This window comes from Actinomadura kijaniata NBRC 14229, from assembly GCF_001552175.1.
GTDB classification, from domain to species: domain Bacteria; phylum Actinomycetota; class Actinomycetes; order Streptosporangiales; family Streptosporangiaceae; genus Spirillospora; species Spirillospora kijaniata.
On the sequence record NZ_BCQR01000078.1, the window covers coordinates 1 to 53,082 of the forward strand.

The 53,082-nt window shown below is 73.8% G+C and carries 46 protein-coding genes; 21 read left to right on the forward strand and 25 right to left on the reverse strand.

The features are described 5' to 3' along the window. Positions 1 to 29 precede the first annotated feature (29 nt). The 3 genes from rfbB (at position 30) to AKI01S_RS24055 (ending at position 2,803) form a co-directional block, all read left to right on the forward strand. Positions 30 to 995: a dTDP-glucose 4,6-dehydratase gene (gene rfbB, locus AKI01S_RS24045; protein ID WP_084000168.1), complete on the forward strand. Its 966-nt coding sequence runs from the start codon at positions 30 to 32 to the stop codon at positions 993 to 995. An 8-nt stretch (positions 996 to 1,003) separates the two neighbouring features. Then, positions 1,004 to 1,912 carry a glycosyltransferase family 2 protein gene (locus tag AKI01S_RS24050; protein WP_067822282.1) on the forward strand — a complete coding sequence of 303 codons (909 nt, stop codon included), beginning with the start codon at positions 1,004 to 1,006 and terminating at the stop codon, positions 1,910 to 1,912. A gap of 90 nt (positions 1,913 to 2,002) precedes the next feature. Then, positions 2,003 to 2,803: a hypothetical protein gene (locus AKI01S_RS24055; RefSeq protein ID WP_067822284.1), complete on the forward strand. Its 801-nt coding sequence runs from the start codon at positions 2,003 to 2,005 to the stop codon at positions 2,801 to 2,803. Here AKI01S_RS24055 and AKI01S_RS24060 read toward each other — a convergent pair whose 3' ends face one another. The 9 genes from AKI01S_RS24060 to AKI01S_RS24100 form a co-directional block, all read right to left on the reverse strand. Continuing rightward, on the reverse strand, positions 2,804 to 3,787 hold the full coding sequence (locus tag AKI01S_RS24060; RefSeq protein WP_067822287.1) for a glycosyl hydrolase: 984 nt from the start codon (positions 3,785 to 3,787) through the stop codon (positions 2,804 to 2,806). Next, complete coding sequence (locus AKI01S_RS24065) at positions 3,784 to 5,115, reverse strand: RCC1-like domain-containing protein (RefSeq protein WP_084000170.1); 1,332 nt, start codon at positions 5,113 to 5,115, stop codon at positions 3,784 to 3,786. The genes AKI01S_RS24060 and AKI01S_RS24065 overlap by 4 nt, the downstream gene beginning before the upstream one ends. Positions 5,116 to 5,127: 12 nt before the next feature. Next, on the reverse strand, positions 5,128 to 6,459 hold the full coding sequence (locus AKI01S_RS24070) for a ParB N-terminal domain-containing protein (RefSeq protein ID WP_067822298.1): 1,332 nt from the start codon (positions 6,457 to 6,459) through the stop codon (positions 5,128 to 5,130). Continuing rightward, positions 6,443 to 8,017 (reverse strand): lipopolysaccharide biosynthesis protein, encoded by a 1,575-nt coding sequence (locus tag AKI01S_RS24075; RefSeq protein WP_245681753.1) that lies wholly within the window; start codon positions 8,015 to 8,017, stop codon positions 6,443 to 6,445. The genes AKI01S_RS24070 and AKI01S_RS24075 overlap by 17 nt, the downstream gene beginning before the upstream one ends. Beyond that, on the reverse strand, positions 8,014 to 10,017 hold the full coding sequence (locus AKI01S_RS24080; RefSeq protein ID WP_084000172.1) for a Wzz/FepE/Etk N-terminal domain-containing protein: 2,004 nt from the start codon (positions 10,015 to 10,017) through the stop codon (positions 8,014 to 8,016). The genes AKI01S_RS24075 and AKI01S_RS24080 overlap by 4 nt, the downstream gene beginning before the upstream one ends. Positions 10,018 to 10,089: 72 nt before the next feature. Then, complete coding sequence (locus AKI01S_RS24085) at positions 10,090 to 11,634, reverse strand: GumC domain-containing protein (RefSeq protein ID WP_067822304.1); 1,545 nt, start codon at positions 11,632 to 11,634, stop codon at positions 10,090 to 10,092. Position 11,635: 1 nt separating this feature from the next. Then, complete coding sequence (locus AKI01S_RS24090) at positions 11,636 to 12,508, reverse strand: sulfotransferase domain-containing protein (protein WP_067822307.1); 873 nt, start codon at positions 12,506 to 12,508, stop codon at positions 11,636 to 11,638. Continuing rightward, a complete protein-coding gene (locus tag AKI01S_RS24095) occupies positions 12,505 to 13,698 on the reverse strand; it encodes a hypothetical protein (RefSeq protein WP_067822309.1) in 1,194 nt (397 codons plus the stop codon). Before AKI01S_RS24095 ends, AKI01S_RS24090 begins: the two co-directional genes overlap by 4 nt. Next, positions 13,695 to 15,092: an O-antigen ligase family protein gene (locus AKI01S_RS24100; RefSeq protein WP_245681754.1), complete on the reverse strand. Its 1,398-nt coding sequence runs from the start codon at positions 15,090 to 15,092 to the stop codon at positions 13,695 to 13,697. The genes AKI01S_RS24095 and AKI01S_RS24100 overlap by 4 nt, the downstream gene beginning before the upstream one ends. Positions 15,093 to 15,353: 261 nt before the next feature. On the opposite strand from AKI01S_RS24100, the gene AKI01S_RS24105 reads away from it, so the two are divergent. Continuing rightward, on the forward strand, positions 15,354 to 18,191 hold the full coding sequence (locus AKI01S_RS24105; RefSeq protein ID WP_245681755.1) for a PKD domain-containing protein: 2,838 nt from the start codon (positions 15,354 to 15,356) through the stop codon (positions 18,189 to 18,191). A 66-nt stretch (positions 18,192 to 18,257) separates the two neighbouring features. Here the strand turns inward: AKI01S_RS24105 and AKI01S_RS24110 are convergent, their stop codons facing one another. The 10 genes from AKI01S_RS24110 to AKI01S_RS24155 form a co-directional block, all read right to left on the reverse strand. Next, entirely contained in the window at positions 18,258 to 19,463 is a 1,206-nt protein-coding gene (locus tag AKI01S_RS24110; protein WP_067822312.1) for a glycoside hydrolase family 26 protein, read from the reverse strand. A 93-nt stretch (positions 19,464 to 19,556) separates the two neighbouring features. Next, positions 19,557 to 20,825, reverse strand: coding sequence for a hypothetical protein (locus AKI01S_RS24115; RefSeq protein WP_067822315.1), 1,269 nt, complete (start codon positions 20,823 to 20,825; stop codon positions 19,557 to 19,559). Between the two features lie 92 nt (positions 20,826 to 20,917). Continuing rightward, positions 20,918 to 21,703 (reverse strand): hypothetical protein, encoded by a 786-nt coding sequence (locus AKI01S_RS24120; protein WP_067822317.1) that lies wholly within the window; start codon positions 21,701 to 21,703, stop codon positions 20,918 to 20,920. Positions 21,704 to 21,752: 49 nt separating this feature from the next. Then, a complete protein-coding gene (locus AKI01S_RS24125; protein ID WP_067822320.1) occupies positions 21,753 to 22,529 on the reverse strand; it encodes a WecB/TagA/CpsF family glycosyltransferase in 777 nt (258 codons plus the stop codon). Between the two features lie 61 nt (positions 22,530 to 22,590). Continuing rightward, positions 22,591 to 23,496: a sulfite exporter TauE/SafE family protein gene (locus tag AKI01S_RS24130; RefSeq protein ID WP_157420086.1), complete on the reverse strand. Its 906-nt coding sequence runs from the start codon at positions 23,494 to 23,496 to the stop codon at positions 22,591 to 22,593. A 93-nt stretch (positions 23,497 to 23,589) separates the two neighbouring features. Then, positions 23,590 to 23,778 (reverse strand): hypothetical protein, encoded by a 189-nt coding sequence (locus AKI01S_RS24135; RefSeq protein WP_067822326.1) that lies wholly within the window; start codon positions 23,776 to 23,778, stop codon positions 23,590 to 23,592. Positions 23,779 to 23,833: 55 nt separating this feature from the next. Then, complete coding sequence (cysC, locus tag AKI01S_RS24140; RefSeq protein WP_067822330.1) at positions 23,834 to 25,303, reverse strand: adenylyl-sulfate kinase; 1,470 nt, start codon at positions 25,301 to 25,303, stop codon at positions 23,834 to 23,836. 118 nt (positions 25,304 to 25,421) lie between these two features. After that, positions 25,422 to 26,165 (reverse strand): class I SAM-dependent methyltransferase, encoded by a 744-nt coding sequence (locus AKI01S_RS24145; RefSeq protein ID WP_067822333.1) that lies wholly within the window; start codon positions 26,163 to 26,165, stop codon positions 25,422 to 25,424. A 66-nt stretch (positions 26,166 to 26,231) separates the two neighbouring features. Then, positions 26,232 to 27,791 carry an MFS transporter gene (locus AKI01S_RS24150; protein ID WP_067822337.1) on the reverse strand — a complete coding sequence of 520 codons (1,560 nt, stop codon included), beginning with the start codon at positions 27,789 to 27,791 and terminating at the stop codon, positions 26,232 to 26,234. Beyond that, a complete protein-coding gene (locus AKI01S_RS24155; RefSeq protein ID WP_067822340.1) occupies positions 27,788 to 28,369 on the reverse strand; it encodes a TetR/AcrR family transcriptional regulator in 582 nt (193 codons plus the stop codon). Before AKI01S_RS24155 ends, AKI01S_RS24150 begins: the two co-directional genes overlap by 4 nt. 212 nt (positions 28,370 to 28,581) lie before the next feature. Between AKI01S_RS24155 and mfd the strand changes: the two genes are divergently transcribed. From mfd to AKI01S_RS24190, 7 genes are all read left to right on the forward strand, one after another. Then, complete coding sequence (mfd, locus tag AKI01S_RS24160) at positions 28,582 to 32,076, forward strand: transcription-repair coupling factor (RefSeq protein ID WP_067822344.1); 3,495 nt, start codon at positions 28,582 to 28,584, stop codon at positions 32,074 to 32,076. Positions 32,077 to 32,112: 36 nt separating this feature from the next. Next, on the forward strand, positions 32,113 to 32,778 hold the full coding sequence (locus tag AKI01S_RS24165) for a SurA N-terminal domain-containing protein (RefSeq protein ID WP_067822348.1): 666 nt from the start codon (positions 32,113 to 32,115) through the stop codon (positions 32,776 to 32,778). Positions 32,779 to 32,780: 2 nt separating this feature from the next. Further along, positions 32,781 to 33,743: a nucleoside triphosphate pyrophosphohydrolase gene (locus AKI01S_RS24170; RefSeq protein WP_067822351.1), complete on the forward strand. Its 963-nt coding sequence runs from the start codon at positions 32,781 to 32,783 to the stop codon at positions 33,741 to 33,743. 58 nt (positions 33,744 to 33,801) lie between these two features. After that, positions 33,802 to 36,102, forward strand: a complete 2,301-nt coding sequence (locus tag AKI01S_RS24175) for a transglycosylase domain-containing protein (protein ID WP_245681756.1) — start codon at positions 33,802 to 33,804, stop codon at positions 36,100 to 36,102. Positions 36,103 to 36,204: 102 nt separating this feature from the next. Then, positions 36,205 to 37,149 (forward strand): NADP-dependent oxidoreductase, encoded by a 945-nt coding sequence (locus AKI01S_RS24180; RefSeq protein ID WP_067822354.1) that lies wholly within the window; start codon positions 36,205 to 36,207, stop codon positions 37,147 to 37,149. A 147-nt stretch (positions 37,150 to 37,296) separates the two neighbouring features. Next, positions 37,297 to 37,542 (forward strand): DsbA family protein, encoded by a 246-nt coding sequence (locus tag AKI01S_RS24185; protein WP_157420088.1) that lies wholly within the window; start codon positions 37,297 to 37,299, stop codon positions 37,540 to 37,542. Continuing rightward, positions 37,539 to 37,766: a hypothetical protein gene (locus AKI01S_RS24190; protein ID WP_067822360.1), complete on the forward strand. Its 228-nt coding sequence runs from the start codon at positions 37,539 to 37,541 to the stop codon at positions 37,764 to 37,766. The genes AKI01S_RS24185 and AKI01S_RS24190 overlap by 4 nt, the downstream gene beginning before the upstream one ends. A 45-nt stretch (positions 37,767 to 37,811) precedes the next feature. On the opposite strand, the gene AKI01S_RS24195 is transcribed toward AKI01S_RS24190, so the two are convergent. Next, complete coding sequence (locus AKI01S_RS24195; protein ID WP_067822363.1) at positions 37,812 to 38,174, reverse strand: hypothetical protein; 363 nt, start codon at positions 38,172 to 38,174, stop codon at positions 37,812 to 37,814. 148 nt (positions 38,175 to 38,322) lie between these two features. On the opposite strand from AKI01S_RS24195, the gene AKI01S_RS24200 reads away from it, so the two are divergent. Beyond that, positions 38,323 to 38,649: a tetratricopeptide repeat protein gene (locus AKI01S_RS24200; protein WP_067822414.1), complete on the forward strand. Its 327-nt coding sequence runs from the start codon at positions 38,323 to 38,325 to the stop codon at positions 38,647 to 38,649. A 241-nt stretch (positions 38,650 to 38,890) separates the two neighbouring features. Continuing rightward, positions 38,891 to 39,391 (forward strand): SRPBCC family protein, encoded by a 501-nt coding sequence (locus AKI01S_RS24205; protein WP_067822417.1) that lies wholly within the window; start codon positions 38,891 to 38,893, stop codon positions 39,389 to 39,391. A 121-nt stretch (positions 39,392 to 39,512) separates the two neighbouring features. Here AKI01S_RS24205 and AKI01S_RS24210 read toward each other — a convergent pair whose 3' ends face one another. Further along, positions 39,513 to 40,565: a DUF2867 domain-containing protein gene (locus AKI01S_RS24210; RefSeq protein WP_067822366.1), complete on the reverse strand. Its 1,053-nt coding sequence runs from the start codon at positions 40,563 to 40,565 to the stop codon at positions 39,513 to 39,515. Positions 40,566 to 40,705: 140 nt separating this feature from the next. Here AKI01S_RS24210 and AKI01S_RS24215 point away from each other — a divergent pair, with 140 nt between their 5' ends. Next, on the forward strand, positions 40,706 to 41,287 hold the full coding sequence (locus AKI01S_RS24215) for a TetR/AcrR family transcriptional regulator (protein ID WP_218009790.1): 582 nt from the start codon (positions 40,706 to 40,708) through the stop codon (positions 41,285 to 41,287). Positions 41,288 to 41,291: 4 nt separating this feature from the next. On the opposite strand, the gene AKI01S_RS54335 is transcribed toward AKI01S_RS24215, so the two are convergent. Beyond that, positions 41,292 to 42,446, reverse strand: coding sequence for a thioredoxin family protein (locus tag AKI01S_RS54335; RefSeq protein WP_218009791.1), 1,155 nt, complete (start codon positions 42,444 to 42,446; stop codon positions 41,292 to 41,294). Positions 42,447 to 42,734: 288 nt separating this feature from the next. Here AKI01S_RS54335 and sigJ point away from each other — a divergent pair, with 288 nt between their 5' ends. Continuing rightward, on the forward strand, positions 42,735 to 43,610 hold the full coding sequence (gene sigJ, locus AKI01S_RS24225; protein ID WP_067822371.1) for an RNA polymerase sigma factor SigJ: 876 nt from the start codon (positions 42,735 to 42,737) through the stop codon (positions 43,608 to 43,610). On the opposite strand, the gene AKI01S_RS24230 is transcribed toward sigJ, so the two are convergent. After that, positions 43,600 to 44,811 carry an MFS transporter gene (locus tag AKI01S_RS24230; protein WP_067822374.1) on the reverse strand — a complete coding sequence of 404 codons (1,212 nt, stop codon included), beginning with the start codon at positions 44,809 to 44,811 and terminating at the stop codon, positions 43,600 to 43,602. The two genes, sigJ and AKI01S_RS24230, sit on opposite strands and share 11 nt — an antisense overlap. Positions 44,812 to 44,875: 64 nt before the next feature. Between AKI01S_RS24230 and AKI01S_RS24235 the strand changes: the two genes are divergently transcribed. Together AKI01S_RS24235 and AKI01S_RS24240 are read left to right on the forward strand one after the other, a co-directional pair. Further along, entirely contained in the window at positions 44,876 to 45,838 is a 963-nt protein-coding gene (locus AKI01S_RS24235) for an ArsR/SmtB family transcription factor (protein WP_067822377.1), read from the forward strand. Between the two features lie 5 nt (positions 45,839 to 45,843). Then, positions 45,844 to 46,617: an alpha/beta fold hydrolase gene (locus AKI01S_RS24240; protein ID WP_067822379.1), complete on the forward strand. Its 774-nt coding sequence runs from the start codon at positions 45,844 to 45,846 to the stop codon at positions 46,615 to 46,617. Here AKI01S_RS24240 and AKI01S_RS24245 read toward each other — a convergent pair. Then, a complete protein-coding gene (locus AKI01S_RS24245) occupies positions 46,614 to 47,543 on the reverse strand; it encodes a LysR family transcriptional regulator (protein WP_067822382.1) in 930 nt (309 codons plus the stop codon). The genes AKI01S_RS24240 and AKI01S_RS24245 overlap by 4 nt on opposite strands. Before the next feature lie 97 nt (positions 47,544 to 47,640). Here AKI01S_RS24245 and AKI01S_RS24250 point away from each other — a divergent pair, with 97 nt between their 5' ends. Beyond that, positions 47,641 to 48,573, forward strand: a complete 933-nt coding sequence (locus AKI01S_RS24250) for a quinone oxidoreductase family protein (protein WP_067822385.1) — start codon at positions 47,641 to 47,643, stop codon at positions 48,571 to 48,573. 33 nt (positions 48,574 to 48,606) lie between these two features. Here AKI01S_RS24250 and AKI01S_RS24255 read toward each other — a convergent pair whose 3' ends face one another. Then, positions 48,607 to 48,924, reverse strand: coding sequence for a hypothetical protein (locus AKI01S_RS24255; protein ID WP_067822388.1), 318 nt, complete (start codon positions 48,922 to 48,924; stop codon positions 48,607 to 48,609). 228 nt (positions 48,925 to 49,152) lie between these two features. Here AKI01S_RS24255 and AKI01S_RS24260 point away from each other — a divergent pair, with 228 nt between their 5' ends. The 3 genes from AKI01S_RS24260 (at position 49,153) to AKI01S_RS24270 (ending at position 52,907) form a co-directional block, all read left to right on the forward strand. After that, complete coding sequence (locus AKI01S_RS24260) at positions 49,153 to 51,150, forward strand: hypothetical protein (protein WP_067822392.1); 1,998 nt, start codon at positions 49,153 to 49,155, stop codon at positions 51,148 to 51,150. A gap of 221 nt (positions 51,151 to 51,371) precedes the next feature. After that, the gene (locus AKI01S_RS24265; RefSeq protein ID WP_067822394.1) at positions 51,372 to 52,310 is read left to right on the forward strand and encodes an alpha/beta hydrolase; all 939 of its coding nucleotides are present in this window, start codon (positions 51,372 to 51,374) and stop codon (positions 52,308 to 52,310) included. A gap of 54 nt (positions 52,311 to 52,364) precedes the next feature. Next, the gene (locus tag AKI01S_RS24270) at positions 52,365 to 52,907 is read left to right on the forward strand and encodes a DinB family protein (RefSeq protein WP_067822397.1); all 543 of its coding nucleotides are present in this window, start codon (positions 52,365 to 52,367) and stop codon (positions 52,905 to 52,907) included. The last annotated feature ends 175 nt before the right edge of the window (positions 52,908 to 53,082 follow it).

Genomic DNA, 53,082 nt, shown 5'->3' on the forward strand with positions numbered 1-53,082 from the left:
CCGGAATGATCACCGGGGCGAAGTAGCCGGTGCGCCGCGTTCTGGTCACCGGCGGAGCCGGGTTCGCCGGGTCGCAGTATGTCCGCATGCTGGCCCCGCACGCGCGGGTCACCGTGCTGGACAAGCTCACCTACGCGGGCAACCCGGCGAACCTGGCCCCGGTCCGGGACCGGATCGACTTCGTCCGCGGCGACATCGCCGACCCGGGCCTGCTGGCCCGGGTCGTGCCCGGCCACGACCTGGTGGTCAACTTCGCGGCCGAGTCGCACGTGGACCGTTCGATCGACGACGCCTCGGCGTTCACGCGCACCAACGTCCTCGGTGTCCAGGCCCTCATGCGGGCGTGCCTGGACGCCGGGACGCCGAAGGTCGTGCAGGTCTCCACCGACGAGGTCTACGGCAGCATCCCCGAGGGGTCCTGGGCCGAGGACGCGCCCCTGGACCCCTCCTCCCCCTACTCGGCGTCCAAGGCGGGCGGCGACCTGATCGCGCTCGCCTACGCCCGGACGCACGGCCTGCCGGTCTGCGTGACCCGCAGCGGCAACAACTACGGCCCCCGCCAGTACCCCGAGAAGCTGATCCCGAGGTTCGTCACGCGCCTGCTGGACGGGCTGCCGGTCCCGCTGTACGGCGACGGACGCAACGTCCGCGAGTGGATCCACGTCGCCGACCACTGCCGCGCCGTCGACCTGGTCGCCGAACGCGGCGAGCCCGGCGAGGTCTACCACGTCCCCGGCGACGCCGAGCTGACCAACCTCGACCTCACCCGCCGCCTGCTGGAGCTGCTGGACGCCGACCCGTCGCTGGTCGAGCACGTCCCCGACCGCAAGGGCCACGACCTGCGCTACTCCCTGAACGGTGACAAACTCCGCGCCCTGGGCTACGCGCCGCGGGTACCGTTCGACGAGGGCCTGGCCGAGACGGTGACCTGGTACCGCACCCACCGCTCCTGGTGGGAACCCCTCAGGCCCGCCGAACCCAACGCAGCGAGGTAGGTCCCCTGATGCCCCCGTCCGTCGGAGTCGTGCTCCCCACCCACAACCGGCCCGAGATGCTGCGGCGCGCCCTGGAGTCGGTGCTGGCGCAGGAGTACGACGGCGAGGTGCGGGCGGTGGTGGTGTTCGACCGGGCCGAGCCCGACCCGTCGCTGGCCGAGGTCGGCGGCGGCGGCCGCGTCCAGGTGATCGCCAACACGCGCGCCCCCGGCCTGGCGGGCGCCCGCAACAGCGGCGTCCTGGCGCTGGACACCGATCTGGTGGCGTTCTGCGACGATGACGACGAGTGGCTGCCCGGCAAGCTGGCCGCGCAGGTGAGCGCGCTGGAGGCCGCCCCGGACGCGGTGCTGTCCAGCACCGGCATCGTCATCGACTTCCGCGGGCAGGCGCTGCCCCGCCTCGCCGGGACCGACCGCGTCACCTACGACGCCCTGATCCGTGACCGGATCATGAGCGTGCACTCCTCGACCTACCTGTTCCGGCGCGCCGGGCTGCTCGACATCGGCATGGTGGACGAGACGATCCCCGGCAGCCAGGGCGAGGACTGGGACGTGGCGCTGCGCGCGGCCCGCCGCCACCCCATCGTCAACGTCGACACCCCCTACGTCCGCGTCCTGTGGGGTCTGACCTCCTACTACGCGCAGGCGTGGGAGACCAAGGTCGCGGCGCTGGAGTGGTTCCTGGAGCACTATCCGGAGATCGCGGACGAGCCGGGCGCGGCGGGCCGGGTGTACGGGCAGATCGCGTTCGGGTGCGCCACGGTCGGCCGCCGCCGGGACGCGCTGCGCTGGTCGGCCCGCGCCCTGAAGGCCAACCCGAAGGAGCGCCGCGTCCCGTTCGCCCTGGCGGTGGCCTCCGGAGCGGTGTCGGGCAGGCGCGTCCTGCTGGCCCTCCACACCCGCGGGCGCGGAATCTGAGTCCGGCCTTCCGGAAGTCCCGTCATCGATAGGATGCGAAGCACCTCCCGGTACTGATGGTTCGGTGCCAGTTTCGAAGGAGTTCCCCTCTTGGACGCCTCTCTCCGTCGTACGGCCCTGCCGGGCGCGTTCCTGCTCGCCTCCCTGGTGGTCGGCGGGACCGCGGCCCCGGCGCACGCCCAGACCGACTGGAACATGGTCGCCGAGTCGATCGGCGAGGCCGGGTACTACGTGGACTCGGGCGCCAAGTACTTCAAGAGCGACCAGCAGCTGGACCTGCTGCGCGGCGCGCAGGACAGGTCCACGCCGGTGTTCATCGCGGTCATGCCCGCCTCCACCAGGCCCGGCGACGCCATCGCGAAGCTGAAGTCGCTGATGAACCGCAAGGGCACCTACGTCGTGCTGGCGGGGGACAGGCTCCAGGCGTCCTCCACGGCGCTGCCGCAGCAGACCGTGCTGCGCGCCTACCGGTCGGCGACCGGCACGAACAAGGGCAGGCCCGACGGCGCCCTGGTGGCGTTCGTCAGGCAGCTCGACGAGAAGAAGGTCGGCGCGCAGGTCAGCGGGCGGCCCAAGGCGCCCAAGCCGAGCGCGGGCGCGTCCTCGGCGGCCGGCCCGGAGGCGGGCGGCCCGCTGCCCGGCTCGGTGCCCGACGTCGCCAAGCCCGCCGCGAAGGACGACGGTCCCGGCGTGCTGCCGATCGCGCTGGCCGGGGTCGCGGGCGTCGCGGTGGTCGGTGGCGTGGCGTTCTTCGTGCTGCGCAAGCGGCGCAGGCCCGCCGCGGAGGGGCCGCAGGCCGCCGCGGGCGCCCCGATGGGGCCCGCCGCCGGTGGGCCGCCTCCGGGCGCGCCGCGGCCGCCGCAGGGGCCGCAGCAGCCGCCGCAGGGCTGATCAGGGGGCGCGGTAGGGGGCGCCGGCGACCATCTCCCGCCACGCCTCCAGCGCGCTGGGCGAGCTCCGGTAGTCCAGGTCGCAGCGGATGTGCGACGCGTCGGGGGCGTGCCGGTCGTCCCAGTACAGCAGGGCCGTGTAGCCGCGGTAGTCGGGAAGGCGGAACAGCGCGGCGGCCTCCCGGATCCACGCGGCCTTCCGTCCCGGGACGGCCCTGTCCTCCGCCGACGCCCACTCCAGCACCATCAGCGGCTTGCCGGGGTGCCGGAGCCCGAACCGCCGGTGCGGCTCGATCAGCTCCCGCAGGCTCAGCCACGGGGTGTCCCGGCTCAGGCAGGTGTACCAGTTGTAGGCGTCCACCCCGATGGCGTCCACGTAGTCGTCGCCGGGGTAGTACGCCTCGGCCTCCCGCCCGCCGTCCCGGCCGAACGCCAGATGCGTCACCGCCCACACGTAGCGGACGTTGGTGACCCCCTCCTTGCGGTGGACGCGCACGATGCGCCGCCACGCGGCCACGTAGTCGGCGGCCGAGCCCATCGGCCGCGACGGGCGGGCCTCCGGCTCGTGGTTGAACACGAGGTGGACGGTCCCGCCGAACGCCTTCAGCTCGCGCGCCTGCGCCAGCACGTCGTCGTGCAGCGGCTCGCCCCGCCGGGCGTCGGCGATGTCCCGCCAGCGGATCACGGCGCCGTCCTTGCGGCGTGCCTTCACCGACACAAACAGCGTGCGCTTCCCGGACCGGGCCCATTCCATGTCCGGGCCGAGCAGCGGCTCGTCCCAGCGGCGGAACACCCGCACCCCCGGCAGCCGCCGCCCGGCGTCGGCCTCCCGTTCCTCGATCTGCCGCCGGTTCTGCGCGTTCGCGCCGAGCAGCACGCGGGGTTCGGGGGCCGCCCGCCTCTCCTCGCCGCAGCCGGTCAGGAGCGCGCCCGAGAGCGCGCCCGCCGACAGGACGGCGACCAGACGTGTCCCGGGGGGCCTCACCAGCGCATCAGCAACGCCAGATGGCGTCGGCCCGCCCCCACGTCCAGGACCCGGCCCGCCTTGCGTCCCTCGGCCAGCACGATCGGGCCGGGGCGGTTGCGGGGCACCCGGTTGCCGGAGCCGAGCTGCCCCTTGCCGCCCGAGCCCCAGGTGAGCGGCGTTCCGTCGTCCAGCACCGCGACACCGAACGCCTCCCCGGCGAACACGCGGGCGACGCCGCGCAGCCGCGTCCCGTGCGTGCCGGCCACCAGGACGGGCCGCGGGGAGCCGGTGTAGGAGCCGTCGCCGAGCTGCCCGGCGGCGTTGTCGCCCCACGCGACCACGGTGCCGTCGCTGCGCAGCGCGTAGTTGTGACGTTCACCGGAGGAGATCGCGACGACGTCGCGCAGCACCGGCAGCCCGCGCATCCCCGCCACCCGGACGGGGCTCACGCGGTCGGTGGTGGAGGCGTCGCCGAGCTGCCCGAGCTGGTTGCGGCCCCAGGCCGCCACGGTCCCGTCCCGCAGCAGCGCCAGCCCGTGCTGCCCGCCGATCGCGATCTGCGTGACACCGGTCAGGGCGGGCGCGTCGTCGGGGCCCCGCACGGGGCGCGGCAGCGGGCGGCTCCTGGTCGTGCCGTCGCCGATCATGCCGAAGTTGTTCGCGCCCCACGCCACGACCGACCCGTTCCTGAGCAGCGCCATCTCGGTGCTGCCGTCGGCGGCGATGGCGGTGACGTCGGTCAGCGGGCCCCTGCCGTCGGGGCGCAGCACCTTGGTCGGGGTCAGCGGGGGCTTGCGGCGGCCGTAGCCGCGCTGCCCGGTGTCGCCCGCCCCCCAGGTGACCACCGTGCCGTCCCTGAGCAGCGCCATGGAGAAGTCGGTGTCGGCGGCGACCGCGACCGCTCCGCGCAGCGGCCCGACCCGGCCGCCGGGGGCCCGCACCGGCTGCGGCACGGCCCGCGCCCGGGTCGTGCCGTCGCCGAGCTGGCCCTTGTCGTTGGCGCCCCAGGCGACGACCAGGCCGCCCCGGAGGACGGCCAGGGAGTGCCGGGCCCCGGAGGCCACGGCGTACACCCCGGTCAGGCGGGGACGCCCGGCGGGGCCGACGGCGGGGGCCAGCGCCACGTTCATCGGGTGCTGCCTGGCGTCGCGGCCGAGCTGGCCGCCCTCGTTGAGACCGGTCGTCCAGACCTCGCCGTGGACGCGCCCGACCACCCCCGGCGGGGGAGCCGACGCGGGACGGCGGGGCGATGACGGCGGGGGTTCCTGGACCCCGGCGCAACCCGTGGCGACGATGGCGGCCGCGGTCAGAGCGGCCGACACCCGGGTGAGATGGGAGACGTTCATTCGGGTGGGCTGTCAGACGGTGGTGCGCACGCAGGCGAACAGATGCCGCCGGTAGTTGCCGGTGTAGGGCGGGTGGGCGTCGTCGTCCGGCCCGAGGTCCACGATCTCGTCGAACGTGGTGCGCTCACGCAGGAACGCGGCGATCCGCGTCGGGTTCCAGCCGCGCAGCGACTCGGCGAACCACTCCTCGTTCTCCTGCCCGGTGTCGAAGAACAGCACCCTGCCGGTGACCTTGTCCAGCAGCTCGATCAGCGCGTTCTCGTCGACCTTGGCGCGCCCCAGCACGAAGTGGTGCAGCAGGCTGAAGCACGACACCACGTCCCAGGTGCGGTCGGCGGCGCCGAGCAGGTCCACCGCGTCGCCGGTGGTGATCGCGCCGTCCGGCAGGCCGTAGACGGCCTTGCCCAGCGGAACGGCGAGCGGATCGCGTTCCATGCCGTGGCCGTCCAGCCCCGCCTTGCGCATCTCGGAGACGAACCAGCCGTAGCAGGAGGCGACGTCCAGGTAGGAGGCGGTGCCGGTCGTGCCGACGCCGCGTTCGGACAGGAACGCCAGCATCTTGTCGCGGCGGTCGGTGCAGCGGCGGACGGTCGGCCACTTGTGCAGCTCGGGGGCGTCGATCGGCTGGTACAGCTCGCGGGTGCCGTCGATCCAGCTCATCTTCAGCAGATGGTCCTGGAGGGGCGTGGTCACCGGCAGCCACTTGACCAGCACCGGGTAGGAGCGGTCGCCGCGCATGACCGCCAGCGCGAGCCGGTGGTGGCCGTCGAGGATCTGGTAGTAGTCCGAGCCGCGCACCGGGGCGACCAGCACCGGGTCGCCGGGGGCGCTCTGGGACGCCACCCGCGCGGGCCCGCGCTTCGGGGCGGTCCGCCCCCGGTACCGGTCGATGAAGATCCGCGCGGCGCGCAGCACGCCCGCCTCGTCGGTCGCGCCGAAGAAGTCGGCCCCGGCCTTGACGCAGCGCATCCCCATCCGGCCGTAGTCGCTGGCCAGCAGCGTCTCGTCGGACGGGTCGGGGTCGTCGTCGGCGAGCCGCAGCAGCGCGACGTGCGGGCCGTCCACCAGGGTCGTGGAGGGCCACAGCAGGTCTCCGGTGCGCTCGGCGAACTCGCGGGCGGTCCAGCCTCCCTGCGCCCCGACCAGCAGCCGGTCCAGGGCGACCGTGGTCTGCCAGGGGCGGCGCAGCACCACCGTCGACACGGCCGTGCGGACCTCCGGCGGTAGCGGCACCGAACGGCCCGCGTCCACCAGCCGTCCGTACAGCGGCCCGTCGGGGGCCGCCCCCGCCCTGCGCAGGAGCGTCCGCGAACGGCGGCGCACCTGGTCAAGCTTCGTTGGCATGCACTCTCCTCGGGGAGTCGTCGCGCGGAGCCGGGGAGGACGGGCCGCGCCTGCCGGGGAGCAGGGCCGTGAACGCGGTGAGCACGAGTCGGCCCCGAACAGCCCACAGTAGAGCAAAGTACACCAGGATTCCGGGGATCAGACCGGCGAACGACGCGATCGGTCCCGGACCCGCCAACAGCCGTGCCACCAGCGGGAACACGCCGAAGCAGAGCATCGTGACGGCGACCGCGACCGGCAGGCCCGCCCCCCGCAGGCCGATCCGCAGCAGCCGCCGGACCTGGACCATGCCGAGCAGGTTGCGCACCAGGATCCCGGCCGCCCGCGCCGCCGCCGCGCCGAGCGGGCCGAGCGGGCCGATCAGCAGCACGCTGAGCACGACGGTCGTGCCGAGCGCGGCGGCGCTGTTGGCGAGGCTCAGACCGCTGCGCCCGGCCATCAGCAGCAGCACGTCTAGCGGCCCGGCGATGGTCGCCAGCAGCATCGACAGCGCCAGCACGACGGTCGTCCACTGCCCGGCCTCCGAGTAGGAGGGCCCGAACAGCGACAGGTAGACCGGCGCGGCCGTGGCCACCGCCAGGTGGACGGGCCAGGTCAGCAGCACCGTCCAGGTGGTGGCGATGGCGAACGTGCGCTGCGCCCCCTCCCGGTCCTCCAGCGCCAGCAGCCGGCTGAGCTGGGGCTGCATGACGTTCTGCACGGCCTGGGTGCCGAGCTGCCCGACGACGACGAACCGGGTCGCGACGGTGTAGAGCGCGGCGTCGCGGGGCGAGCTGAGCGCCGCCATCAGCACGATGTCCACGCGTTGCAGCGCCTGCTGGCAGATCCCGCCGATCGCGCGGGGCCCGGTGTACCGCCAGAACTCCCCGGCCAGCTCGCGCGACGCGACCGGCGCCGTCGCGGGCGGCGCGGAGGCCCAGGTCCGGGCGGCGACCTTCCGGTACCACAGCGCCGCCACCAGCGCGCCGGGCAGATAGGGCAGCGCCCACGCCAGCGCCAGCGCGGCCGGATCACCGGAGAACACCGGCGCGGCCAGCACCCCGACGACCTGCGCGAACTGCCGGAACAGCTTGTCGACCAGCACGGTCGGCCGCATCGTGCCGTGCCCGCGCGTGGCGGCCAGCAGCGCGTCCTGGAGCGCGGCCAGCGGCAGGAACGCCGCCATCGTCCGCAGCATCGCGGCCGTGCTGCCGGTGTCGCCGGCGCCGAGCAGCCCGGCCAGCCACGGCGCGGTGACCGCCAGCGCCCCGGCGGCGACGACCGCCACCCCCACGACCGGGACGAGCGCGACCGGCACCGTCCGGCGGGCCGCGGCGTGCTCGCCGAGCGCCAGCCGCCGCGGAACGGCCCGCAGCAGCCCGGTGTCGGTGCCGAGCCCGGCGGTGACGGCCAGGATGAGGAACAGCGCGTTGGCGGCGAAGAAGGCGCCCGCCGTCGCCTGGTCGTAGGAGCGCGCGACGACGAAGACCAGGGCCAGCCCCAGCAGCCCGGCCGAGACGGCCCCCACCAGGTTGAGCGCGCCGCCCCGGGCCATCCGGCCCAGATTGGGCCCGCTCACCGGCCGCGTTCGCCGTTGGCGCGGGAGGGGCGCTCCTCGTCGTCCTCCGACCAGATCGTCAACGCGGGGAACGTCTCGGTCTCCCGGCCGGCCTCGGCGTCGCGGGCCTCGTCGTCGGCGAGGGCGGCGAGGCCCGCCGAGTCCGGCAGCGTGGCGGTCGGGTCGTCGTGGACCGGCTCGGCGCGGTCGGCGCCGGAGGAACGCGAGGGCGTGTCGAGGGCGCGGGCGACCGGCTTGTCCTCGCTGTCGGCCGCGCGCCGCGCGGCGGCGCGGGTGATGGCGCTGCGGTCCATGGCGCCCCGGCGGACGTGGTCCTGGGAGGACGACTGCGCGGCGGACGACTGCGCGGCGGACGACTGCGCGATGGGCGACTGCGGGGTGGGCGACTGCGCGGGCGTCCGGGTGGCGGGCAGCCGCGGGGGAGCCGGACGCGAGGCGCCGGGACGCGGGGCGGCCGGGCGCGGGGCCGGGGCGTGCTTCTCGCCACGCCTGCCCTTCTGCTGCCCACGCCGCTTCGGAGCGGTCTCGGCGGCCACGCCCAGCACGAGCGTGCCGGTGCGTTCGGCCTCGGCGTACGCCTGCTCCAGCTCGTCGCGGGTGGTGACGCCGAGGGTGGCCACCAGCAGCACCGCGTCGACCAGCGACAGCAGCGCCTGCGCGTCGGCGTCGCTGATCCCGTCGGCGTTGATCACCACGAAGCCCGAGCGGTTGCGCAGCTCCTTGACGGCCTCACGCATGCGCGGGCCGCTGAACCGGTGCGCGGCCTCGGCCGGGTCGCCGCCGCGCGGCAGCAGCCGGAGCTGCGACTCCACGTGGACCAGCAGCTCGGCCGGGTCCACGCCCTGGAGCAGGACCTCCGCCAGGCCCCGGCCCTGCCGCAGCCCGAACAGCGAGGCCGAGTCGGGCCCGTCGCCGGCGGCGTCCACCAGGACCGTCGGGGAGCCCGCCAGGGCGAGCGCGACCGCCAGGTTGGCGCTGACGCCGGTCGCCGGGCGGCCCGGCGTGGCGGAGGTGACCAGCAGCGCCACCGGCGCGGGCGGCGCGGCGGCGACGATCGAGGCGCGCAGCCGCCGGTAGGCGTCGCCCGCGCCGCTCGGGGACGCCCCGTTGGCACCGCCCGACAGCGCCAGCACGCCCTCGCCGCCGGCGTGCCGGGGCAGGACGCTGAGCACCGGAACGCCGAGCTGCTCCAGGTCGGCGGTCTCGTGGACGCGGCGGTCGGCGCGGTGCCGCACCAGCACCAGCAGGGCGGCCCCCAGCAGGCCCAGCACCAGGCCCGCCGCGCCGAAGACCGCGGGCCGCTTGGCGCTCGGGCCTCCCGGCATCTGCGCCGGGCTGATCACCTGGCCCGGGTTGACCGGCGTGGAGCGCACGTCGTTGGACTGCTCCTCGATCACCCCGAGCTGGTTGGTGTACGCCTGGACGCGGGTGGTCCAGTAGGCGCGCTGCGTGCCGGAGGTGGTCTGCACCTTGCGCGAGGCGTTCTGCAGGGCCAGCTCGACCCGCTGGGTGTTGTCCTGGAGCTTCCTCAGCTTGCCGTCCAGCACCGCCTGGGTGCGCTGCCGCCGGTACTCCAGGTAGGAGTCGGCGAACGCCTGCGCGCCGTCGCGGGCGCGCTTGCCGCTGTTGGCGGCGAACCCGATCGTGAGGACCTGGGTGTTGGGCGGCACGGTCACCGACACCTGGGCGCGCAGCTCTCCCGGCGACTCGCTCGCCTTCAGCCGGTCCCTGACCATCTTGGCGACGGCGTCGGTCTTGACGAGCTGGGCCTCGGTCTCCAGGTTGAGCAGGTCGTCACCGCGCCCCTGCGGGGAGTAGGGGTTGCCCTCCAGGGGCGCGACCAGGGTCGTCGCCGTGGCCGTGTAGAGCGTGGAGGTCAGCAGCCCCGCCGTCAAACCCACGATCGTCGTGCAGAGCGCGATCAGGACGATCGTCGTGCGCTGCCGACGCAACGCGGCGACGAGCTGCCCCTGAGCTGCTCCGGTGTGGTCCGCCGCCACTTGGTCTCCCCGTGTCCGATTACCTCTCGACCGGCACCACGCCGTTGTGTTTGCCCTGACATTACCCTCAGGTCACTCCTGCCGCTGGCGCTCGCCGCGTCCGCGCCGCGGCGGGAACCCGCGCCGGGATCCGGGCGGGACCTGCGGCTCGGGAGCGATCAGCACGACCCCGGCGGGCTCGGCCCCGACCTTGACCAGGGCTCCGACGCCGGCGCCCAGATCGCGGTCGAGGGCGTGCTCGGCGTCCACGGCCAGCACGGTCAGGTCGCAGGCCATCGCGACCGCCAGGGTCTGCGCGCCGGTCAGCGCGGTGCCGACGGCGATCACCACGTCGGCCTCGCGGCACGCGGCGTCCAGCTCGGCGGTGAGGACGCGCTCGGCGTCCAGGTTGGACACCGCCTTCACCAGGTACCGGCCGTCGGGGGACGGCAGGTCGCCCGCGGGGACGCCCAGCCGCAGCAGCGTGACCGTCGCGCCGGACTCGACGCAGGCGAGCGCCAGCCGGTGCGCGGGCTGGGCGGCCACCGGGCCGGGCACGCCGGTGAGGGCCACCGTGCGCGCCCCGCGCTGGTTGACGACGTTGCGCAGGCGCCGGCCGGCCTCCCGCCAGTCGTCGCGCCGCCCCCTCCGCAGGCCGCCGGGGCCGCCGACCTGCGCCAGCACCGGCACCGACAGGGCGGCGCGGATCGCGGCGGCGGTGCGCAGCCGGCGGGGGCGGCGCTGGCGGACCAGCCCGACCGCGACCCCGGCCAGCATCCCCAGGCCCGCGCCGGTGGTCACCGACACCTCGTGGCCGGGGTCGTCGGCCTCGCGCGGCACGGTCGCGCCGCGCACCACCTCGCCCGGCTGGATCGCGGTGCCGTCCAGCTGGCCGAGCTGCTTCTGCACCTCGGCGATGTCCCGCTGGACCTGCTGGCGGCGGGTGCGGACGGTCAGCCGGGTCAGCTCGGCCGGGTTGCCGGGCATCGCGGCCAGCTGGCGCTTCAGCAGGTCCAGCCGGCGCTGGAGCCCCTCGCGGTTGCGCTGCTGGATGCCGCCGAGGATCTCCTCGCGGAGCGTCAGGTACGCCTCGGCGACGATGTCGGCCCCGTCGCGGGCGGTGGTCGGGGTCGGACCCGTCACCATGATCGTCAGAACGCGGGTGTTCTCCGGCACCCGCATCGCGATCCGCTCCCGCAGCCGCTGGTGGCCGACCTCGAACCCGGGGAACGTCCCGAGCCGCGCCAGCACCTCGTCCGAGTACACGAACTGCGTCTCGGTGTCCATCGTGGAGTCGCGCGGCTTGCGCTGGGAGGCGGCGTTCTGGCCGGGAACGGCCAGCGGCGAGCCCGAGCGCAGCCCCGGGTGCAGCGGCACCGGCGGCGCGAGGACCGCGACCGTGGCGGTGTAGGTGGGCGGGACCAGCGCGACGGTGCGCACCAGCCCCAGCACCGCGCCGACGGCCAGCGCCGCCGCGATCACGGGCCACTGGCGCCGCAGGAAGTCCAGGTAGCGGGTCAGCGGCAGCGCGTCGTCCCCCGCGCGCTCCCGGACGCGGTCCTCGGCGCGCGTCGCCGTGCGCGCCGCGGGGCGGTCCGCCGTCCCGGACCGCCGCTCGCCGATCACCCCCGTGGCCACGTCAGCGCCGCCAGGCGGGAACCTCACCGAGCAGCTCGGCGAGCCGGGTGTCGTAGGGCTCGAAGTGCTCGGTCAGCCGGGTCCGCACCGCTTCGGGCATCGGCGAACCGGGCCGCGCGTTGTGCCGTTCGAACCGGGCGGGCCGCCAGTGCGGCAGTCCCAGGAAGTCGATGATCCGGTCGTAGTGCGGCTCGGGCTCGGCGAAGAAGTCCTCGGCGAACAGCACCAGCACCCGTTCCCGGCCGAACAGCGCGAACAGCCTCTCGATCTGGTCGGCGTACCGGCCCCGGTCCACGTAGGAGTGGTGCCGGTGGCTGTGGCTGAGGTACCGGTGGTCGGCGCGGATCCTCTCGACCTCGCCCGCCAGCCGGGACTCCTCCAGCTCCAGGGCCCGTTCGAAGGAGCTCTCGGTCTCGAACCCGCGCGCGAGCTCGTGCTTGTGCGCCGAGAACGCCCGTTCCACCGGGTCGCGCAGCAGCACCAGCAGCTTCACGCCGGGAAGGTCACGGGCGATCCGCTCGGGGGCGAGGGGGTGGTGCATGTAGTAGCCGGCCGACTCGAACGCCAGCGGCCGGTCGGTCGTGCCCGCCGCGCGCCGCCTCGCCGCCGCGCGGGTCGGGAAGTGCCCCTGGTACCAGCGGGGGCCGCGGTGGTAGTTGACGTCGAAGTAGTGCACGCCCTTGTGGAAGTTGGGCTGGACGATCCCGGGATGCTCGGCCAGCGACCGGAACAGCGAGGTCGTGCCGCCGCGCTGGGTGCCGACCATGAGGAAGTCGGGCCGCACGCGCAGCTCGGTGGTGAGGCGGCCGACGGCCCGCACGGCGGTGCGGCCGGACTCCTTCACCCACTGGGGGGCGTCACGCCTGGAGATCATGGGTTCCTTCCGGCCTCGGTGTGCAGCAGGTCGAGCAGGTCCGCGGCGGTGTCGCGGAGGGGACCGCCGATGGGCTCCTGGGCGGCCAGCAGGTACCGGGCGCACAGCTCCAGGAAGTACAGCTCGGCGGTGGCCGCGGCGGCGGGCGCGGTCAGGCCGAGCGGATCCAGCGCGGGCGCGGCCTCGCGGGGCGGCGCCTGGTAGGGGGAGCGGGCGGCGGTGCGGGCGGCCTGCTGGAGCCGGTAGTGCAGCAGGTCGAACCCGTGGGGGACGCCGTCGGCGAACCGCTCCCAGTCCCACAGCCGCACCACGCCCCGGTGCCAGGCCATGTTCCAGGGGGTCCAGTCGCCGTGCCAGGCCCCGAAGTCCAGGGCGACGTCGCCGTGCCGGTCCCCGACGCGGTCGACCACCCCGGCGAGGCGCTCGGCCTGGACGGGGTCGGTGAGGCGCCCGGGAACCTCGCGCAGCCGCTTCAGGTAGGCGCTGCCGGCGAGCGCCGAACGGTCCGGCCCGGCGGAGACGGCCAGCGTCCGCATCGCCGACAGCGGCGCGTCGCCGCGGGGCCGCTCGCCGCGTGCCCCGGTGGGCAGCGCCGACAGCACCAGCAGGCCCAGGGGGCCCCAGCAGCCGTGGTGCAGCAGGCGCGGCACCGCCACGCCCGGCAGGGAACGCCCGGCCAGCGTCGCCAGCGCCGCCGCCTCGTCGGCGATCAGACCCCGGGTGGTGGGGTTGTCGCCGACCTTCACGAACGCGACCGACCCCCCGTCCGGCGTCAGCACGTGCAGGATCGGCTTGCGGTTGGCGCGCAGGCTGCCCAGCCCGACCGCCACCACGACCTCGCGGCCCAGCAGGTCCGACAGGTGGTCCTCGACGGACTCCCCGCCGCCGGAGACCAGCAGGCGGTCACGCAGGCCGCGTTCGGGCAGGCCGGTGCGGGCGGCCAGCGCGCCCAGGGTCCGGGTGACGCGCTGCCGGGGGCCGAGGTCGTGGCTGTAGCGACGGAGCGCCGCCGCCGCGACGCCCGGCAGCCCGGCGGGCAGCAGCAGCCGGGGGCGCTCGGCGTTGGGCAGGAACACCAGCTCGCGGCGGACCGCGCCGCCGGGGGCGGGGGCGCCGGACGAGGCCGGGGCCACGCGGGCGCCGGGCCACAGCCGCTCGACGGTCTCGGTCCAGGCCCGGGCGGCGCTCATCGGACGGTCTCCGTCCGGGTCTCGCGCCACATCAGCGCCGTAGCGATCATCACGGTGAACAGGGGGATCTCCACCAGGTCGTAGGTCATCAGGAACAGCCCGAAGCTCAGCAGGACGACGCTGCCCGCGATGCCGTAGGGGGTCCGGGAACGCCAGTGCCGCCAGAAGCGCACGGCGAAGAAACCGCAGAACGTGATGGTACCGACCAGCCCGGTGGCGAAGATGAGCAGCCGGATGTGCCCCTGGGTGCCCAGCGGCGGCGCGCCGCAGGCCTTGCAGCCGGGCCGGTCGCCGCCCGCCACCGACGTCAGGTTGCCCTGGACGTCGCGGGTGGAGCCGAAGCCGACCAGCGGCGATCCGGTCATGGCGCTGCGTACGGTCTGGTCGGCCAGCAGCTCGCGCCGGTTGTTGCTGTGCGGGTTGTCCAGCCGTGCCTGCACCATGCCGGGCAGCGGGGAGGCCAGCACCAGCAGCGACCCGGCCAGCAGCGCGCCCACGGTCCGGTTGATCGCCGTCAGGTTCCCGCCGGCCAGGATCTTGCCGATCACGAACAGGCCGGACAGCGCCAGCGCCAGCCACAGGCCCCGGTTCAGCGAGTACACCACCGGCCACAGCGAGGCCAGCAGGATCGCGGCCCCGGCGGCGCGGCGGGCGCGGGTGCCGTGCAGCAGCCAGGAGATCACGAAGAACGGCAGGAAGAACGCGTACGCCGAGCCCCAGGTGTTGGCGTAGGCGAACGGGGCCTGCGGCCGCGCCTGCTCGAACCCGAGGATCGTCTCGATGGAGGCGACCTTGGGGTGGATCCAGTCGGCCATGAAGCCGTTCTTGGCCAGGCCCGCCGGGAGCACCATCTCCACCGGGGAGGTGAGCTCCAGGTTCGGGAGGAACGACCCGAGCAGGCCGCCGACGGTGGTGAAGACGAACATCAGCGCCAGCAGCCGGGAGATCCGGGAGGAGGGCAGCTCGCGTTCGGACAGGTTCCCGACGAACAGCAGCACCACCGTGGCCGCCAGGTACCAGGCCACGCGCCAGCCGAACACCAGCAGCCGCCCGGGCCCGCCCCCCTCGACGGCTCCGGGGGCGTTCGCCCACAGGACACCGGCCCCGAGCAGCACCCAGGCCAGGAACAGCAGCCACAGCCCGAACCCGCGCGGCACGACGATCTCGTTCCGGCGCCGGTACAGGTGGCGGGCCATCGGCAGGGCCATCAGCAGGAAGACGAACGCGCCCATGCCCAGCACCCACCAGACGGGGAACCCGGCGAGGATGACCACCAGCGGCCATCCGGGGCCGGTGCGCTCGCGCCAGGCGGCCAGGCCGCGGGGTCCGCCGCGCCGACCGAAGTGCGGCACCGCCCCGGGCCGGGGGCGGGCGACCGCTCTGGTTTGGTTCACGCTTCCCCCACATGTGGCCGTCTGCCCGACCTCGCAGGTTAGCGCCATCGACGGCGTTGCTTGGAAAGCGCAGTGTAAGTGAGGGATGAGACCAAAAAGTTAGAAGTAACCCCGATGTGTGGGCGAGTGCCGCAGATAATCTGACTCGTCGCGACCCGGCGTGCGTCGTCCGAGCTCTCCGAACCCCCCTGTTCGTGGACTTTCGTACCGCTGTGCTGACGTCCCCACCCCGCCGGGGCCGGTTCAACGGAAGGAGAGCGCGTGCGTTCGACCAGACGCGGCCTGTGGGCCGCCGCCGTCGCCCTGGGCGCGGTGCTGGCCGGGGTCGTGGCCATCGACCCGACCTCGGTGACGGCCACGACCGTCGCGGCACGCCAGGCCGACGTCCTGCACGACCGGGTGGTGAGCGCCGACCCGGTCGACTTCACCCCGCACGTCCAGGACGGCGCCGTCAAGTCGATCGTGCAGGTCGGCGACGTCGTCTATGTCGGCGGCTCGTTCACCCAGGTCAAGGAGCCCGGCGCGGACAAGCCGGTGCTGACCCGTAACGGGATCTTCGCGGTGCGCGCCGCGACCGGCGAGATCCTGCCGGACTTCGACCCCGACGTCGAGGGCGGCGAGGTCAGCGTCGTGCTGCCGAGCGCCGACGGCAGGTCGCTGTACCTGGGCGGCGCGTTCAAGACCATCGGAGGCGTCGGCCGGTTCGTCCTCGGCAAGGTGGACGCCGCGACGGGCGCGCTGGACACCGCGTTCAAGCCGGTGTTCGACGCACGGATCAAGGACCTGCGGCTGGCGGGCGGACGGCTGTACGTCGGCGGCAACTTCGCCAGGGCGGGCGGCGTGGAGCGGCCCGCGCTGGCGACGGTGGACCCGCAGACCGGGGCCCGTGACGACTTCGTGGACCTCGGGTTCGCCGGGACGCAGAACGGCGGGACCACCCTCGTCTACAAGATGGACGTCACCCCCGACGGGAACCGCCTGATCGCCGTCGGCAACTTCACCACGGTGGGCGGCCGGTCCCGGCCACAGATCGCCATGGTCGACCTGTCCGGCGACAAGGCGGCGCTGGCCGACTGGGAGACCCAGCGGTACGCCGCCACCTGCTCGTCCTCGTTCGACAGCTACATGCGCGACGTGGACTTCTCCCCGGACGGCCGGTTCTTCGTCGTCACCACCACCGGCGCGGCGGGCGGCACGGCCAAGCTGTGCGACACCCAGGCCCGCTGGGAGACCGGCGCGACCGGTACCGGCCTCCAGCCCACCTGGGTCAACCAGACCGGCGGCGACACCAGCTACGCCGTCGAGATCACCGAGACCGCCGTGTACGTCGGCGGGCACTTCCGCTGGTCCAACAACCCGTTCGGCACCGACACCGCCGGGCAGGGCGCGGTGTCCCGCGAGGGCATCGCCGCGCTCGACCCGGAGAACGGGCTGCCGTTCAGCTGGAACCCCGGCAAGCACCGCGGCGTCGGCGTGTTCGACATCCTGGCGACCCGGCAGGGCCTGTGGATCGGCAGCGACACCGACATCACCGCCGGTGAGACCCACATGAAGCTGGCGATGTTCCCGCTGGCGGGCGGCACCGCCGTGCCGAGGAAGAAGCTGGGCGAGCTGCCCGGCGAGGTCTGGTACGGCGGCAGCACCAGCCTGTTCGGCTCCAACTACCTGCGGCACCGCTCGTTCACCGGCTCGACGGCCGGAGCGGTCGCCGACGCCTCCATCGGCGGCCTCGACTGGCGGCAGGCGCGCGGCGCGTTCATGATCAGCGGTCGGCTGTACCACGGGATCAACGACGGCCGGTTCGTGTCCCGCCCCTTCGACGGGACGACGTTCGGCGCCGCCACCGAGATCAACACCGGCGACAAGATCACCAACATGAGCACCTGGCACAGTCAGGTGAGGTCGATCCAGGGCATGTTCTTCACCGCCGGGCGGATCTACTACACGCGGGGCACCGGTTCCCTGTACTACCGCTACTTCACGCCGCAGAACGGCATCGTCGGCGGGGAGGAGTGGACCGCGAGCACCGGCCTGGCGGGCACGGGCTGGTCCGGCGTCGGCGGGATGTTCCTGAACGGCGACGACCTCTACTTCGTCAACAACGGCAACGGCCGCCTGTTCAAGGTCCCCTTCGACGGCGGCAGGCCCACCGGCACCCCCGTCCAGGTGGACGCCGGGGACTGGCGGGGCCGCGCGGTGTTCCTGTACGCCGGCCCCCCGAACGAGGAGCCCAAGGCCGTCTTCACGCAGAACTGCGCGGCGCTGAAGTGCACCTTCAACGCCTCCGGCTCCAACGACCCCGACGGTTCCATCGCCTCCCACGCCTGGGACTTCGGTGACGGGAAGACCGGCACCGGCGAGACGGCCGAGCACACCTACGACCAGGCGGGCACCTTCGAGGTGAAGCTGACCGTCACCGACGACCGGGGCGCGAAGACGACCACCACCCAGCGGGTCACGGTGGCCGAGGACCGCGCGCACATCGCGTTCCGGGGCGGCGACGGCCACAACGCCAACACGAAGCGGGCGACGGTCACCGTTCCGGCGGCCGTCCAGCCGGGCGACGCCCTGCTGCTCATCGCCAACATCAACAGCACCGCCGTCACCGTCACCCCGCCGCCGGGCTGGACCCAGGCGGGCACGCAGAGCGGCCTGGCCCGCTCGGTGGTGTGGCAGCGCGTCGCCCAGGCCGGGGACGCGGGGCGGACCGTGGCGGTCGAGGTGAGCGACTACGCCAAGATCGATCTGCGGCTGGCGGCCTACTCGGGCACCCGGACCACCGATCCGGTCGCGGCCGTCGCCGAGTCCTCGGACCCGAGCGCGGTCACCACCCACACCACGCCGACCGTGACGGCCCCGGCCGGCGCGTGGACGGTGTCGTACTGGGGCGACAAGTCCTCCACCACCACGGCGTGGACCGCCCCCGACACGGTCACGACCCGCGCCAACGTGATCGGCACCGGCAGCGGTCGCGTCACGGCGCTGTACGCCGACAGCAACGGCGGCGTGCCGGCGGGATCCTACGGAGGGCTGAAGGCCACCACGGACGTGGCGTCCCGCGCGCTGATGTGGACGATCGTCCTGGCGCCCAAGGAGTGACCGGGAAGAACGAGTGAGAGAGAACGGCCCCGCGCGAATGCGCGGGGCCGTTCTCTCGTGCCTGCTCTAACGCTTGGGAACGGGCGGGTTGAAGTAGGGCCGCCGCCCGAGCTCGCGGTAGGCCGCCAGCGACTGCGGGCTGGCGTCCACGCGGGTGTCGCCGAACTTCGGCCCGTTGTGGTGCTCCCAGTACACCAGGGCCTTCAGCGCCGGGAACCTCTCGATCTGGCGGCCGATGCTGCGGAACAGCTCCGCCTTCTTGGCGGGGTCGCCGGTCATCTCCGTGCCGCCCCACTCGCTGAGCATCAGCGGCTTGTCGTCGGAGAGGTTCCGGCGGGACCAGCGGTAGAAGCCCGCGATGCCCAGATCGCGCTCGCGCGGCGCGGCCTCGTCCACCAGCTGGGCGAACGACCGCACCCGCGGCTCGGCGTAGGGGTCGAAGCCGATCCAGTCCACGACGTCGTCGCCGGGGTACAGCGTCCTGAACCAGGGCTTGACCACATAGCCGGAGTAGCCCATGTAGACCATGGTGAACACGGCGTTGTCCACGCCGTTGCGCCGGAACCGCTGCACCACGTGCCGGAACATGGCGCGGTAGTCGGCGGCGGTGTAGCCCGAGCCGGGGGTCTCGCGGACCTCCTCCTCGGGCTCGTGGTGGATCGCCAGCCAGAAGCGCTCGGGGAACTTCTCGCGGAAGTGCTTCGACAGCCGGTCGATGTGGTCGTCCACCGCGCCGTCGGCGACCTGCCGCCAGGTCGTTCCGGGGGCGTCGGGCTTCCAGTTGAGCAGCAGCAGGCGGCGGCGTCCCGGCTCGCGGGCCAGCGCGATGTCCCCGGCCGAGGGGAAGATCTTCCGGCCGCGGTAGTAGGTGTGGTAGACGCCGACCGGACGGCCGATCTTCCGCTCGAACGCGCGCAGCGCCGGCCCCTGCGGCCAGGTGTTGACGGCCGCGCCCCACCAGGCCCCGCACGAGGGGACCAGCAGGCGGTCCACGTGGCAGCGCCTGTCCGGGCGGGCGGAGGGCCGCGCCGGGGCCGGGACGACCCGGCCGAGACCGGCGGTGTCGGCCGGTGCCGGCGGCCGCCCGGTGGCCTCGGGCTGCTGCCGGACGGTCCGGGCGACCGGGGTCGCGTTCCCGTCCCGGCCGTCCGCGGCGACGACGGCGAACGCGGTGGCGGCTCCGCAGGAGGCTCCGGCGACGACCGCGGCGAACGGCCCCAGGCGGCGGCGGGAACGGCCGCGCGGGGCCGGACCGGGCTCTCGCGAGATCATGGGAAATGACTATAGTTTCCCGCTTTTCTCACCTTCCACCCATGGACGGTATTGATATGGGTGGAAGGTGAGAGCCGCGCGGTGGCGGTCCGCTTACGGAAGCGGGAAGAAACCGAGCTTGGCGTGGTATTCCTTGCCCAGTTCGTCGGTGTCGCTACCGACGAAAAGGCCGTCCTTGGTGGCGACCAGCGCCTCGACCCCGTGCCCGCGGGTCCGGGTGGGGTTCCACGCCAGGGCCTTGCCGGTGGTCGGGTGCAGCGCCGCGATGCCGGGCCGGGAGACCGCGCCGGGGCCGGCCGAGTCGTTGCCGAGCGGGTTGTCGTGCCAGCGCTGGTGGCCGCCGACGTACACGGCCGCGCCGGTCACCGAGGTGGCCAGCAGGGTGTCGCCGCCGGTCCAGTTGACCCAGGTGGGCTGCTGCCCGCCGCCGGTGCGGTTGGTCTCCCAGCGGGCGGCGGTGTCGCACAGCGTGCGGTTGCCGTAGGGGCCGCCGGTGGTGACGACGACGAAGTAGGAGCCGTCGGGGGAGAAGTCCATGCCCCGCATGTAGGTGTGGAAGGCCTTCAGGTTGCACTCCGAGGCGTAACGCTCGGTCGCCCACGTGGTCGGCTCGGCCGTGGCCGCCCCGGTGTCGATCATCGCGATCTGCACGCGCCGCAGACCGTTCACCTTGGTGAAGGTGCCGTTGATGAGCAGCCGGGTCCCCTGCGGGTTGAGCGCCATCTTGTAGACCTTCAGCGACCCGGCGCGGGGCGCGCTGGGCGTGATCTTGAAGTTGGCGTCCAGGGCGCCGCTGGTGGCGTCCACCCGGGCCAGGACCGGCTTGGCCGTTCCGCGCACCTTGGTGAACATGCCGCCGATGTAGATCTTGTTCTGGTGGCGCTTCATGTCGTACACCACGCCGCCGCCGACGTTCGGCTTGAACGTCTTGACGACCTGCCCGGTCGGCAGGGCCAGCCGGACGAGCCCGCCGATGTGCGTGCCGCCGATCTGCCAGAAGCCGCCCGCGGCGTACACGGTGCCGGCGTCTCCGGGCTGCAGGGCGTAGACGGTGCTGTTGAGCTTGGGGGCGAAGGCGGTGTCGATCTTTCCGGTGGCCTTGTCGAAGGCGAAGATGTTGGACCGGGCGACGGTCGGCTTGCCCGACCCCGCCTCGCGGACCTTGGTGAAGTTGCCGCCGACGACGACCTTGTTCCCGACCACGGTGATGGCGCGCACGGTGCCGTCCAGCACGTGCGGGGTGTGGTTGGCGGGGTTGGCGGTGACGACCGCGGGCTGCTGGATGTCCGCTTCGGCCGGCGCGGCGAACGCGGCCCCGGTCAGCAGCAGGGCGGCAGAGGCCGCCCCCAGGCGACGACGCATGCTTTGCTCCGATTCGCGCTGTGATAACTGGGAATATCTATCACAAATACGGACTGTTGCTCCCGGTGTTGCGCGTTTTGGTCGGTGAGGCGTCAGGCCGCCGAGCGTTCCGCCGTACGCCGCCGCACGACCCGTTCGCCGACGCGGCCGCCGCCCAGCAGGTGCTGGACGCCGAAGTAGGCGTGCAGCAGGAGCATCAGGATGAACGCCTCGTAGAAACGCACCCCATAACGAGACGCCTCACCCAGGACTCCGGTTGCCCCAACCTGATAAGTCACCATGTGCAGCACCAGAGGCATGGCGATCAGGAAGGCGATCCAGCAGGCCAGGGGCGCGCGGCGGACGGGGGCGTCGGCGGTGAGGACGCGCCGGTCGAACAGGTCCAGCGCCAGTGGGGCCAGGATCAGCACCGCCAGGGTCTCGGCCATGTCGACGATGAACGCGTTCCGCGAACCCACCAGCGTGACGGCGAACAGCGCCCCGGCCATGCCGAGGGTGAGCGCGGGCCGGCGGGTGCGGGGCTGCACGATCGGGATCAGGACCGCCAGGGCGAACAGCGCCTCGTTCAGGGTGGTGAAACGGGTGGGCCAGGAGGTCGCGTTGTAGAACACCAGCGCCACGGCCAGGCACACCGCCGCCGCGGCCGCGGTGACCGGCCACTCCGCCCGCGACCCGTGCAGCCGGGGACGGACCGACTGGATCCACGCGACCAGGACCACGGCCGAGAAGTACGCCTCGGTGTTGTGCGAGACCTGCTTGGCGAGCCCCTTGGGCAGGAGCGAATCCAGGAACTGGAACAGCACCGAGGCCAGGGTCAGCAGCAGAACGGCGTGGAAGACGACCGCCAGCCCGACCGTGAGGCGTGTTCCGTTGCGCATGCGCGGGATCATATGGCTATTAGCCGGTATTTGTCGTCCGCGAAGGATTTCAGGGATTCCGCGCTTTCCGCCGGAGCCGCTGGGCGAGGACGCGCAGGACGTACTCGCCCAGTTCGATCGTGTAGCGCCGCCACAGCCGCCGGGGCTCGCGGGCCAGCCGGTACAGGAAACCGATCCGCAGCCTCAGCACCCACGGCGGGTAGTACTGGCGGCGTTCGGCCAGGTGCTCGAAGTACGCGCCGCACGTCACGATGACCGGAACGTCGAGCCGGTCGCCGTACTCGGCGACGAACCACTGCTGGAGCGGCGTGCCGAGCCCCACATGCAGCACGTCGGGCTTGGCCTCGTTGATCTCGTTGACGATCCGCCGGGCGGTCCCGGGAGGGATGGTGCCGCTCGCGTCGGCCCAGTGCCCGTGCTGGACGCCCGCGACGGTCACGTCCGGGAACCACCGGCGCAGGTTGGCGGCGGCCTCCTCGGCGACGCCCGGCGCGTTGCCGAACAGGAACACCCGGTGCGGCGTCCCGAAGAACTCGTCGGTGAGGTCGTCGTTGGCCATCCGCGTCGGCACCGGCCGCCCGAAGATCCGCGTGGCGGCGACCACGCCCCACCCGTCGGCCAGCACCAGGTCGAACCGGTTGATCAGGTCCCGCAGGGCGGGGTCCTTGGCGGCCCTGAGGGCGTAGTCGGGGTTGGCGAAGGTGACGGTGAGCCGCCGCCGTTCGGCCATCGCCGTGCCGAGGAGGCCGCGCAGCGTCGGGACGTCCATCCGGCTGACCCGGAGTCCGAGGACGTCAACGGTGTCGTGCTGCCACTGCGTGCCCATGAACCCCTCGCCGCGCCGACTTTCCGGAGATGTCCGGACGCCCGCGCAGCCTATCGCCGGGTCACCGCCCCGAGTGCACCGGTTCGCGGGCCTCGGCATGGGGGACGACGGTGCTCCGCCGCCGCAGCACGCGCCATGTCACGACGGACGCCACCGCCAGGCCGACCAGCACCCACGCCAGCGCCTCCAGCGGCACGCCGAACATCTTCAGCGACGACGCCACCAGCACGAACGCCAGCGCGGGCCGGATGATCCCGCTGCGCGCCCGCGACGAGATCCGCGACCCCAGGTAGACCCCCGGGACGGACCCGACCAGCAGCGCGGCGGTGACCTCCATCCGGAAGTCCCCGAACAGCACGTGCCCGAGGGCCGCCGACATCACCAGCGGCACGGCCTGCAACAGGTCCGTCCCCACGAGCTGGTTGGCCTTCAGCGTCGGGTACAGCGCCAGCAGCGCCACGATGATCAGCGATCCGGAGCCCACCGAGGTGATCCCCACGATGAGCCCGCCGACGGCCCCGACCAGCACGGTCGGCACCGGCCGCACGGTGACCTCGGAGCTCTCCCCGGAACCGTCGCCGCGCCGCGCCAGGATCCCCTTGACCACCAGCCCCGCGGCGGCCATCAGCAGGGCGGCCCCCATGGCGATCTCGATGAAGTGCTGCACCTCCTGGCCGTCGCCGAGGGCCCGCGCGACCAGCACCCCGCTGAAGGCCGCGGGCACCGACCCGACGCACAGCCACGCCACCAGCCGCATGTTGATGGTGCCCTGCCGGTAGTGGACGGCGCTGCCGACCGGCTTCATCACGGCGGCCGCGACCAGGTCGCTGGAGACCGCCGCGAGCGGGCTGACCCCGAAGAACGTCACCAGCATCGGCGTCATCAGGGCCCCGCCGCCCATCCCGGTCAGCCCGACGACGATCGCCACGAGGAACGATCCCAGGGCCATCGTCCAATCGAAGTCCATCGCTATGACCTACCAGGCATATAGGAAAACTAGACCTCAGGTTAGATGATGCGGGGATCGGATGAACAGACGGGGCGGAAGGGACCGCCGGGGTCAGGTCGCGGTCGGGCGCGGGGGCATGGGGGCGGGGCCCGTGTCGGTGTGGAAGTGCTGCATCAGGAAGATGATCAGGGCGGCGATCGCGAAGAAGGCCACGGCCAGGCCCACGAGGCGGAGGACGTCGCGGCCCCCGACCTCGGGCTCGTAGCTCTTGTTCCGCATCGTGTACTTCTCTTCCTCCACGGCGGAGGCCCCCTTCGGCAGGTCGGACGTTCTCCTGCCTGGATATCAGGTCGGTCTACTCCGGACGGACCCAGCCGCCCTCCACCAGCAGGTCCAGGACCTTCCGCACGGCCTCGTCGGGGGGCAGCCGAGAGGTGTCCAGGACCAGGTCGGCGTCGGTGGGGGCCTCGTAGGGGTCGGAGACGCCCGTGAACTCCGGGATCAGGCCCGCGCGGGCCTTGGCGTACAGGCCCTTGCGGTCGCGGCGTTCGCACTCCTCCAGGGGGGTGGCGACGTGGACCAGGACGAAGTCGCCCGCCGCCTCGACCATGCGGCGGACCTCCGCGCGGGTCACCGCGTAGGGGGCGATGGGCGCGCAGATCGCGGTGCCCCCGTGCCGGGTCACCTCGGCGGCCACGTAGCCGATCCGGCGGATGTTCAGGTCGCGGTCCGCGCGGGAGAACGTCAGGCCCGCCGACAGCAGGCGGCGGACCACGTCCCCGTCCAGCAGGGTGACCGTGCGGCCGCCGCGTTCCACCAGGGCGTCGGCCAGGCCGCGGGCGACCGTGGACTTGCCCGAGCCGGACAGGCCCGTGAAGAAGACCGTGAGGCCCCGCGACAGCTTCGGGGGGCGGGCCACGGCCAGCTCGGCGGCGACGGCGGGCGGGGTGAACCAGTCGGGGATCGGCTCGCCCCGGTCCAGCAGGTCGTTCAGCCGCTCCTCGGTGAGCTCGGCCTGGACGTGGTCGGGCTCGATGCGGGCCACCGGCCGCCACACCTCCACGTCGGCGTCGTAGGCCCAGGGCTCGGGGACCACCACGGGGACCGCGGTGCCCTCGGCCTCGGACTCGCCGAGCAGGTGGGTCGCCCCGTAGGCGGCGGCCACGTGGGCGCGCATCATCAGGTCGCGTTCGGTGTCCTGGCGGGCCGGGAGCGGGACCGGGATCACGCGGGTGCCCTCGGGCAGCTCGCGGCGCACCGCCAGCAGCGCGCGGACCAGGGACTCGTCGTGGTCGCCGCCCAGCAGGGGCAGCAGCAGGACGCCCGCGCCGAGCCGCTCGGCCACCTGGCGGAGCTGGCCGAGCTGGCGGCGGTGCAGGAACGTCCGGGTCGCGACCGCCAGCACCGGGCCCTCGACCGGCTCGACCTCGTCGGGGCGGCGGCGCAGCCGGTGGAACGGTCCGTGCGCCGGGGCGCGCAGCGGCTCCAGCGGCCCGGCCAGCCGCCAGTCCTGGGTGGTCGGGTCCTGCCAGGCCTCGGTGACGCCCAGCACGGCCAGCGGGACGCCCTCGGGGTCCTGGAGGACCAGGCGTTCGACGGTCGTGAGCTCCTTGGGGACGGTGAGCGTGACCGGGACCGGCCAGGGGGTGCCGTCGGCCAGCCGCCCGCCCGCGATGACCATCGCGGTGTCGAACGAGCCGAGGAACCCCGTCAGCGGCCGGTACACCCCGGCCAGCAGCAGTTCCAGATCGGCGAGCTCGACCCCGTCGGGGGTCCAGGTGGGCAGGTCGCGCAGCGTGTCGGGAAGGCCGGCTTCGGCGGTCACCGCGGTCTCCGATCCCGCCCGGTGTCGTCACCGGGCTGGTCCAGGTCAGTTGGGCTTTCCGCAGAAAAATACCGAGCCTGGCGGATGGTGTGCACCTTCGCGGTCCGGCTTCCGGGGGCTAGATGACCCGCGCGTACCGGTTCTCGGGCTTGCGGATCACGAACGCGACCTCGCTGTGCTCGGCGGTGAGGCGCCCCCGGGTGAGGCCCGCCACGCACCGGCACAGGCCGTCCAGGAGGCCGGAACCGGCCCCGGCCGCCGTCACCGAGTGCCGGGTGGCGTACTCCTCGGCGATCACGAGGCCGCGCATCATGCAGTACCACCGGATGCCCTGGCGGGAGGCGACCTTCTCGTAGACCGTCGCCGGGGGCAGCGGCTGGTCCGGCGCGGAGCCGTCCGGCCTGCCGTGCCCCAGCAGGCCGCGCACGGAGGCGGGCAGGGTCCGGTCCAGGAACCCGAACGCGGTGTCGCGGTCCCGCAGCCGCACCAGCAGCAGCCCGCCGGGTTTCAGCGAGGCCACGAGCCGATCCAGGACCAGCTCGGCGTGGGCGATGCGTTCGATCACGTAGGGCGCGTAGACCACGTCGTAGGCGCGCGGCGGCATCGGGACGGTCCGCAGGTCGCCCAGATGCCAGGCGTGCAGATCCTCCCGCCGCCGCGTGTGCTCGCGCAGCCCGGGCAGATCGACGTCCACTCCCGTGACCTGGTGCCCGCAGTCGCCGTAGTCGAGCCCCCGCCCCCACCCGCAGCCCGCCTCCAGCACCTGGAGGCCGCCGAGGAGCGGTTTGTCGTGGGCGTACTGGCGGGCGCGTTCCGAGAACAGTTCGCCGTCGTTGACCGGCGAGGTGCGCAGATCGGTCACAACCTCACAGCGTAATCGCGCGACGACACAACGTCCCGGTTTTACCGTTCCCCGGAACGTCCCTGGTCAGTGCTCGACCTCGTTGAGGTCCAGATCCTTCGGTGTCAGCCGCCAGACCAGGAGCGCCGTGGCCAGCATCAGCAGGCCGCCGGCGACGCTGGTCCACTCCAGCGACCCGGTGAACGCCTCGCGCGCCTGCGCCGCCAGCCGCGCGCCCGCCCCGCCCATCTCGTGGGCCAGGTCCATCGCCCCGCCGATCGACTCCTGCGCGACGTGCGCGGCCCTGCCGGTGACGCCCTCGGCGGCGAGATCCTCGGCGGTGAGGTGGGCGCGGTAGAACGCGGCGGCGACGCTGCCGAGGACCGCCACGCCCAGCGCGCCGCCGATCTCGTAGCTGGTCTCCTCGATCGCGGCGGCGCTGCCGGACTTCTCCGGCGGCGCGCCCGCCATGATCACGGCGGAGGCGATGGCGAGCGAGCCCAGGCCGACGCCGACCATGCCGAGGGCGATGGCGACGGCCCAGTAGTCCAGCGTGCCGGGCCAGAACCAGATCACCAGCAGGCCGAGGCCGCTGAGCGCGAGCCCGCCCGCCAGGACGGTGCGGGCGCCGATCCGGTTGGCGAGGGCGGGGGCCAGCGGGGAGGCGATGGCCGCGCCGATCGCCTCGGGCAGCGTGCGCAGCCCGGTCTCCAGCGGCCCGTACCCCTGCACGAGCTGCATCCACTGGGTCAGCAGCAGCATGGTCGCGGCCAGCGCGATGGACACCGCCAGGGCCGTCACCACGCCCGCCGTGAACGCGGGCCCCCGGAACAGCCGCAGCTCCAGCATGGGGTCGGGGCGCCCCAGGTTGCGGCGCGCGAACCAGGTCAGCGTGACCGCCGCGACCAGCGCCGGGACCCAGGTCTGGGGATCGGTGGCCCCGTCCTTGCCGAAGTGCTTGATCGCGTAGACGAGGGCGACCATCCCGACGATCGACAGGACGGTGCCGAGCAGGTCCCAGCGGCCCGGCCTCGGGTTGCGGGTCTCGGGCAGCAGGAACAGGCCCGCGACGATCGCGAGCAGCATGACCGGCACGTTCACCAGGAACGCCGCGTGCCAGGAGAACGCCTCCAGCAGCGCCCCGCCCACGATCGGGCCGAGGGCCCCGCCGAACGCCGCCATCGTCGCCCAGATCCCCAGCGCGGTGGCGCGCTCCCGGGGGTCGGTGAACAGGTGCCGGATCATCGACAGCGTGGACGGCATGATCATCGCGCCGCCGACGCCCAGCGCGGCGCGGACCGCGATGACCTCGGCGGGGCTGTCGGCCCACAGCACCGCCAGCGAGGCCAGCCCGAAGACGGTGAAGCCGAGCAGCAGGACCAGGCGGCGGCCGAACCGGTCGGCCAGCGAGGAGGCGGTGACCAGCAGGCCGGACACCACCAGCGCGTAGATGTCGACCATCCACAGCAGCTGCACCGAGTCGGGCCGCAGGTCGGCCGACAGCTTGGGCAGGGCCACGTTGAGGACGGTCATGTCCATGACGACGAGCAGCAGGCTCGCCGACAGGACCGCGAGGCCCGCCCAGCGGCGGGGGTGCGGCTGCGGTGTGTCGGGTGACGCGGCCGCCGGCGTCTTGGCGGTCGTCATGGGGATCCCCCGGTTTCCGGGCGCGCTCCGGCGCCGCTCAGGAACGTGCTGATCAGTAGTTCGTCGATGTCGCGGCGGGCCACGTCACCGTGCCGCATGCTCTCGCGCACGGCGATGGACAGCCCGTACACGACGTTGCTCACCCAGCGGGACGGCAGGTCGGCGCGCAGCACCCCGGCGCGCTGGCAGGCGGTGTAGAACGCCACCTCGCGCGCTTCCAGCCGTTCCCCCCATTCGACCAGTTCAGGCAGATGGTTGAGGAAATGGTCGGTCAGGGCGAAACCGTACTCGTCGGCGTCCACGACGAACGCCCGCAGCAGCGTCCGCAGCGCCCGGTCCAGCGCGGCGGGGTCGCCGGAGGCGGTGGCCGCGACGATCCCGGCCTCGTCCTGCGAGCGCTCCCAGCCCGCGCAGGCCCGCTGCCCGAGCCGGTGCACCAGGGCCTCGCGGGAGGCGTAGTGCCGGTGCAGGGTGGCGCGGCTGATCCCGATGGCCTTGGCGATCTCGGCCATGGAGGCCGTCGGCTCCTTGTTGAGGTGCCGGGTCGCCGCCGCGAGGATCTCGTCCTCGTTGCGCATTGCGCCATCTCCGTCCCGATTGAGACATCTATGTCGCATAATACACGCACACGTCTCATCTCGTGGGTCCGGAGCCGCCCGCACGCGGGGGCGATCGGGCGCGTAGGCTTGAAGCGACACCGGGGGCGGTCGCGGCTCCCGGGTTTTCGGGCTGCCCCGCAGCGGGGCAGGCGGGGTCGAGCGCAGCCCCGGTGGATGAGTAGCGGGCGAAGATGACGCTTTCTGGACTTGTTGATCTGGCGTGCACCGGGACCGGCCTGGCCGGTGCCGTGAAGAACGCGCGCACCGACCACGACCTGGTCGCGCCGCCGTCGATGTGGCCGGTGATCGGCGCCGCGCTGTCCCGGGGCACCGGCGGCGGCGTCGTGCTGGCGGTCACCGCCACCGGCCGGGAGGCCGAGGACCTGGCGGCCGCGCTGACCAGCCTGCTCGACCCCGACCGCGTGGCGCACTTCCCGGCCTGGGAGACGCTGCCGCACGAGAAGCTGTCGCCGCGCTCCGACACCGTCGGCCAGCGCCTGGCCGTGCTGCGCCGCCTGGTCCACCCCGACGCCGACGGGGCCGGCGCCCGGCTGAACGTCGTGGTCACCCCGGTCCGCGCCGTGCTCCAGCCGATCGTGGCGGGCCTGGCCGACCTGGAGCCGGTCCGGCTGCGCGGCGGCGACGAGGCCGACCTCGACGACGTGGTCCGCGCCCTGGTCGAGGCCGGCTACCACCGCGTGGACCTGGTGGAGAAGCGCGGCGAGATCGCCGTGCGCGGCGGCATCCTCGACGTGTTCCCGCCCACCGAGGAGCACCCGCTGCGCGTGGAGTTCTGGGGCGACACCGTCGAGGAGATCCGCTACTTCAAGGCCGCCGACCAGCGTTCCCTGGAGGTCGCGCCGGACGGGCTGTGGGCGCCGCCGTGCCGCGAGCTGCCGCTGACCGACAAGGTCCGCGACCGCGCCCGCGCCCTGGCCGCCGAGCACCCGGCGCTGGAGGAGATCCTCACCCGGATCGCCGACGGCGACACCGTGGAGGGCATGGAGGCGTTCTCCCCGGTCCTGGCCGAACGCATGGAGCTGCTCACCGACCTGCTGCCCGAGGGCAGCGCGGTGCTGGTGTGCGAGCCCGAGCGCATCCGCACCCGCTCGGCCGAGCTGGTCCGCACCAGCCAGGAGTTCCTGGAGGCGAGCTGGGTCAACGCCGCCGCCGGCGGCGAGGCCCCGATCGACCTGGGCGCGGCGGCGTTCCGCAGCCTGGAGGAGGTCCGCGAGCACAACGCCGCGATCGGCCTGGCCCGCTGGACCGTCACCGCCCTCACCACCGAGGGCGACGACGTCCTCGACCTCGGCGTCCACGCCGCCGAGGCGTACCGGGGCGACACCGCCCGCGTCGTCGGCGACCTCAAGCGCTGGCTGGACGAGGGCCGGCGCGTCGTGCTGGTCACCGCCGGGCACGGCCCCGCCGAACGCCTCGTGCAGCTGCTCGGCGAGGAGGGCCTCGGCGCCCGGCTCACCGACCTGCCCGAGCCGCCCGCGCCCGGCGTGGTCAACGTCGCCACCGGCCTGCTGGAGCACGGCTTCGACTGGCCGGAGATCAGGACGGTCGTCCTCACCGAGACCGACCTGTCCGGCCAGAAGTCCTCCACCAAGGACATGCGGCGGATGCCGTCGCGGCGGCGCGGCGGCATCGACCCGCTCCAGCTGCGCCCCGGCGACTACGTCGTCCACGAGCAGCACGGCGTCGGCCGCTACGTCGAGATGGTGTCCCGGACCGTCCAGGGCGCGACCCGCGAGTACCTGATCCTGGAGTACTCCAAGGGCGACCGCCTGTTCGTCCCGACCGACCAGCTGGAGGAGCTCACCCGCTACGTCGGCGGCGAGGCCCCGTCCCTGCACCGGCTCGGCGGCGCGGACTGGCAGAAGGCCAAGGCCCGGGCCCGCAAGGCGGTCAAGCAGATCGCCGGGGAGCTGATCCGGCTGTACTCGGCGCGGATGGCCAGCCCCGGGCACGCGTTCGGCCCCGACACCCCCTGGCAGCGCGAGCTGGAGGACGCCTTCCCCTACGTGGAGACGCCCGACCAGCTCGCCGCGATCGAGGAGGTGAAGGACGACATGGAGAAGGCGGTCCCGATGGACCGGCTGATCTGCGGCGACGTCGGCTACGGCAAGACCGAGATCGCGGTGCGGGCGGCGTTCAAGGCGGTGCAGGACGGCAAGCAGGTCGCGGTGCTGGTCCCGACCACCCTGCTGGTCCAGCAGCACCTGTCCACGTTCACCGAGCGGTTCGCGCAGTTCCCCGTCACGGTCAAGCCGATCAGCCGCTTCCAGACCGACAAGGAGATCGAGGCGACGCTGGACGGCCTGGCCGGCGGCACCGTCGACGTCGTGGTCGGCACGCACCGCATCCTGTCGTCCAAGACCCGCTTCAAGGACCTCGGCCTGGTCATCATCGACGAGGAGCAGCGCTTCGGCGTCGAGCACAAGGAGGAGCTGAAGCGCCTGCGCACCCAGGTGGACGTGCTGGCGATGTCGGCGACGCCGATCCCGCGCACCCTGGAGATGGGCCTGACCGGCATCCGCGAGATGTCCACGATCCTCACCCCGCCGGAGGAGCGCCACCCGGTCCTGACGTTCGTCGGCCCCTACGAGGAGAAGCAGATCGCCGCCGCGATCCGCCGCGAGCTGCTGCGCGAGGGCCAGGTCTTCTTCGTCCACAACCGGGTCCGCTCCATCGACAAGGTCGCCGCGACCCTGGCCCGGCTGGTCCCCGAGGCGCGCGTCGCGACCGCGCACGGCCAGATGAACGAGCACGAGCTCGAGAAGGTCATGGTCGACTTCTGGGAGAAGAACTTCGACGTCCTGGTCGCCACCACGATCGTCGAGTCCGGCCTGGACGTCCCCAACGCCAACACCCTGATCGTGGACCGCGCCGACATGTACGGCCTGTCGCAGCTCCACCAGCTCCGGGGCCGCGTCGGCCGGGGCCGCGAACGCGCCTACGCCTACTTCCTGTACCCGCCCGAGAGCCCGCTGACCGAGACCGCCCACGAGCGCCTGGCCACCCTCGCCCAGCACACCGAGGTCGGCGCGGGCATGTACGTGGCGATGAAGGACCTGGAGATCCGCGGCGCGGGCAACATCCTCGGCGCCGAGCAGTCCGGCCACGTCGCGGGCGTCGGGTTCGACCTGTACGTCCGCATGGTCGGCGAGGCGGTCCGCGACCTCAAGGAAGGCGGCCGGGGGGACGCCGAGACCCTGGAGACCAAGGTCGAGCTGCCGGTGGACGCGCACCTGCCGCACGAGTACGTGCCCGGCGAGCGCCTGCGCCTGGACGCCTACCGCCGCATCGCCGCGATCACCGACGAGGCGGAGATCGCGGCCGTGCACGAGGAGCTCAAGGACCGCTTCGGCCCGCTGCCGGTGCCGGTGCTCAACCTGCTGGAGGTGGCCCGGTTCCGGACCAGGGCGCGCCGGGCGGGCCTCACCGACGTGGCGTTGCAGGGCAACTTCGTCAAGTTCGCCCCGGCGGACCTGCCCGAGTCGCGGCAGGTGCGCCTCCAGCGCCTCTACCCCAAGAGCATCCTGAAGGCGACGACCAACACCCTGCTGGTGCCCATGCCGAAGACCGCTCCGCTCGGCGGTCGCCCGCTGCGGGACCAAGAGCTGCTCAAGTGGGCCACGGACCTGGTCGAAGCCCTGTTCCTCGAACCGGCCCGCACCTAGGATTCCCGCCAAAGATCAGCAGCAGAGGGAGTTCACTTGCGCGGCTCACTGAAGATCACTCTGGCGGCGGCGGCCGCCGCGACGGCGCTGAGCGGCTGCGGCGGCGGCCCGGTCGAGGCGGGCGCGGCCGCGCTGGTCGGCGACGAGCGCATCAGCACCGCCACGCTGAACGCCGCCGTGCGCGACTGGCAGCGGGAGTTCCGCGCCGACCCGGTCGCCAACCAGATGCGCGAGCAGCCGCAGTCCGCCGAGCAGCAGATGGGCGGCGACGGCGGCCTGAGCGAGTCCGACATGCGCGGCGCGCTGGCCGTGCTGGTCAACTTCCGGGTCGCCGACGAGGTCGCGCGCCGGTCCGGGGTGACCGTCACCGACGGGCACGTGGACCAGGTCGTGACCGCGATGGACCGGCAGGGCGGCGCGCGCTCCACCACCCTCGCCAACGGCCTGCCCTCCCGCCACACCCGCGACCTGGCCCGCTTCCTGGCGACGCGGGCGCTGGTCGCGCAGAAGCTCGGCGGGGGCGCCGACCCGCAGAGCCCCGCCTCGGCGCAGGCGCGGCAGATGGCGGCGATGCTGTTCGTCAGCACCGCCGGGAAGATGAAGATCAAGGTGAACCCCCGGTTCGGCGGCTTCGACCCCCAGCGGGTCTCGATCGAGCCGGTGCGGTACCACCTGTCCGCCACCGAAACGGGTATCCGCTGACCATGAGCCTGACCCTGCTGGCCACCACCCACCGCGTCGCGCCCGGGCTGCTGTCGTTCCCGGCGTGGCAGGCGCTGCGCGCCGCCGCCCGCGTGTCCGCGCGCGGCGACCACCCCCTGCTGCCGTACCTGGCCGACGCCGGGGTGCACGCCGAGCAGGTCGCCGAACCCGACCCGCGCGCGCTGGTCGCCGAGGCGCGCGAGCGGGACGTGCTGTGGATCGCCGATCCCGGCGGCGACGAGGACCTCATGCGCGCCATCGGGCGGCTGGTGGTCGACGACCCCCTCGACGTGGAGGTCCTGCACGGTTCCTGGGACCTGCCCGGCGCGCGGCTGCTGGACCTGGTCTCGGTGATGGACACGCTGCGCCGCGAGTGCCCGTGGGACGCCAAGCAGACCCACGAGTCGCTGGTGAGGTACCTGCTGGAGGAGGCCTACGAGGTCAGCGACACGATCGAGCAGGGCGACCTCGGGGCGCTGCGCGAGGAGCTGGGCGACGTGCTGATGCAGGTGGCGTTCCACTCGGTGGTGGCGTCCGAACGCGACGACGACACCGCGTTCACCATCGACGACGTCGCCGCCGGGATCGTGGACAAGCTGGTGCGCCGCCACCCGCACGTGTTCGCCGACGTGACGGTCTCCGGGGCCGACGAGGTGAACGCGAACTGGGAGCAGATCAAGGCGGCCGAGCGGGAGGCCAGGAGCGGCGAGGACGCCTCGGTGTTCGACGGCGTCCCGATGGGGCAGCCCGCGCTGTCGCTCGCCGCGCAGCTCCAGCGCCGCGCCGACCGGCTGGACCCGCCCGCCGACCTGCTCGACCGGCCCGGCGACGATGTCGGTTCCCGATTGTTCGCGCTGGTCAGGGAGGCGCAGGCGGCCGGGTTGGACCCGGAGGCCGAGTTGCGGCGGGTAGCGCGGGGGTTCCGCGACCGTGTCCGGGACTGGGAGCGGGAGCGGACCGCCTGAGCGCGGCAAGATCCATGATGGGGTGGTCGGCGGCGAAAGGCCCGTTTACGCTGACCCCGTGGCGGCCGGGACTGAACGACACGACAGGGACGGCGCCTCCGCGCGTGGCGGACGGCGCACGGGACGCGGGTCGGCGCGCACGTTCGCCGCGAAGGTCCGCGTCGTCCGGCGGCTGGCCGGGCTGGGCGCGCTGGCGGGACTGCTGGTCGCCACGATGCTGGTGCCGATCGCCGGGTCGGTCGGGGTCGGCGCGCGCGACGCCGCGGCCTGGTTCCAGGAGGAGCCGGACGAGCTGAACACCGGCGTCCCGCTGCGGTCGCGGATCCTGGCGGCGGACGGGTCGACGATCGCGACGTTCTTCTACGAGAACCGCGTCGACGTCCGGCTGGACCGGATCTCCCCGACCATGCGGCGGGCGGTGCTGGCGATCGAGGACAGCCGGTTCTACGAGCACGGCGCGCTGGACGCCAAGGGCACCGTCCGCGCCCTGGCCAGCAACCTGGGCTCCGGCGAGGTGCAGCAGGGCGGCTCGGGCATCACCCAGCAGTACGTCAAGAACCTGCTGCTCACCCATGCCGAGACCGAGGAGGAACGGCAGGCCGCCCGCGCCCTCACCCCCGCCCGCAAGATCCGCGAGCTGAAGTACGCGGCGGCGATGGAGCGCCGCTTCCCCAAGGACGAGATCCTGCGCCGCTACCTCAACATCGCCTACTACGGCGACGGCGCGTACGGCGTGGAGGCCGCGGCCCGCCACTACTTCGGCAAGTCCGCCGCCGCCCTGGACCTCACCGAGTCGGCGCTGCTGGCCGGGGTGATCCGCTACCCCTACGCCTACGACCCGATCCGGCATCCCGACGCCGCCCTCAAGCGCCGCGACGTCGTGCTGGACCGGATGGCCGAGCTCGGCTGGATCGGCGCCGCCGAGGCGCGGCAGGCGAAGACGCGGCCGCTGGGCCTGCGCGTCAAGAAGACCCACAACGGGTGCGTCACCAGCAAGGCCCCGTTCTTCTGCGACTACGTCCAGCGCGAGATCCTCACCAACCCGGTGTTCGGCCCGACCGCCAAGGCCCGCGAGAAGCTCCTCAAGCAGGGCGGCCTGACGATCCGCACGACGCTGGACTGGAAGACCCAGCGCGCCGCGCAGCGCGCCGTCAACCGGTACGTCCCGCGCCTGAACTCCGCCCGCAAGGCCGCCGCCGAGGCCCTGGTCGAACCCGGCACCGGCCACATCAAGGGCATGGCCGTGGACCGGCTGCTCGGCCCCGACCGGGAGCGCGGCAAGACCTGGATCAACTTCGCCGCCGACGCCTCGCACGGCTCGTCGATCGGGATGCAGGCCGGGTCCACGTTCAAGGCGTTCACGCTGGCCGCCGCGCTGGAGGAGGGGATGCCGTTCGGGCAGCGGTTCATGGCGCCGCGCGCCTACCTGCCCACCGGTTACCGCGACTGCAGGGGCCGCCGCGTCGGCGATCCGAGCAAGGCGCTGAAGAACTCCGCCGACGGCGAGGGCGGCCGGACGTTCAGCCTGGTCACCGGCACCGAGCACTCGGTGAACACGTTCTTTCTCGCCCTGCAGAAGGACGTCGGCCTCTGCGACACGGTGAAGATGGCCGAACGCCTCGGGATGAAGCAGGCCAACGGCAAGCCGCTGGAGCAGTACCCGGCGTTCACGCTGGGGTTCGCGCAGGTGTCGCCGCTGCGGCTGGCCGCGGCGTACGCCGCGTTCGGGGCGCGCGGCCGGTACTGCAAGCCGGTCGCCATCACGCAGATCACCGACTCGGCCGGCCGGCGCCTCAAGGTCCCCTCGGCCGACTGCCGGCAGGCCCTCGACGAGGACGTCGCCGACGCCGTCAACCACGTCCTGCGCGGCGTGCTCACCAAGGGGACGGCGCGCGGCATGGGCATCGGCCGTCCCGCCGCCGGCAAGACCGGGACGGTCGACAACTTCTCCGCCGCCTGGTTCGCGGGCTACACGCCCGACCTGGCCTCGGCGGTGTGGGTCGGCGACCCGCGCGGCGGCTACCGCTACCCCATGACGAGCCTGTGCATGGACGGCCGCTGCTACGGCTCGGTGTTCGGCGCGACGCTGCCGGCCCCCATCTGGCAGGACACGATGGCGGAGGCGCTGGCGGGCCGTCCGGCGACGCCGTTCCGCCCGCCGTCGTTCCAGTTCTTCACCAAGGGGTCGGGCGAGGACCCGCCGAAGCGGCCGAAGCGTCCGAAGCGGCCCCGGGACCGCGAGGACCGCCGTGACGACCGCCGCGGCGACCGGCCGGGCGACGGGCGCCCCGGCGACCGGCCCGGCCCGGACGACCCCCGGCCGCCGCTCGACCCCGAGGACCCGGACAGCCCCCGCTGACGGGCGGCGCCGACGGGGGTGACCTGCGGGTTCGTGTGGAACCGGTCATGATCGGGTAGATCTCCCGGGGCAGGGGCTCAACGCCGTGAATCGGGGGATCACATGCGAGCCGTCACCGTGTCGGAGTACGGCGCCACTCCGGTGGTGTCGGAGGTGCCGGTGCCCGAGCCCGGCCCCGGGGAGATCCAGGTCAGGCTGATCGCGGCCGGGATGAACCCCCTCGACGCGCTGATCGCCGACGGGTTCCTCAAGGACGGCGTCGAGGCGCGGTTCCCGCTGGTCCTGGGCCTGGACGGCGCCGGGGTGGTGACCGGGACCGGCGAGGGGGTGACCCGGTTCGGGGTCGGCGAGCAGGTGTACGGGGTGTTCTTCGGGGTGTCCCGGGGCCTTGGCACCTACGCCGAGTACACGGTGGCCGAGGCGGACGGCCCGGTCGCGCTGATGCCGCGCGGCATGGTCTACAGCCAGGCCGCCGCCCTGCCGACCTCGTCGACGGCCGCCTACGGCATGGTCGAGGAGGCCCGGGTGGGCGTCGGCAGCGCCGTGCTGGTGGTCGGCGCGACCGGCGGCGTCGGGCAGATGGCGGTGCAGTTCGCCCGCGACCGGGGCGCGAAGGTGATCGCGACGGCGCGGTCCGACATGGCCGACGAGATGCGGTACCTGGGCGCGGACGAGACCGTCGACCACTCGGCCGGAGACCTCAACCGGCAGGTGCTGGCCACCCACCCCGGGGGCGTCGACGCCGTGCTCGACCTGGTCAGCGACCGCACCGCCGCCGAGGAGATCGCCCAGGCCCTCAAGCCCGGCGGCGTCTACCTCAGCACCGTCCACTCCCTCAGCCCCGACGCCATGGAGGCCCGGGGCCTGCGGGGCGTCAACTTCGAGTACCGGCCCTCCGCCGCGCTGCTGGAGCGGATCGCCGAGCTGGTCGACGACGGGAAGCTGGTGGTCCGCGTCACCGACCAGGTGTCGCTGGAGGACGCGCCCGAGGCCCTGGCGCGGCTGACGCACGGCGGGGCGCGCGGCAAGACCGTCGTCCGCCCCTGAGCCGCCGGTGTCCGGTCACGTCGCGGTCTCCCGCGAGGGCGACGGGAGGTTCGTGGGATCGCCCTCGGGACGTGGTCCCCACTGCGGGGGCGCTTCGCCGACCGGCTCCACCTGGAGGTGCCCGCGCTGACCCGGTACGCGCGGGACATGGGGTTCGAACCGTGGGAGCGGGGCAACGAGCACAGCGAACGCGTCACCGCGCAACGGAGGGCGGGGGAACGGGCCGGGGTCGGAGGGACCCCGACGTTTTTCGTCAACGGGATGCGGTACGAGGGTTCCTACGACCTGGCCGGGCTGAGCGGCGCGGTCGGGCCGGCGCTGGAACGCGCGGCGGCGGAACCCGGCGCCGCGCTGCGGGACAGGTGCGAACCGAGGAGGGAGGAGGACGGATGAGCGAGTCGGAGAGCGTCCGGGGGAAGCGGGAGCGGATCGCCGAGATCGAGGAGTCGGTGGCGGTGCTGCGCCGCGAGCTCGGCGAGCGGACCGACGACCCGATGGACTTCGGCGACGCCGGGCAGGACCTGGAGGCGCGGGAGCAGCAGCTGAGCATGATCGAGGCGCTGGAGGGCGAGCGGCGCAGGCTGCTGGACGAGCTGGGGGAGTCGGACCGCTCCTGAGCGGCGCGGGCCCCCGCCGCGACCGGCGGCGGGGGCCCGCGGCGTTCACGGCCGGGCGTCCCGCAGGTTGCGGGCGACGGTCCGCTGGGCGGTGAGGGCGGCGGTGACGAGGCCCCGCTCGTTGGCGTTCTCGGCCTCGACGGCGGCGAGCGCCGCCGCTTGCAGGCGCTGGTCGGAGGCCGGCGGGCAGCGGCCGTGCAGGGCGTCGATCACGGCGCGGGTCCGCCGGTTGGCCTGGGCGGCGGCCCGGGGGTTGCGGGCGCGGTCGTGGCGGGTCGCCTCCTCGTTGTGCCGTTCGGCCACGGCGATGTCGCGGGCGCACCGCGTCCACGGGGGGTCGGCGGCGTGCGCGGGGACGGGGGCGCAGAGGGCGGCGGTCGCGGAGAGGGCGACGAGCAGTCGGGTCATGCCCCTTTCATCACCACCGGTGCCCCTTCGGTTACCTCCCGCGGCCAGGAATGGGGGCGCGGCACATGCGGTTGAAGGTTCAACGACAGCATCGATCGACGGGGAGGCGACCGTGACGGACATCTACGAGGAGTTCCAGCGGGGCCGGATGTTCTTCGAGGCGAAGGACTACTCCTCGGCCGCGCGGATCCTGGCCCCGGTCGTGGCCGAGGACGCCGCCAACCGGGCCGCCCTCGAACTCCTGGCCCGCGCCTACTTCCACAGCGCCCAGCTCTCCCGCGCCGAGGACGCGTTCCGCCGCCTGGTGGAGCTCGACCCGGGCAACGGCTGGGCCTACGAGGCGCTGGCCCGCACCCTGGAGCGCCGCAGCGACGGCGCCGGGGCCGCGCGGTTCCGCAAGCTCGCGCAGGCGATGGGCGTCGGGCGCGCCGAGGAGATCGAGGTCTCGGTGACGGCCGCGAACCTGGTCGGCTGAGACCCCGCACCGGCGGCCCCGTCCCTTCCGGACGGGGCCGCCGGCGTTCGCGGGGAAACGCCGGCCCGGCGTGGCGGCACCCCACCCCATGACCAGGACCTTCGCGGACTTCACGTGGACGGACCGCTGCCCTGGCGTTCACGCCGGCCGAGCACCTCACCGGCGTCGAGCTGACCGAGGAGGTGTTCGAGGAGTCCGAATGCCTTCTCGGCGGGGGCGCCGCCGTGTGACGATCCACGGCATGACGGATGATCCGGTGATCGAAGAGAGCGTCCTCGTCCACGCCCCTCCGGACGAGGTGTACGCGGCCGTGGCGGACCTGCGGCGGATGGGCGAGTGGAGTCCGGAGTGCTTCCGGATCTGGGTGCCGGGCGGCGTGGTGCGCCCCGGGGCCGCGTTCGTGGGGTTCAACCGGATCGGCCGCCGGTTCTGGTTCACGACCTGCCGCGTCACGACCGCGCGGCCGGGGGAGGAGTTCGCGTTCCGCGTCACGCTCCTCGGGATCCCGGCCGCGCGGTGGGGCTACCGCTTCGAGGCGGACGGCGACGGCGCCACCCGCCTCACCGAGTACTTCCTCGACCTGCGCCGGGGTTTCCGGGGTTCGCGGCTGTGGGCCGCGCTGGGCGACCGCTACGACCGGGTCCCGCCCGGCGGGCGCGAGCAGCACAACCGCGCCGGGATGCGCACCACGCTGGAGCGCGTCAAGAGGGCGATCGAGTCCCCTCCGCCCGGTACACGGTGACGACGACGCCGCTTGCGGACGTCACCGACCCGGCGGTCCGGAACGGCACCGGCGCGCCCTCCGGCGGGACGGCCGCCGTCCCGCGCCGAGCACGACCGGGTGCACCTGGGGGGAGAGCTCGTCACTCAGCGCGGGCCCGGATCTTCTCCTCCGCCTCGCGGAGCAGACCGGGTGCCAGCCGGCGGTGGACGGCCGCCAGGGGCGGCCACACGTAACGGCCCAGGGGGCGGTCGTAGCGCAGGAACGTCCCCAGCGACACCCGCCCGTCGGCGGCCTGCACGACGAGGCGGTCGGTCAGGAACCACGAGGCGGCCTCAAGCCGGATCCAGCCCTCACCGCGCTCGGCGATCCGCCATCCGGCCACGGTGTCCGGCGACCGTCCCCGGCTGAGCCGGATGCCGAGGAGGCCGCTCCAGATCAGCCGTTCCGAGGGGGTGGGGACGTCGCCGAACATCGCCCGCGCCCACTGCTCGGGCGTCGCGTCCGCGTCGGTGGGCAGGGTGAAGTGGTCGACGTAGTCGCCGTCGGGCAGCGCGCCGAGGGCTCGGACGGACTCGGGGACGTCGCGCGTCCCCACGACGCCGGTGACGGGGGCCGCGTCGCGGTCCCGCCACGCGCGTTCGCATTGCCGGACCAGTGCCGGAAAGACGACCAGGCGCCGGAACGGCGCGATGGCGGCCATGTAGAGGCGCCCGGGAAGGCCGTCGGGTTTCACGAGGACCGCCATGCGGAGCTCGTGCCCGCCCTCGACCGGCGCCCATCCCAGGTGGATGACCGCGTGGACGGTCGCGCTCGCCCGTTCGAGGGCGCACTCGTCGTCGAGCTCGTAGACCGGGGTGAACGGCGCCGACCCTTCCGGGGCCGCGCGCAGGTCGCCCGGCAGGCGGTCGCGCAGCGACCGCACGCGCGTTCCGACGCCCGCCTCCGGCCCGTCCCAGCCGAACAGGGCGCCGAGCCGGCGGCGCACCGCGAACAGCAGGCGGACCGGCAGGGGGTCCTTCGCGGGGCCGCCGGACGGCCGCATCGCGGCGAGCGCGGCGGCGAGCGCGGCGGGGAAGTCGCCCGGCCCGGCGCCGGGCGTGCGGATCGCCCACACGTCCTCGACGCGGAAGCCGTCGGCGATCTCGTGGATCCGCCAGGGGCGGGCGGCGTGCGCGCCGTTCGGGAGCCTCACGGTCGCGCTCCGCCGGGGACCGGCACGGGACAACGGGTCATCTCAGCTTCCCCCACTTGGCTATACGGTAGCGTATAAGCCGAGGCTAGCTCTTTTATACGGTGGCGTATATCCGGTGCAGAGGTGAGGTGGGGCACATCGTGGGCGCTGCTCGCACGCCGCGGGAGCGGTGGATCGAGGAGGGACTGCGGGCGCTGGCCGACGGCGGTCCCGGAGCCGTCCGCGTCGAGGCGCTGGCCAAGCGGCTCGGCGTCACCAAGGGCGGGTTCTACGGGTACTTCGCCGACCGCGACGCGCTGCTGGAGGCGATGCTCGACACCTGGGAACGGGAGAGCACCGACGAGGTGATCGACCGCGTGGAGCGCGAGGGCGGCGACCCGAGGACCAAGGCCCGGCGCGCGGGCATGCTCACCTTCTCCGACGACCGGCTGCTGCCCATCGACCTGGCCGTCCGGGACTGGGCCCGGCGCGACGAGGCGGTCGCCGAGCGCCTGCGGCGGGTGGACGACCGGCGCATGGCGCTGCTGCGCGAGACGATCGGCACCTTCTGCTCCGACCCCGACGAGGTCGAGGCCCGCAGCCTGATCGCGTTCTGCGTGGCGATCGGCGAGCACTTCCTCGCCGCCGACCACCGGGGCCGCACCCGGGCCGAGGTCCTCGCCCGCGCCGCCGACCTGATCCTCGACCGCCCCGCGCGCGGCGCCCGGGAAGGCGGCCGGTAGCCCGCTACAGCAGCGGGTCCACGAACGAGCCCAGGTCCCGGCGGGGGAGCGCGCCCGCCTGCGTGGCCACCGGCTCCCCGTTCCGCAGCATGATCAGAGTCGGGACGCCCTGCACGTCGAAGCGGTCGGCCACCTCGGGCACCAGATCGACGTCGACCTTCGCGACGGTGAGGCGGTCGGCGTAGTCGGCGGCGAAACGGTCGATCACCGGGCCGAGCTGCTTGCACGGCCCGCACCATCCCGCCGTGAAGTACGCCAGGACCGGGCTGCGCTCCGCCAGCACCCGGTCGAACGCGGCCGCGTCGTCCACCACCCGGACCGCCGCCGAGTCCAGGTCCTCCAGGTCGGCGGCCGTCATCGTCTCCAGCTGCGCGCGCGGGTACCACAGCCCGTTCACGTCCAGGTCGGGCAGCGTCCGCAGCAGCTCCAGCCGCTCCGCCCCGGTCAGCGGATCGGTGCCGTCGCGCCGCTTCAGGTCCAGGATCTCCAGCTCCCGCATCCCCGCGCAGAACGCCAGCCGGTCCGGGGCCGGCGGCGTGTCGGTCCACAGCGTCAACGACTCCAGCTCCGACAGCCCCGCCAGCGACGGAAGGGCGTCGGCGTCGATCCTCCCGGCCGTCAGGTTCAGGGTGAACAGCGTCCCGATCCGCCCGATCGCCTCCAGCGCCGTCGCGTTCACCTCCGGCCGGTGCAGCTCCAGCACCATCAGCGACGTCTCCGCCAGCGCGGCCAGCCACGCGCCCGTGCCGCCGTCGTCCTCCACCGCGAGGATCTCCAGCTCCGGCAGCCGCCCCAGCACCGCCAGGTCCTCGTCGCCGCCGCCGGGCCGCTCCAGCACGACCTGGAACAGCTCCCGCTGCCGGACCAGCCGCCGCAGGCCCTCGGCCGTCACGCCCATCGCCGCGAACCCCGCCAGCGCGTCCTCCGGCAGGTCGTCCAGGAACCACAGGTCCCCGGCCGGCTCCTCGTCCGACATCTCCAGCGACGCCGTGTGCCCGGCCGGAAGCGTCAGGATCCCCTGCGCGGACACCACCAGGGAGTCCTCGTCGCCGACCGACTGGATCTGGAGGTGGCCGACCGGGTCGGCGGGGAACCGCAGGGTCAGGTCGCCCCGCTCCCACAGCCGCCGGTGGTACTCGTTCTCCACGGCCTCGGTCACTGGTCGGCCCCCCGCGTTCCGGACATCCCGTCTGCCAGTCGGTCTGTCCGAACGGGGACGACCGCATACCGTTCCTGACGGAAAGATGGCCGTGCCTTGGGAAAAGCGCTCACCTGGGCCTGCCGCTCCGCGGGGTGGGGCGGGAACGCTAGATTCGCCCCGAACGCGGATCATGCCGGCGGGGGCGCCGAACGCGGACCGCGCGACCGGCCGCCGCCCTGTCACATCGGACCGGTCCCCTCCGTCAGACAGGTGACGGAGCACGGCGCGAAAGGGAGAGGGTGGCCGGTGGACGACAAGGACCTTCTGGCGAAGCAGTTCGAGGAGCACCGCTCGCACCTGCGTTCGGTGGCCTACCGGATGCTCGGCTCGCTCAACGAGGCCGACGACGCGGTGCAGGAGGCGTGGTTCCGGCTGGCCCGCGCCGACGCCGCCGAGATCGACAACCTGGGGGGCTGGCTGACCACCACCGTCGGCCGCATCTGCCTGGACCTGCTGCGGTCCCGCAGGTCGCGGCGCGAGGAGTTCGGCGACGCCCACGTGCCCGACCCGGTCGTCAGCGACGGCGCCGACCCCGAGCGCGAGATCATGATGGCGGACTCGGTCGGGATCGCGCTGATGGTGGTCCTGGAGACCCTCGGCCCGGCCGAGCGGCTGGCGTTCGTGCTGCACGACATGTTCGCGGTGCCGTTCGAGGCGATCGCCCCGATCGTGGAGCGCACCCCCGCCGCCACCCGCCAGCTCGCCAGCCGCGCCCGCCGCCGCGTGCAGGACAGCGCCCCGGTCCCCGACCCCGACCTGGAACGCCAGCACGCGGTGGTCAGCGCGTTCCTGGCCGCCGCCCGCGACGGCGACTTCGACGCGCTGCTGGAGGTCCTGGACCCCGACGTGGTGTTCCGCATGGACGGCGGCGACGGGCGGCCCGCCGCGACCCTGCTCATCCGCGGCGCGCAGGCGGCGATCCGGCAGGCGCTGGTGTTCGCCCGGTTCGGCCTGCCGGTCAAGTCCCGCCCGGTCGTCGTCAACGGCGGCGCGGGCCTGCTGGCCGGGGACCCGGGCGAGCTGTTCTCCGTCATGGCGTTCACGATCGTCAACGGACGGATCACCCGGCTGGACGCCGTGGCCGACCCCGACCGCCTGGCCGCCCTCGACCTCACGTTCTGACCGCCGCGCCCGCCCCGTCATCGGCCGGAGACGGGCGCCCCGTCCGGCCGGGCCGCAGCCCCGGCGCCAGCAGCAGCGTCACCACCAGCGACGCCGCCGCCATCACCACGATGCCCGTCTCTGGCGACGTGCGCTGCGCGACCGCGCCCGCGACCGTCGCCGCCACGCCCTGCATCGCCATCATCCCCGACGAGTGCAGCCCGAGCGCCTGCCCGTGCATCTCGTCGGGGGTCAGGTCCATCAGCAGCTCCTGCGCCACCAGCGACGATCCGTACCCCACCGCCGCCACCAGCGTCGCCACCGCCACCACCGGCAACGGCGGGTCCACCGCGAACACCAGGTACGGCGCGGCCAGCAGCACCAGCAACGGCACCCCGAGGCGCCGCCGCACCCCCGCCGACAGGAACCGCCCCACCAGCGTGTCACCGGCCAGCATCCCCACCGCCGCCAGCGCCATCAGCGTCCCCGCGTGCGTGGGGGAGTACGGCACGAACAGCGCCTCGGCCCCGACGATGAGACCGTTCGGCACCCACATCGCCAGGAACGCGTACCGGCGCGGCACCGAGGACCACAGCAGCCGGTTGACCCGCCACGTCTCCCGCACCGACGCCCGTCCGGTCGCGCGCGGCGCCCGCGACGACAGCCCGAACCACGCCGCCGCCGCGCCCAGCAGGTTCAACGCGACCGCGCACAGCAGCGTCCCGCGCGCCGACAGCACCGCCACCAGCAGCCCGCCGAGCCCGAACCCGCCGATCTGCACCACCCCGGCCGCCATGTTCATCACCGACCGGCCCAGCAGATACCCCTCGCGCGGCAGCACCTCGCTGAGCAGCCCCAGCCGCACCCCGCCGCCCACCGACGCGACGAGCCCCAGGGACAGCACCACCGCCAGCAGCCCCCACACCGGCATCCCCGGCAGCGCCAGCGCCGCCGTCCCCGCCGCGAACAGCAGCCCCGCCCACGTCATCGCGGCGCGCGGCGGCAGCCGGTCGGCCGCCGACATCAGCAGGGTCGCGCCCAGCAGCTGCGCGAACGTCGTCCCGAACATGCTCAGCGCCGACAGCAGCGGCGACCCCGTCGCCTCGAACACCAGCACCCCGAGCGCCAGCCCGGCCACCGTGTTCGCCGCCACCTGCGCCGAGAACGCCCCGAACAGCGCCCCGAACTCCGGCGTACGGAACAACTCCCGATAAGTACGCATGCGGGAAATCATGCGCACCCTCCGCCCCACCCCCGTTACTCTTTCGCATGGAGGCGAAACAATCATGGGCTGGTGGAGAGTCGACGCCGACACCCTCGCCCGCGGCCGCTTCGTCGTCTCCCCGCTCGCCGAGACGACCGCCGCGCTCCAGACCCTGCACCGCGCCGCCCCCTCCCACCCCGGCGAACGCGCCTGGCTGAGCACCCACCTGCCCGCCTACCGCGCCCGCCTCGCCGCCGATCCCGTCGCCGCCGCGCTCGTCCGCGTCGGCCTCGGCGGCTCCTGGAACGCCGACTTCCTCACCCCGGTCCCCACCGGAGCGGCGTTCCCCGACGAGATCGGCCGCGTGCGCGCCACCCCGCCCGCCGCCGCCCGCGCCGACCTGGAGGTCGCCGCCGGCGGCCCGCTGCCGCCCGTACTGGACGTCCCCGACCTGCCCGAACGCGCCGCCGCCCTGCTCACCTGGGTCTGGCGGACCGCCGTCGGCCCCGACTGGCCGCGGCGCCGCCGCCTGCTGGAGGCCGACCTGGTCGCCCGCACCGGCCAGCTCACCCGGCACGGCTGGGCCGCCGCCCTCGACGACATGCGCCCCGGCATGCGCTGGCTCGGCGACGGCCGCCTCCAGGTCAACGCCTACGACTACCCGCCCCGCGAGATCTCCGGCGAGCGCCTGTTCTTCGTCCCGGTCACCGCCCGCCGCGGCTGGGTCGCCTGGGAGGCGGACCGCAACGCCGTCGTCTACCCCTGCTCGGGCGTCCTCGCCGCCGGCCGGCCGCCCGCCCCGCGCGCCCTGGCCGCCCTCCTCGGCGGCCCCCGCGCCGAGATCCTCGTCCTCCTCGACACCCCCAAGAGCACCAGCCAGCTGGTCGCCCTCACCGGCCAGGCCCTCGGCTCCACCGGCCGCCACCTGAGGATCCTGCGCGACGCCGGCCTGCTGGAACGCCGCCGCGCGGGCCGTTCGGTCCTCTACTACCGCACCCCCGCCGCCGACGCCCTCCTGGCGGCGGGAACGCCGCGGGTAAGCTGACCGGCATGACCGAAACCCTCCCCGTCCAGTACTTCGACGGCCGCGACGGCGCGCGCCTCGCCTACCGCGAGACGGGAGAGGGCAGGCCCCTCGTCCTCATCCACGGCTACTTCTCCACCGCCACGGTCAACTGGATCCGCTACGGCCACGCCCCCAAGATCGCCGCCGCCGGATTCCGCGTGATCATGCCGGACCTGCGCGGCCACGGCGACAGCGCCGCGCCCCACGACCCGGCCGCCTACCCGCCCGACGCCCTCGCCGACGACGGCTTCGCCCTGCTGGACCACCTGGGCCTGACGGACGGCGGCTACGACCTGGGCGGCTACTCCCTCGGCGCCCGCACCACCGTCCGCATGCTGGCCCGCGGCGCCCGCCCCGGCCGCGCGATCCTGTCGGGCATGGGCCTGAAGGGCATCGTCCGCACCGAGGGGCGCGGCGGCTACTTCCACCGCGTCCTGACCAACCTCGGCACCTTCGAACGCGGCACCCCCGAATGGCGCGCGGAGGCGTTCCTCAAGACCGTCGGCGGCGACCCGCAGGCCCTGCTGAACGTCCTCAACACGTTCGTCGACACCCCGCGCGAGACCCTCGACCACATCCTCACCCCGACCCTCGTGGTCTGCGGCAGGGACGACCACGACAACGGATCGGCCCAGGAGCTCGCCGACGCCCTCCCCGAGGCCCGCTACGCCGAGATCCCCGGCAACCACATGAGCGCCGTGACCCGCGCCGAACTCGCCGACGCGATCGTCGACTACCTGGCGGCCACGCCCGCCTAGCGCGCGTCCCGCGGGCCGTGGCCGGACGGGCCCCGGCGGCCGTCAACGGCGGCGAGGGCGCGCGGCACGGTGGCCCTGAGCGCGGCGACCAGGTCGCGGACCAGTACCGAGGCCGCCATCTCCCTGGTGACCGCGTAGCCGACGCGGCGCAGGGGAGCGTCCCCGGTGAGGTCCATCGCCGACACCCGCGCGGGCGCGCCGGCCACCGTGAGGCGCGGCACGATCGCGACCCCCAGCCCGTGGTCGACCATCGAGACCACCACGCCGTCGTCCCGCACCGTCATGCTCCCGGCGGGGATCCAGTCCTGTCCGGCCAGCCACCGCCTGGTGTCGGCCGAGCAGTTCTCATGCCAGTTGATCAGCGGCAGGGACCGGGGGTCGGGGTGCCCCGCCGGATAGGCCATCACGTACGGCTCGTCGAACAGCTCCCCGTACACGAGCCCCTCGACCTGCGCGGGCAGGCCCAGCACCCCGATCTCGGCGTGGCCGTCGAGCACTTCGCCCGCGATGCCCCGGCCGAGGTCGGCGACGATGCGGACGTCCACCGTGACCTTGGGATGGCGGTGGCCGAACCGCACCAGCGCGGCGGGCAGCAGATGGAAGGCCGCGCTCCGGAAGGCGGCCACCCGCAGGGTGCCGGTGGCCTGCCCCCCGTCCGCGTGGCGGGCCTCGGCCCGCATGACGTCCATCATCGCCAGGACGCGGCGCGCGTGCCCGACCACCGTCTCGCCCGCGGCCGTCGGCCGCGCCCCGTGCCGCCCGCGCCGGAACAGCACCGCGCCGATCTTGCGTTCGGCGCTCCGGAGCGCGTGCGAGACGGCGGGCTGGGTCAGGTCCAGTCGCACGGCGGCCCCGCTCAGGCTGCCCTCCCCGGCCACCGCGACCAGCACGCGCAGCTCGGCGGCGGTCAGATCATCCCTCTGCACGCCACCGAATTTATATAGACATCCTTCATGGAACGTCCCCGAGCCGGTGACGGGACCGCCTGGCTGGGGCGCCACCGGGCTCCTAGCGTCAGGTTCCATGCACGTTGTTCACGTACCCCGCCACGGCGGCCCCGAAGTCCTGACCATGACCGAACTGCCCGACCCGGTTCCGGAGCCGGGCCAGACCCTGGTGGAGGTGGAGGCGGCGGGGATCAACTTCGCCGACCTGGCGCAGATCCGCGGCACCTACAGCCCCCGGCCGCTGCCGTTCGTGCCGGGCATGGAGGTGGTGGGGCGGACCGCCGACGGCCGCCGGGTGATGGGCCTGACCCGGAACGCCTACGCCACCATGGCCGTCCTCGACCGGCCGACCGAGATCCCCGAGGAACTGCCCGCGGGCCGGGCGCTCGCCCTCCTGGTCCAGGGGCTCACCGCCTGGCACCTGCTGCGCACCGCGGCCCGCGTCGTCCCCGGCGAGAGCGTCGTGGTCAACGCGGCGGCGGGCGGCGTCGGCCATCTGGCCGTCCAGCTCGCCCGGCACTTCGGGGCCGCACGCGTGATCGGCACCGCCTCGACCCCGGACAAGCGCGCCCTGGTGCTGGAACTCGGCGCGGACGCGGCGGTGGACGGGGCCGCGGACGGCTACGTCGAACGGGTCGTCGAGGCGAACCACGGGCGGAAGGCCGACATCGTGCTGGACGCCGTCGGCGGAGAGGTGCTGGACGCGGGCCTGGACGCGCTCGCCCCGTTCGGACGCCTGGTCACCTACGGCACGTCGGGCGGCGGCGCCGACACCCCGGTGTCCCGGGAACGGCTCAGCCTGACCAACACCGCCGTGATCGGCTACTGGCTCGGCGGCTCCCTGCACCTGCCGGGCATGCTGGACCCCCTCGCGGACCTCCTCGACCTGACCATGGCGGGTCGGCTGCGCCCCCAGGTGGGCGGCACGTACCCGCTCTCGCAGGCACGGCGGGCACTGGAGGACCTGGCGGCCCGCCGCACGCGGGGCAAGCTCGTCCTGCGCCCCTGAGACCCGTCCCGGGGAGCGCGGGCGAGGCCCGGGTCAGGGGGGCCAGCCGGCGAGCAGCACGCTGCTCAGGACACCGGCCGTGCTCCCCTCCAGGACGGTGCGCAGGCTCTGGCCGAGGGCCCGGACGCGCTGGTGGTCGGGCGGCCGTTCACCGGCGGGGCGGAGGATCCCCTCGACGAGGGACTCGATCTCGGCCCGGCGCTCCTCCGGCAGGTCGAGGTCGGGAAGGGCCCGCCGGACCTCGCGGGCGAACTCCACGAGCCGCGCGGCGTCCGACGCGGCGTCCGGTGGCGCGGCGGGCGGACCGGTCGAAATGACATTGCCGTTACCGATCACCAACTGGCCCGGCATGTCCCCGTTTATGTCAATGCTGGTAAAAGAAGGTGTTTGTTCCGCCACCAATGATCCCTCCATCAGGCTTGGCGAACTCCATGCGCGCGCATTAGGGGAACTTTACGATAGCCGCTAGTCGCCAGGGCTTCCGGTGTTCGCTGGCATTGACGGATCGGGGATTCGCTAATGGGGAAAAACAGGCGGAAAGTGCAACGGATCGACGTGCAAATAGGGACGAACTCCGGGATGCTCATCATCGGTGACCGCAACGTCGCCAACGAGACCGGGGACACGACGATCCGGAAACGGTCCGGCGGCCCGCCCCGCGTACGTCCGCGCGTCAGGCCCAAGGAACGGGCCGACCCCTCCCGCGCGGACATGCCCCTGGACCTCAAGGCGGACCTGGCGGAACTGGCACGGTGGGCCGAGGCCGGACGGCCCGTCCAGCTCGTGGGGCGCCGGGGTTCGGGACGGACGACGCTGCTCACCCATCTCACCGCCCGCTGCGTGGAGCGCGGCACCGACGTGGTGTTCCTCGACGCCGCCGGAGCGGACGCCGACGACGTCGTCCAGGACCTGTTCCGGGCCTGCTACGGCATGGGGCGCTACCGCCCGAGGCCGCCCGAGCTCCGGCGGCTGATGGCCTCGATCCAGGCGCTGGTCGTCATCGACGACTTCACCGGCACACCCGCCGACCTGGACCGGCTGCTCCGGCTCGTCCCCTCCGGCACGCTGGTCGTCTCCTCCTCCCGGCGGCTGCCCTGGAAGGCGGGCCAGACCGTCGAGATCGGCGGCCTGGCGCCGCGCCCGGCGATGGAACTGGTGGAACGGTGCCTGCGGCGCCCCCTCACCGATGAGGAACGGGCCGCCGCCGAGCGCTTCCACGCACTGGTGGACGGGCACCCGCTCGCCCTGACCCAGGCGGCCGCGGCCCTCGGGAACCGGGCCGGGGCCCTGTCCGACCAGCGGAGCCTGGTCGACGCCCTCGCGACCGGGCTCACCGAGAACGACCACGCCGTCCTGCGCGTCCTCCACGCGCTGGACGGCCTCGACGTCCCGTGGCCGATGGTCGAGAAGCTCATCGGGAGCCCGCTGGGCCGGGACACGGTCGACCGGCTGACCGCCGCGCGGCTGCTGGCCGAGGAGGGAACGCGCCTGCGGGCGCTCGCGCCCGGCGCCACCCTGGTCGTCGACTCCGCCGGCCGGTCCCCCGACACCGCGCGGCGGGCCGCGACCCTGGCCGGATGGGTGAGGACGGCGACCGACCGGGAGATCGGGGACGCGGCCGCGATCATCGTGCGCGTCCTGGAGCTCACCGCCGCGGAGGACGAGCACGGCGCCGCCCTCGCCCTGGCCCGCGCGGCGGCCCCGGCCCTGTGCCGCACGTTGAAGTGGGGCTCGTGGCGGCGCGTGCTGGCCGTCGGCGCCGAGTCCGCCCGGGCGACGGGCTCGACCGGGGACGCGGCCTACTTCGAACGCGAGGAGAGGACCCGGCGCAGGGCGCTGGCCCGCGGGTTCTGGATCGGGACCGCCGCCGGAAGCGGGTTCCTGCTCGGCCGGCGCCTCGCCGCGCACCAGGGCCCGGCGGGCGGCGTCAAGGGCTGCCTGGTGGCCCCCGGCGCGCTGACCGCGTTCACGGCCGCCGCCGTGGCGATCCTCTTCGGGGCCGTCGGCTACGCGACCTCCCCCGAACCGGGGAGGAATCCGGCGAACAGCGGAGGGGCGGCGCCCACGCTCGCCATCCCCACGTTCCCCGCGCCCACGCCCTCTCCCCGAGCCACCGCGCCCTCGACCACCGGCCCGTCACCCCGGGCCCTCCCCAGGACACCGCCTCCGTCCCGCCCCGCCGCGAGCCCGCCCGCCAGGAAGCCCCCGCCGACCACGCGGACGCCGAGAACCCCGCCGACCACGGCGGCCAGAGTGCGACCCCCGGAGATGACCAGCGCCGAAGGCTTCTGGAGCAAGGACGGGTACATGCTCGAATTCCCCGCGAACGCCGACAAGGCGACATGGTCGAACATCGTCCTGTCCTACGAGGAGGAGGGCGAGTGGAAATGGCGCTATGACTGCAACGCCGCCGACCCCGTCCCGCTGACCGAACGCGACCCGGTCCCGATGACCTGCTGGCTGGACGGCGGCGAGAAACCGAGCCCGGGAACCGTCACCCGCACCGCGGAGAACAGCGTCCGGCTGATCGTCGAGGGGGACCCCGAGGTCTCCGGCTTCTACCACCGCTCCCGCTGACCCGAACGCCCCAGCGCGCGAATCCCGGCACCTCCGGCCCTGGCTGGTCCGGTCGGGCGGACCCGCAAGCGGAACGGCTCCGAGCGGACGGAACGGGAGCCGCTGACCGACCGGACCGAGCGCGACCGCGCGGCGTTCGAACGGTTCCTCACACCGGAGTCCGCCGGACGCGGCCCGTTCGGCGCGAACCACTCCGCCCGCCGCTCGGTAGATTGCGCGGCATGGCCGTCCACCCCCTGATCCGAGCCTTCCTGACGCTGAACACCGAACCGAACGGCCCCGACCCCCGGCCCGTCGCCGAACGCCGCGCCGCCGACGCCCGCGGCCTCACCATGCGCACGGTCATGCGCCGCACCCGCCGCCCCCTCAAGGTCACCGAACACCGGATCCCCGTCACCGACGGCGAGATCACCGTCCGCGTCTCCACCCCGCTCGGCCCCGGCCCCCACCCCGCGCACGTGTACTTCCACGGCGGTGCGTTCTGGCTCGGCAGCATGGACGAGTACGACCCGCTGTGCCGCTGGTACGCCGCCGAGGCCGGATGCGCCGTCGTCAACGTCGACTACCGCCTGGCCCCCGAACACCCGTACCCCACACCGCCCGAGGACTGCTACGCCGCGTTCCGGTGGACGGTGACCGAGGCCACCGACCTCGGCATCGACCCCGCCCGGGTCTCCGTCGGCGGCACCTCGGCCGGAGGCTCCCTCGCCGCCGCCGTCACCCTGATGGCCCGCGACCGGGGCGGCCCCGCGCCCACGTTCCAGCTCCTGGAGATCCCCACGCTGGACGCGACGCTCAGCAGCCCGTCCATCGCCGAGTTCGCCACGGGCCACCTGCTGACCCGCGACTTCATGAGGGAGGCGGCGGACTTCTACGTCCCCGACGAGTCCCGCCGCCGCGAGCCCTACGCGTCCCCTCTCCTGGCAGAGGACCTCACCAGCCTGCCCCCGGCCCGCATCGCCGTCGCCGAATGCGACCCGCTGCGCGACGAGGGGGAGTCCTACGGCGCCCGCCTCCGCCAGGCGGGCGTTCCGGTGGAGGTCCGACGCTACGCGGGACACGTCCACGGCTCGCTCTACGTCACCAGGGCACTGCCGTCGGCCCGCCGCTTCCTCGCCGACAACGTCGCAGCCCTCCGCGAAGCACACACAACCGACTGAACGCCAGCGGGCGGGCATGCGACCCTGAAACCCGGCCACCTTCCCGGAGGCGCCATGAACCGGACAGCGGACGCCCTGCTCAAGGCCCACGACCTCGTCTGGGCACGCCTCCTCGCCCGCCTGGAGGGCATGACCGACCCCGAGTACCTCTGGGAACCGGCCCCGATCACCTGGACACTGCGCCACGACGGGACGACCGGCCGCTGGCTGATCGACGGCGAGGGCGGAGGCGGCCCGGCACCGGACCCCGTCCCCATCCCGACGATCGCCTGGCGGATCGGGCACATCGGCCTGACGTTCCTGGACTTCGGCAACCGCCTGTTCGCCGACCACCTGATCACCCTGGACGACGCGACGTTCGCGGGCACGGCCACCGAAGCCGCCGACTTCCTGACCACCCACTACCGGTACTGGCGGGAAGGACTGACGACGCTGGACGACAGCCGCTGGTGGAAGCCCATCGGGCCGAAGTTCAACGCCTTCGCCGAGAACACGACCACCGACCTGGTCCTGCACGTCCTGGACGAGTTCACCCACCACGGCGCGGAGATCGGAGTACTGCGCGACCTGTACCCGCACTGGGGGAACCCGGCCTGACCACCCCGCCGCCACGACCGCACCCGGACCCGTTCCACCGCCGTGACCAGGGGAGACGTCAGACCCCAAAAATTCTTCGGCCGGTTGGTTTGACGCCTCCTGCGGGAGGGCATACATTCTCTCCCTGTCCCCAACGGGATGCAGGACGTCCACGAGGCGGCCGGCCCGGGGGAAC

Coding starts and splice junctions, on each gene's coding strand:
- AKI01S_RS24270 (WP_067822397.1), top strand. CDS start 52,365: ATGAACCGGACAGCGGACGCCCTGCTCAAGGCCCACGACCTCGTCTGG.
- AKI01S_RS24265 (WP_067822394.1), top strand. CDS start 51,372: ATGGCCGTCCACCCCCTGATCCGAGCCTTCCTGACGCTGAACACCGAA.
- AKI01S_RS24195 (WP_067822363.1), bottom strand. CDS start 38,174: ATGACCCGACTGCTCGTCGCCCTCTCCGCGACCGCCGCCCTCTGCGCC.
- AKI01S_RS24170 (WP_067822351.1), top strand. CDS start 32,781: ATGAGCCTGACCCTGCTGGCCACCACCCACCGCGTCGCGCCCGGGCTG.
- AKI01S_RS24155 (WP_067822340.1), bottom strand. CDS start 28,369: ATGCGCAACGAGGACGAGATCCTCGCGGCGGCGACCCGGCACCTCAAC.
- AKI01S_RS24065 (WP_084000170.1), bottom strand. CDS start 5,115: ATGAACGTCTCCCATCTCACCCGGGTGTCGGCCGCTCTGACCGCGGCC.
- AKI01S_RS24130 (WP_157420086.1), bottom strand. CDS start 23,496: ATGGACTTCGATTGGACGATGGCCCTGGGATCGTTCCTCGTGGCGATC.
- AKI01S_RS24250 (WP_067822385.1), top strand. CDS start 47,641: ATGCACGTTGTTCACGTACCCCGCCACGGCGGCCCCGAAGTCCTGACC.
- AKI01S_RS24110 (WP_067822312.1), bottom strand. CDS start 19,463: ATGATCTCGCGAGAGCCCGGTCCGGCCCCGCGCGGCCGTTCCCGCCGC.
- AKI01S_RS24050 (WP_067822282.1), top strand. CDS start 1,004: ATGCCCCCGTCCGTCGGAGTCGTGCTCCCCACCCACAACCGGCCCGAG.
- AKI01S_RS24235 (WP_067822377.1), top strand. CDS start 44,876: ATGGGCTGGTGGAGAGTCGACGCCGACACCCTCGCCCGCGGCCGCTTC.
- AKI01S_RS24200 (WP_067822414.1), top strand. CDS start 38,323: ATGTTCTTCGAGGCGAAGGACTACTCCTCGGCCGCGCGGATCCTGGCC.
- AKI01S_RS24230 (WP_067822374.1), bottom strand. CDS start 44,811: ATGCGTACTTATCGGGAGTTGTTCCGTACGCCGGAGTTCGGGGCGCTG.
- AKI01S_RS24150 (WP_067822337.1), bottom strand. CDS start 27,791: ATGACGACCGCCAAGACGCCGGCGGCCGCGTCACCCGACACACCGCAG.
- AKI01S_RS24185 (WP_157420088.1), top strand. CDS start 37,297: ATGGGGTTCGAACCGTGGGAGCGGGGCAACGAGCACAGCGAACGCGTC.
- AKI01S_RS24190 (WP_067822360.1), top strand. CDS start 37,539: ATGAGCGAGTCGGAGAGCGTCCGGGGGAAGCGGGAGCGGATCGCCGAG.
- AKI01S_RS24120 (WP_067822317.1), bottom strand. CDS start 21,703: ATGCGCAACGGAACACGCCTCACGGTCGGGCTGGCGGTCGTCTTCCAC.
- AKI01S_RS24180 (WP_067822354.1), top strand. CDS start 36,205: ATGCGAGCCGTCACCGTGTCGGAGTACGGCGCCACTCCGGTGGTGTCG.
- AKI01S_RS24205 (WP_067822417.1), top strand. CDS start 38,891: ATGACGGATGATCCGGTGATCGAAGAGAGCGTCCTCGTCCACGCCCCT.
- AKI01S_RS24070 (WP_067822298.1), bottom strand. CDS start 6,459: ATGCCAACGAAGCTTGACCAGGTGCGCCGCCGTTCGCGGACGCTCCTG.
- AKI01S_RS24255 (WP_067822388.1), bottom strand. CDS start 48,924: ATGCCGGGCCAGTTGGTGATCGGTAACGGCAATGTCATTTCGACCGGT.
- AKI01S_RS24260 (WP_067822392.1), top strand. CDS start 49,153: ATGCTCATCATCGGTGACCGCAACGTCGCCAACGAGACCGGGGACACG.
- AKI01S_RS24090 (WP_067822307.1), bottom strand. CDS start 12,508: ATGATCTCCAGGCGTGACGCCCCCCAGTGGGTGAAGGAGTCCGGCCGC.
- AKI01S_RS24095 (WP_067822309.1), bottom strand. CDS start 13,698: ATGAGCGCCGCCCGGGCCTGGACCGAGACCGTCGAGCGGCTGTGGCCC.
- AKI01S_RS24125 (WP_067822320.1), bottom strand. CDS start 22,529: ATGGGCACGCAGTGGCAGCACGACACCGTTGACGTCCTCGGACTCCGG.
- mfd (WP_067822344.1), top strand. CDS start 28,582: ATGACGCTTTCTGGACTTGTTGATCTGGCGTGCACCGGGACCGGCCTG.
- AKI01S_RS24115 (WP_067822315.1), bottom strand. CDS start 20,825: ATGCGTCGTCGCCTGGGGGCGGCCTCTGCCGCCCTGCTGCTGACCGGG.
- AKI01S_RS24240 (WP_067822379.1), top strand. CDS start 45,844: ATGACCGAAACCCTCCCCGTCCAGTACTTCGACGGCCGCGACGGCGCG.